Here is a 56,497-nt window from a genome sequence, read left to right on the forward strand (position 1 = left end):
TGATGAGCTTATTTCTTCTACTGCTGCAGCTGATTGTTCTAATGAGCTAGCTTGTGCTTGAGATCCATCTGTTAGTCTTTGCATAGAGGATTTGAGCTCATTACTTTGAGAGCTTAGATCTTTTGCAAAGTTTGAGCTTGCACGAAGCATTTTTTTAATCTCTTCACCTAAAGTATTTGTTACTACTTCTACTATACCTTTAGCATCTTTTACTTCAGTAGTAAAATCTAGCTTTGTATAAGAATCAAATACTCTTGCTATCTCATTAGTATCACCACCAATTTTATGCTCTAATACATCAAGCATTGTATTAAGCACATTTTTTAATTCTACTAATTGCGGATTAGCAGGATTTTTAATAATCCTTGCTTTAAGATTCCCACTTTCTATTTCTTTAGCTGTTTGAGCTGATTGTGCAATGGCTTCTTCATCTTGAAGGAGGGATTTTTGAGTGCGGGAGATATTGTCATTAATGATTTGTCCCATTGCACCTAATTCATCTTGAGCTCTAATCTTAATGGTATGCACTTCTTTAGATTCATAATTAAGATAGCGGAAGAAAGATTGAAGGGTGCGGAGGATGATATTTAGGCGATTTGTTAGCGCACTTTTTACGAAAAATAATATCGCAGCTATAATGACTAAAATAACAATAAGGCTTGTAAGCGCAATGATAATCTGCACGCTTGCAAGTGGCGCATATACAACATTTTCTGGCGCAGTTACTGCCATAGCCCATGTGGTGTTAAGCTCTTGTGTGCCGATTTCAAAAGTTTTGATATAAGCAAGCGATTTGTCATTGCTTCCATAATTTACATAATCATACAAGCCTTCGCCCTTGCCTGCCACAACTCCTAGAAGTTTTTGCGCGGTTGGGTCGGGATTAAGCTCTGCAAGATTCCTACCTATGATGTCAGATTTTGGATGGACTGCTATGATACCATCTTGAGTAAGCACAGAGCGGACATTGCGCTCATAAATATCAAATTGTGGATTAAGCAAAAAGTCTGACATCATCTTCAAATCCACAATATTCCCTAGCACCGCAACCATATTACCTTGAGAATCAAAAAGCGGTGTGGTAACATTCACGCCTAAAAAGCTTTTGCCATTAACATGCATTTGCAATGGCTTACCAATGCGCGCCTTTTTAGAATCTAGCGTATATTTAAGCGCTGGAAAATCCGCAATCGCATCATCTGCTTGCATAAGCGTAGCGTTTGTTTTATTTTCTGTGTAATATGAAATAATTGTCTTGCCACTTTTTGTTTTATATAGCGGATTGTTCGCTTGCAGTGGCGCGGTGAAATACACATACGCGAAGTTGCTCCATTTTGAGTTATTAAGCACATCTTGCAAAATGCGTCCGATTTTCTTATCCGCATCAGATTCGCTAAAATCTATGCTGTGCTCTATAATCTCGTGTGTAGTGAGAAGTGAGGAAACCGTACCATCAAGATTTGCCTGCACATAGTTGGCATAGCGCAAGGTGTTGGCTTCTAGAATCTTATTAATATCTGTGGTGATTTCATCTCTTACCTGTTTGCTAATGATAATTGAAAGTGCGAGAATCCCCGCGAGCAAAAAGAATGAAACAATACCAACGATCTTTGTTCCGATTTTAAGATTTGAAAAAAATGTCATGTTGCACCCCCTCCATTTTTGCGTAACATAGAAAAATTAATAAAGCGTGGATTCTAGTATAATTTTTTTAAATTTTTTATTAAATTAAGAAAATTTTATATTTTAAATTACAAAGTTACCCAAATAGCGCCTGTGCCTAAATATAACCTCAAGGAATGTAATTTGCTTAATTTATACATATGATTTTCTAAGGATAGATTCTTAAAAACTCTCAAGGCGAAGGATTGCTAAAATGAAAAAAACTCTACTTTTATTTGGTGCGTGCTTGTGTTTTGTATGCGCGCAAAAGGTTTCCGATCTCGCGCAAATCGTGGGAATCCGCGAAAACTCGCTTATTGGCTATGGCTTGGTGATTGGGCTAAATGGCAGTGGGGATAAAAATGGCTCAAAATTTACCGCGCAAAGCATGGCAAATATGCTTGAATCTATGAATGTCAAGCTCTCGCCAAATGACATAAAATCAAAAAATGTCGCCGCGGTGATGGTGACAGCAAATATGCCTGCTTTCGCAAGGCAGGGCGATAAAATCGATATACAAGTCTCTTCCATCGGCGATGCGAAGTCTATCACTGGAGGCACGCTTGTGCTCACACCTTTAAGCGCGGTAGATGGGAATATCTACGCCCTCGCACAAGGCGCGCTCACGCAAGGCAACACTGAAAACACGCTTTCTGCCACACTCATTGGCGGTGCGACGATTGAGCGTGAAATTGCTTATAATATTTCACAATTAGAATCTGCGACTTTAAGCCTCAAAAAATCCGACTTGCAAAATGCGGTGAAAATCCAGCAAGCACTCAATGAGACTTTTAATGGCAATGTCGCTTCCGCGCAAGATTCCCGCACGATTAGGCTCAATAAACCAGAGGTTATGAGTATGGTTGAGTTTTTGGCACTTGTGGAGGAAGTGGAGGTGGATTATCTGCAAAAACAGCGCGTGGTGATTGATGAAAAAAGCGGGACGATTATCGCCGGGCTTGGAATCACGATTGAGCCAATTGTGCTAACGCATGGGGATTTGACGCTTAAAATCTCACAAGATTCTCAAGAAGATCCCAACGCGCTAAATTTAGGCGATGATATAAGTATCTCGCAAACGCAAAATACACTTTCCACAAATGGCAAAAAGCCAACCCTTGCAAATGTCGTGCGGGCGCTGCAAAAAATGGGCGCAAGTCCTAAAAACATCGTCTCAATCCTAGAGACAATGAAGCGTAGCGGGGCGATAACAGCCGAAATCGAGGTGATATAATGGATCTAACAACAAATGCGCTCAATGCCTACCAAAGCGTGCAAAGCGCAACAACTTTGCAGAATCTAAAATCCGCGCAAAACGCGCAGGGTGCAAAAGGCGCGCAAAATGCAAAAGATTCAAAAACTTCACTGCAAAAGATTCAAGCAAATGAGGATAAGGCACTAAGGGAGCAGACAGATAATTTTGAGGCGCTGTTTTTGCAGATTATGCTAAAAGATGCGATAAAAAATGAGAATCCACTCTACCCAAAACAGCCCGGCAGCGACATTTATCACTCTATGTATATAGAAAATCTTGCGCAAAATTTAAGCGGCTCATTTGGGTATTCTGAACTTTTATATAATTATCTTAAAGAGCAGCAACGCTAATGCCACAGGAAAACGAAAGCCTTATCAACCAAAAGCTTATTGAGAGTTTGGATTCCCAAGATAAGCAAAAGGTGCTAGATTCCCTAACAGAGCTAATAGAGGCAAGCTATAAAATCGAGGTAGAATTACACGCGCTCAAAGACTTTCATCATAATTTTGTAGAGATTTTGCCCCAAGCGGTGTGGGTACTGGAATCTAACAACACAATTTCTTTCCAAAACAACGAAGCCTATAATTTAGACGAGGTGTTGCATATTGTTAAAAATAGCCTGATTGTCTCTGATATAAAAACTGGGCAATTTTATGAAAGTGAGCTTGAATGCAAGGGTAGCGCGTATCTTTTGCGGATTAATTCTTTGCGTAATAAAATCGTCATTACCGCCACTGATATCACCAACCAAAAGCGTCAAGAGCGCCTCGCATCTATGGGGCAGGTCTCCGCGCACCTAGCCCATGAAATCCGCAATCCTGTGGGCTCAATCGCGCTTCTTACCACCACTTTATTAAAAAGCAAGGATATCCAAACGCAAAACACCGCGATTGAGATTAAAAAATCCTTATGGCGGATTGAGCGCCTTATCAACGCCACGCTACTATTTTCTAAAGGCATTAGTAGCAAGAATCAAAGGGCGTGCAAACTGCGCGATTTTAAGGAGGAACTGCAGACTTGCATTAGTTATTACACCTACAGCGCGCAGATTGAGTTTGTGTTTGGCAAAGCATTTGAAGGCGATGAGGAAATTTTTGTAGATTTTGATTTGTTTAGTATTGTGTTGCAAAACTTTGTTTTTAACGCCATTGATGCGATAGAAGAGCTTGATGAAAGCGAGCATAGCGGGCGTGTGGAGATTGACTTTGCACGTGAAGGTGGGAAAAGTATCTTTTATATCAGCGACACAGGCAAGGCGATTGAAGATAAACGCATACTTTTTGAAGCCTTTAAAAGCACCAAACTTAAGGGCAATGGCTTAGGGCTAGCGCTAAGTCAGCAGATTATCCGCGCGCACAATGGAAACATAACGCTCAAAGAGAGTGAGGGTAAAAAGACTTTCATTATAGAGATTGCAAATGAGCAAGGAGCGTGATTAGCGCTTAAGATTCTGCAATTTAAAAATTTATTTTCTTTTCCTAAAAACCGCAGTGAGAGAATCTTTTTCTAACACCAATTCATCATTTTTGAGTGCGATTTGTGCGCCACCATTGCCAAAAAAGTGCAAAAGCGCGTCCTCTACTTTCATGCTTTTTGGATCACAGAGCTTTTTTGTCACGCCGACATTTTCAAAAAGGATCTTATTTCCGCTCATTTTATACGCCCCAAAAACCCCGTTGCAGCCTAGATTCCCGTTAAATTCATTTTCTTTAATGAGAATCTTTGCTTCATTTGGATTTGGCAGTTCAAAAAATTCGCCATTTTGGCTTAGGATATACAAATGCCACTGCGTGTTTAGCACCTCGCTATGCGCCATTTTATCCTCATCGCACGCGCTAAAACTAAGCGCAAAAACAAAGCCCACAAAACCAACCGCTACTTTTTTACCTAAAATCCGCAACAATGTTAATCCTTACAAAATTTTTTCTTATTTAAAGCACAAAAGATTCCATAAATTTAAGAGAAACTTAGAATCTAAAAATTTTAATCAACAAAAAAAGACAGAGTATGCGCGCGAAAGCGAAGTGCAACGAAGTTGGAGCGGAGCTTTGGCGGACTTGTTCGCCAAAGTGATACATTTAAAAGGAATAGGGAGCGGGATTCACTCCCGCGGAGACGATACAATAAAATGTAATCTCTACTTCCTTGAAGTTGGTGTGTCATGCACGATTGTAACTTCGCCTTTAATATCGCTAAGTAGCGCACATGCTGCCTCACTACCACTTCCCATAGCGCAAGCCACCATTGTTGTAACACCTGATGCAAGCCCTGCTACAAATACGCCCGGTTTTACCTCTTGGCGCCCGCTAAATTCTAGGCGGATTTTGTTTGGTTTATTCATCAAATTATGAGGCTTTACGATATCGCCAAATCCTTTGATGTCAAATCTGCTCGCACCTGTGGCTAAAATCACATATTCACTTGCCACTTCAAAGCCTTCACCCTTTGTCACAAACGCGCCTTTTGCGCCGCTTACTTCTGTCACACTTCCGCTAATGTATTTTACTTGCAAAAGAGAATCTATTTGCTTTTTTGTATGCTCGATGATTTGTGCGCCTTCAATTGCTTTTGGGAACATTGGCACATTGTAAATCGCCACTGCTTTCAAATCCGCCTTGTCATCATCAATAATTGTAATATCAAAGTCAAGCTCTGCGTTTTTTGCTGATGCTAAAACAAGCGCTGCGCTTAGTCCTGCGATACTTCCGCCAACGATAACTACTGATTTTTTCATGTTTGTCCTTTTGTGTAATTTTAAAAGGCTGCAATCTTAATACAAACTCCTTACTTTTTATTAAACAAAAATTATTTTCTGCGCTTAAAAACCTTTGGCTATAATTACGCTTTTACAAAGCCACAAAAAGGAGGGCGTATGCTTGTCGCGCCGAGTTTGCTATCTGCGGATTTTTTAAATCTAGCTAAAGAAGTGGAGAAAATCTGCGCCACAGAATGTGATTATTTGCATATTGATGTGATGGATGGGCATTTTGTGCCAAATCTAACCATCGGTCCCTTAGTCGTTGAAAAAATCGCAAAAGTCGCCACAAAGCCACTAGATATTCATCTAATGACGAAAAATACCGAATTTTTTGTCTCGCTTTTTGCGCCACTCAAGCCGGCGTTTTTAAGCGTGCATATTGAGGAAGTGACGCATTTAGATAGACTTATAAACCTTATCAAATCCTATGGAATCAAAGCTGGCGTGGTGCTAAACCCGCATACAAATATAGAATCTTTGCGCCATTTGCTTCCGAGCTTAGATTTGGTGCTTTTGATGAGCGTTAATCCGGGCTTTGGCGGACAAAGCTTTATCCCTTATGTGGCGGAGAAATTACGAGATTTGCGGGCTTTGCGTGATAAAATTGCACCAAATTGTTTGCTTGAAGTTGATGGCGGTGTGAGTGATAAAAATATCGCGCTTTTAAAAGAATGTGGCGCGGATATGGTCGTGGCTGGGAGCTATGTGTTTTCAAGCGATGATTATAAGAGCGCGGTTTTGAGGCTTAAAGTCTAGCTAAAGGCTTGCGTGTTACAATATGCGTTTATTTTTTGAGAGAAAAAGAGGGAGAAAAAATGATTGAAAGCATTTTTGCGACGCTCAAATCCTGCGCGCTTGAGATTGATACGCTACTAAAAAACCCAAGCACAGATTATCTTTCCTCGCAAAATTCAAGCGGTGATACGCAGCTAAAGGTTGATGTGGAGGCGGATAAGCTCATCGAAAAGGCGCTTTTAGCACTTGCATGTGTCAAAGGCGTATGCAGCGAAGAAAAAAACCAAGCAGTTTTTAAAGGGCAGGATTCTAAAGATTCCAAACAACGCGATAGAATCCAAGATTCTTATCAACCAAAAAACGCCGAGTATGCGCGCGAAACGAAGTGGAGCGGAGGCGAAGCGGAATTTACTTCCGCGCAGACGATACAATCTGAAGGAATATATATCATTGCTTACGACCCGCTTGATGGCTCTTCGCTCATTGATAGCAATCTAAGCGTTGGGAGCATTTTTGGAATCTATAAAGATTCTCTAGAATCTAAAAATCTCGTAGCCGCGGCGTATGTGCTTTATGGTCCGAGATTAGAGATTGTTTTGGCGCAAAAGGAAGTTGAGCATTTTCGCTATTGTGGCAATGCATGGGAAAAAATCGGGAATCTGCGCTTAGGTAAAAAAGGCAAAATCAACGCGCCCGGTGGCACGCAGGCAAATTGGGAATCTAAGCATAAGCAAATGGTAGATTCTCTTTTTTCGCAAGGCTATCGTTTGCGCTATTCAGGCGGTATGGTGCCGGATTTGCATCAGATTCTTATTAAAGGAGGAGGGCTTTTTAGCTATCCAGCCACAAGTGACGCAAAAGAGGGCAAATTAAGAAAGCTTTTTGAAGTTTTCCCTTTTGCATTTATCTATGAGCGCGCGGGTGGAGTGGCGAGTAATGGCAAAGTCCGCCTTTTAGAGCTAGAATGCGCGCATATCCATGATACGACGCCTTGCTTTTTTGGCAGTAGCGAAGAAATGGCGCTGGTAGCAAAAACTTATCAAAACTAAATTTATTTTAAAGGAGATTTTTCATGCAAGCACAAGAGCAAATACAAATCGATAGCTTTAGCCAGCATCTAAATGATGAAATAAGAATCCTGCAATCCTGCCAGCAAGAAAATAATTTGGCTTCCTGCATGCCTTGTAATTCTTTTCTTTCTTGCCAAAAGCGCAAGGACTATGTCAAGGCAGTGTATGACAATCTCAATAAAGGACAAGATGGCGCGTTTGATTTTAACTAGATTCTAATCGCGCAAGATTTTAAGTTAAGGAATATCTATGCAAAAAACCTATATCACCTCGCCAATTTATTATGTCAATGATGTGCCACATATCGGGCATGCTTACACGACAATCCTTTGTGATATGCTTAAAAAATACCGCACACTTTTGGGCGAAGAAGTCTTTTTGCTCACAGGCACTGATGAGCATGGGCAAAAAATCGAGCTTTCTGCTAAAAAGCACAACCAAAGCCCGCAAGATTTTGCAGATTCTGTAAGCGCGAAATTCCGCGCGATTTGGGAAGAGTTTGACATCGACTTTGATTACTTTGTCCGCACGACAGATGCGAGCAACTGCACCGCCGCACAAACTGCCTTTAGTAAAATGTATCAAAAAGGCGATATCTACAAAGGCGAGTATGAGGGCTTTTACTGCGTGTCGTGTGAAACGCATTTTGGGAAATCACAAGTTATAGATAATAAATGCCCTGATTGTGGCAAGGAAGTAAGCACCATTAAAGAAGAGAGCTACTTTTTTGCGCTTTCACGCTATCAAGAGGCGCTTTTAGAATGGTATGAGCGCGAACCAAATGTGATACAGCCCGCGCACAAGAGAAACGAAGTCATCAAATTTGTAGAATCTGGCTTGCATGATCTCTCCATCACGCGCACAAGCTTTGAATGGGGCGTGAGCGTGCCAAAAGAGCTTAATGATCCTAAGCATATTTTGTATGTGTGGCTTGATGCGCTGATAAGCTACATTAGCGCGCTTGGCTGGGGAAATGAGACAATCGATCCTACAAGAGCGCAAAAAGGCGCACGCACAGAGCTTGGCAAAAAGATAGCTTCCCAACCTTTTGCAAGTGAATTTTGGGAAAATGCCACGCATATTGTCGGAAAGGATATTTTGCGCTTTCACGCAGTGTATTGGCCTGCGTTTTTACTAAGCCTAAATTTGCCTTTGCCAAAGCATATTTACGCGCATGGCTGGTGGCTGTGCGAAGGGCAAAAAATGAGTAAAAGTATCGGCAATGTCATCAATCCAAAAGAAGTGGCGTTAAAATATGGCTTAGAAGTGTTGCGCTATTTTTTGGTGCGTGAAGTGCCTTTTGGGCAAGATGGCGATTTTAGCCAAAAAGCGCTTGTTGAGCGGGTGAATTCTGATTTGAGCAATGATATTGGGAATCTGCTCAATCGCCTTTTGGGTATGGCGGAAAAATATTTTGCACTGCAAGTGCAAAGCACGCAAATTGCGAGCTTTTACCCAAAAGAGTTGGAATCTCTAAACCAAAAAATCGCGCAGTATCAAAACTTTATGGAGCAAATGCAACCACACAACGCGCTTAACGAGCTTTGGCAGATTTTAAGCATTGGGAATGTGAGCATTAGCACCTACGCCCCTTGGAATCTAATGAAAGAAAACAAGGAGCAAGAAGCGTGCGCATTGTTGGCACTCATAGCAAATATTTTATACAAAGTAAGCCTTTGCCTCTATCCTGTAATGCCACAAACTGCGACAAAAATCGCGCACTCACTTGGGCGTGAGATTAGCGCGCAGGATTTTGCATATATGATTAAAGAAAATGGCGTGATTGAAACATTTAGTTTAGAAAAAATCCCGCCACTTTTCCCGCGCATTGAGAATCCTAGCGTGCAAGATTCTAAACAAACAAAGCCCGCACAAGATTCTAAAGCGCAGGATTCTAAGAAACAAGATTCTAAGGATTCTAAAACGCTAGATTCTAAAAACGCGCAAAATCTCATTAGTATCGATACTTTTAAAGAAGTCGATTTGCGCGTGGGGCTTGTGATTGAGTGCGCGCGTGTGGAAAAGAGCGAAAAACTTTTGCGCTTTTTGATTGATTTGGGCGAGGAGAAGCCACGACAGATACTTTCTGGCATCGCGCAGTATTATGAGCCACAGGATTTGGTGGGCAAAAGCGTGTGCGTGGTGGCAAACCTAAAGCCTGTCAAGCTCATGGGATTGATGAGTGAGGGAATGATACTAAGCGCGCAAGATGAAAATGGGCTAAACCTGCTCGGCGTGCAGGGGAGCAAAAATGCGGGTGCAAAAATTTCATAAAAGTTTAGATTCCATAAAATTTCTTAATATCTAGGGGGTTAAGAGGTGCTATGAGTTTGAAAACTGCCATTTCTGCAAACACGCTCAAAGGCTTCAATGAGCTGCTTAATAAGCTTTGTGCTACGCCACTTGAAAAAAGCGTGTTTGAAAGCCATTTGCAAAATATCGGCGGACTTTTTAGCGATTTAGACACACAGCGCGAGATTCTGCGCGCGTTTGGATTCCCTATTATTGAGAGAGAGGATAAGATTTTTTTAAGCACGAAAAATCTTAGCTTAAGCGAGGCGAACTTTTGCTTTGTGGATATTGAGACTACAGGTGCAAAAGCGCATGAACACGAGATTATCGAAATTGGTGCGCTAAAATATAGAAATGGAGAGGTGATTGAGCGCTTTGAAAGTTTCATCTACGCGCCTTTTGTGCCACAAGAGATTACACACCTAACCGGCATAAGTGCTAAAGATTTGCAAAATGCCCCGCGCGCAGATGAGATTCTAGCGCGATTTCGGCTGTTTTTGCAGGATTGCATTTTTGTGGCGCATAATGTGAATTTTGACTATGAGTTTTTAAATGTGAGCTTTCAAAAGCACAATCTCCCCGGGCTACTATGTCCTAAGCTTTGCACGATTGAGCTTGCGCGCAAAAGTATTCTTTCCCCGCGCTATGCGCTAAGTTTTTTAAATACCTTTTTAGGTATCAACACCCCAGCAAGCCACCGCGCGTATGCTGATGCGCTCACTTGCTTGGAAGTGTATAAAATCGCTTCTTTGTGTTTGCCAGATTCTGTGAAAAGCGTGCAGGATTTGATTGATTTTAGCAAAGGACGCAAGCAAGTTTTGTGAATCTAACTTAAGGAGTTTTTATGGATACGACGCTTCCAGCATTTCAAATGCAAAATTTTTATTTCCCTGCCATTGGTATTGTGGCATTTGCACTCTTGCATTTTTATGTGTATAAGGCGCTTTTAAAAAGCCTCGCCACCACGCCACTTTTCAAGGCATTTTGGCTAGGTTTTAGCGTGCTAAATATGCTTGGCTGTGGCTTGTATTTTATCTTTATGCATACTGGACTTGGCTCGCAAGCTGCGTATTTTTTGATGTCGCTTGCGGTAGGCATGGCGTTTTGCTTGTTTATTATTACTTTACTTTATCAAGTCTGCTCGCTTGCAATTCTTGCTATAGAGCCAAAGCACAAGCGCGCTAGAGTGCGTTTTTGGCTCAAAAGAGCGATGGGGATTTTAGCGCTTATCTTTATTATTTATGGCGTTGTCAATGGCGTGCAAAAGCCAAAGGTAAAGGAAATAGAGGTGCAAATCGCGGGATTGCAAAATGAGCTAAAGGCTGTGCAGTTAAGCGACTTGCATATCGGGGGCATTATAGAATCTTCGCGCGTCAAAGATATCGTAGAGCGCGTGAATGCGCTAGAACCTGATGTGATTTTTTTAACCGGCGATATTGTGGATTCTAAGCTTGCAAATGTGGTGGGCGCTGTTGATGAGTTGAGGCATTTGAGCGCACGCTATGGCGTGTATTATGTGCTTGGCAATCATGAGTATTTCCACGAGGTGAAAGAGATTTTGCAAAAAATGCGCGATTTTGGCTTTATCGTCCTTGAAAATGACACGCATATTTTACAGACAGAATCTTCGCAGATTCTCATCGCTGGCATTAGGGATTTAGTCGGTGTGCGCCCGGCATTTAGCGCGCTAGAGCTAAAGCCTGATGTGCGCGGGACTTTGTTTCAAGCGCTAGAGCAAAGCGCAGGGCTAGATTCTCACACACCTATCATTTTGCTTTCTCATCAGCCAAAGGTTATCGAGGAGTTGGAATTTATCAGCCTTGAGGAGCCAGAGCTTACGAAAAATATCGCGCTTATTTTAAGCGGACACACGCATGGTGGGCAGATTTTCCCATTTTCGCTTCTTGTGTTGTTGCAGCAGCCACATATCAAAGGGCTTTTTGATGTGGAAAATTTGCCAAACACAAAGCTTTATATCAATCAAGGCACAGGCTACTGGGGACCACCCATGCGTGTAGGAAGTGAATCTGAAATCACACTTTTGCATCTTAAGCCATAAAAACATTCTAAATTTAAGGAGGAAACAATGAAGCTAGCGAATATAAAAGACTTAAAAGAGGGGATAAATGAAATAAATTTGCACAAAGATAAATTTTTTGTGTATAAAAATAAAGAGGTAATCAAGGTTTATGATTCCATCTGCCCACATCAAGGGGCGAGGCTACATACAGATGGAGGCGAAATTTATTGTAAAGTGCATAATTGGCGTTTTAATAAAAGTGGAGAATCTAGCAATATCCAAAATGCTAGTCTCTCTGAATACCCGCATAAGATAGACAAAAATGGTGATATATATATATATATATATCAGACATCTCAAAGCAAAACAATACCTCAAATGTATCTAAAGGCAATTTAGATTCCACAACAATTACTCTACATTCCCATGCCTGCTTAGAATTTAAATATAAAGATTTTAGTTTTGTGTGTGATCCTTGGATTGATGATTATGCGTTTTTTGGCGCGTGGAGGCATTATCCAGCACCTGTTATTAAGGCTTGCGAATTAGCACCCAGCGCGCTTTATATCTCACATGAGCATAGCGATCACTGCCATATAGAATCGCTCAAGCAAATAGACAAAAATATTCCTGTTTTTATACCGCAGTTTTCAAATGGGAGGCTAGAGAAGATTCTTGCTAATTTGGGGTTTAAGAATGTCATTAGCTTAGAATTTGGCAAGCGTGTGAAAATAGTCAATGATTTTTATGTCACTATTTATGAGCCAGCTTCATTGTGGAATGATTCTCAAATACTCTTAGAAATAAATGGCTTTAGAATCCTAAACATAAATGACGCAGGGATTAATCATAGAATCCAAAGGGAAGTGCAATCTGTGGATATGATATGTGCTGCATTTTCACCCGGTGCGTCTGGCTATCCTGCTACTTATACGCATTTGACGACGCAAGAAAAGATTGAAATTTATGAAAAGAGCAGAAAGGCTACGCTTGATATGCTTTTTGAGGCTTGTCAATTATATAACGCGACATATTTCTTGCCTTTTGCCTCTCATTTTATTTTAAACCACCCCGAGCATATTAAGTATATGAAAATTATCCGAAAAAATACAATTTATGATGTGATCAAACGCTTTGAAAATAGTAATGTAAAAGTAATAGATTTGCTAGCAGGAGATAGTTTCAGCGAAAATAAAATTATAAAACAGCCTAGAAGCCCTAATCTTTATAACACAGATTCTATCATTAAGTATATTAATGATAATTTTGACAAAGAAAGATTTGACAAATACTATCCAAGCAAAGAGGAATATAAATACGATAAAGATATGGTTTTGGCGTATTTTATGAATCTTAATTTAATCCCAGAGATGCAATTTTGCGAGGATTTAAATGTAAGCGTATATCCAGATTCTGATAACTTAAAAGCTTTTTCATTTGAGGTTAGGAATGGATATTTAGAGCTACTAGACACTCACATAGAAAGCCCGAATCTAACAATTAAGATTCCAAGTGAAATTCTTATGTATATTGTCAAAAATAACGAGTCATGGGACGAGGCAACGATAGGATATTGGTGTGAGTTTAGTAGGAATCCAGATATTTATCACACAGAATTTTGGCGCATACTGCAAGCACCTTTTTATCTTAAAGGACTTGGGCTAAAAAACCAAAAGCAAAATCTAGCTTTCATTGATGAGAATAGCAATGTGGCTATGGTTTTAGAAAGTTTAGGGAATGAGGGGCAAAAGATACTTTCTCGCTATGGCTTGTATTGCCTTAGCTGTAATAAAGCCCCAGCAGAGAGCTTAACTCACGCTTGCAATATGCATGGTATCAGTAACACAAGAGCGCAAAGAATGATAAAAGAGCTCAATGTGCATTATTTGAGTAAGCTAAATTGTGAAAACTAGATTTGCGCTTTGGCTGGATTCTGGGTTTGAAAATTTTTAGTGCAAAAAATAAGAAGTCATTGATACACTGCCTAGCGCGATTTCTTCATTAAAGACTTCTACTTTTCTTGCGTGGTTGGGATTTTTGCTTCCATGCCATGCGCCAAGTGCTAAAATAAGCGGGTAAAAATGTTCCAAAGTCGGCACTGCACGCTTAAAATCTGCCATTTTTGGACTTTGTAAAATCGCCTGCATTGCGCTAGATAAATCTTTAGAATCCGCCGCGCTGGATTCCCTGTTAGATTCCGCATTAGAATCCGCACAATCGTGCAAAATCGCCTCTTTAATAAACGCATCAAAGCGCAAGGCATAATCCTTTGGCGCATTGCTAAAATCGCCTAAATTATGCACGACATTTCCACTTGCTATAATACAAACCCCTTGTGCGCGCAAAAATGCAAGCGCCCTACCTATCGCAAATGCTTCATTTATACTAAGCCCCACAGGCGCGCTTGCCATGATGATAGGGATTTCCGCCTTTGGATACAGGTGCAAAAGCACGCTCCACGCACCATGATCAAGCCCCCAAGAATTATCAATATGCACCTTTTCACCAAGCTTTTCTTTTATTTCCATCGCTAGATTCTGTGCACCTTGCGCGTTATAGCGCACTTCATAGAGTTCTTGTGGGAATCCATACATATCATAAATCATCGGTATCGCCCCATCTTGTGCGCGCATGGCAAATTCACGCGTAATCCAATGCGCGCTTATGACAAGCAACGCCTTTGGTTTGCCGTATTCTTGCGTGATGCGCTCGCCCAAAGCGTTTAGATTCTCGCTAAAAACACCTTGTGTGATGGCATTCATAGGTGAGCCATGCCCGATAAAAAGCACAGGCATAGGCTTTGAAGTATTTTGCAAAGGTGAAAAAGTCGCACTAGTCATAAAAGTAACCTCTAAAATTTTTACGCGCAATTCTGCCTTAAAATCTTAACAAAAAGACTCTACAATTTTTTAAAAACACAATATGTATTTTGAAAAATTGTAACACTCTACTAAAATTTTTTACAAATTTTTACAAAACACATATTGTATTTTCAATTTTTTGTATAATCAACTCACCAAAAGTATTTTTTACTTTTCAAGGAGCAAAACAATGCCTTTAATCGTGCCTGAGAATATCCCAGCTTTTTCTATCCTGCAAAAATGGGCTTTTGTGATGGGGGACAAAAGAGCGCTAAGTCAAGACATACGCCCTTTGCGCGTGCTGATTTGCAATCTTATGCCAACAAAGATAGAGACAGAAAATCAGATTCTCTCTCTCCTTGGCAATTCCGCCCTGCAAGTGGAAATCACGCTGCTTGCGACCAAAAGCTATGTGGGGAAAAACACGCCACTAAGCCACTTAGAGCGTTTTTATGTGAATTTTGAGGATATTAAGCATGCGCGCTTTGATGGCGCGATTGTGACAGGTGCGCCAATTGAGCATTTGGACTTTGAGAGTGTGAAATACTGGCGGGAGGTGGGGGGGATTATGGATTTTTTAAAAGAATCTTGCACAAGCACAATGTATCTCTGTTGGGGCGCGATGGCGGGCTTATACCACTTTCATGGGATTGAAAAAATCGCGCGTAAAAGCAAGCTTTTTGGCGTTTTCCCACATTTGCAAAAGAGCCAAGATGTGCTTTTGGGCGGGCTTGATGATTTGGTGTTGATGCCTCATTCTAGGCATTCTCATATCAATGAAAAGCAAGTGGCGCAAAATCGCGCACTTAGCGTGCTTTTGCAAGGAAAGCAAAGCGGGATAAGTGCGCTTAAAGATTCTAAAGATATTTTTATCTTAGGACACCCAGAATACGCGCGCGAAACGCTTTTAGGCGAGTATGAGAGAGATAGGGCAAAGGGACTAGAAATCGCTGCGCCAAAAAACTATCTCAAAAATGGCAAGCCTGTGCTTTCGTGGCGGAGCAGTGCGAGTGTGATTTTTACTAACTGGCTAAATTTTTATGTTTATCAAAATACGCCTTATGAGTTGTAGAATTCCAAGGCATTTCCAAACCTTAAAATTAACTGAATAATAAAATTCAAAGAAAAAAAGAGTTTCTCTTAAAAAGGAGTTTTTCATGGCAAAAAAGATCATGGACAGAAGGACATTTTTTTATCACAGCGGTGCGTTGCTTTCGTCATTTGGATTGCGCGCATTAGGCGGTGGTGTAGGGCTTAGCGCGCTTAGTTTTTTGAATGCTAAAGATTTTCAAGCAAGCGCGCCAAAGATTGGATATTTGCCTATTACGGATCATTTGGTGGTGATTGCAAAGGAGCTTCAAAATGCAAATTTCACACCGCTCAAATTTTCTTCATGGGCGGATTTAAGCGAGGCATTGCGCGCAGGGGCAATTGATGGGGCGTTTATCCTTACACCTTTAGCGCTCAAGCTCAAATCTCAAGGCGTGGCGATAAAAGCGCTTTTTGCCACACATAGGAATGGCTCGGCGTTGGTTGTGAAAAAGGGGCTTTTGCAAAATACAGATGAGAATACAAAGCATGATCCTACTTTGCTAAGGGGTAAGAAAATCGCGATTCCTAGCAGATTTTCAACGCATTATCTCTTGCTTGGTGAGCTTTTGGCGCAGGCAAATCTTAGCCCAAAAGATGTGAATCTCATCGATATGGCGCCACCAGAGATGCTTTCTGCTCTTAGCAATGGGAGCATTGATGGCTTTATCGTGGCAGAGCCTTTTTGCTTTGCAGCACAAACGCGCAAGCTCGCTGATGTTTTTGCGCTTTCAAAAGACATTAGCAACAATCACATTTGCTGTGTGCTAGCGCTCAATGAAAACCTCATTGCTACGCGCGCAAATGAAGTGCAGGCTTTAAGCGAGGCGTTTTTACAAACCGCACATTTTATTAAGGAGAATCCAGCCAAAGCAGCCGAACTTAGCAAAAAATTCCTAGGGCAAAAGGTTGAGCTTATCGCTTCGCTTTTAGCGCAAGATAGGCGCGTGGTGTATGAGAATCTTAAGCTTACACAAAATGACTTAGACAAAACGCTTAAAGATATCAAGCGTTTTGAAGTAGGCGCGTTTGATGTGGGGTTTGAAGAGTTTGTGGATTCTCGCTTTGTCGATGCAGTTTTAGCGCGCAACCAAAAATAGGTATAAAAAATGAAAAAAACTGCATGGAAAAATATTTATTGGCGCATTGGTTCAATCGCGCTTTTTGGGGCGTTTTTGATTTTGTGGGAATTTTTAAGCAAAGATTCTTATGAGCTTAATCCTCAAAGTGCGATTCCGCCTGTGAGTGTGGTGTTTGCAAAGTTTTTGGAATTGCTAAGTGAAGGTGTTTTGCTTAGCGCGATTGCGGATTCTTTGGGGCGATTTTTCTTAGGGCTTTTCATTGGTGGCGCGCTAGGAAGTGCTTTGGGGCTGATTTTAGGGCGCTTTGAAAAGGTGGAGATTTTGCTTGAGCCTTTCATTCAGCTTTTTCGTCCTATTTCGCCTATTGCGTGGCTTCCTATTATCGCGCTGTGGCTTGGCATTGGCAATGCGGGCGCGGTATTTATCATCGCGTATGCGGTGTTTTTCCCGGTTTTGGCACTTTGTATCGCGGGCGTGAGGCAGATTAACCCCACACTTTTGGCGATGGCAAAAAACTTTGGCGCAAAAGAATGGCAAATCACAAAAGACATTATTTTGCCCGGCGCTTTCGTGCATATCGCAAGTGGGCTAAAGCTCGCAGCTTCTGTGGCGTGGATCCAGCTTGTCGCAGCAGAAATGCTAGGCATTCAAAGCGGGCTAGGCTACCTTGTGGCTGATGGACGCAATTTGCTAGAAACAGACATGGTTATCGTGGCGATGATTTGGATAGGGATTTTAGGCTATGGAATCTACCTGCTCTTTGGCGCGATAGAATATGCAATCTTAAAAATACTAGGGGTGCGATGATGAGCGCGATTATACAAATAAATGATTGTTCAAAAAGCTTTGGCGCCCAAAAGGTGCTAGATTCTATCAATTTAGATATACAAAAGGGCGAGTTTATCACGCTTCTTGGGGCAAGTGGTTGCGGGAAAAGCACGTTACTTAATCTCATTGGCGGGTTTGAGCGCTTTGATAGTGGGGAGATTATTATTGAAAATACACGCTACACAAAGCAATGCACGCCAAAAAGTTGTATAAAAATCTTTCAAGATTACGCGCTTTTGGAGTGGAAAAGCGCGCTTGAAAATGTGATGTTTGCCCTGCAAGCGCAAGGTGTGGAAAAAAAGCTAGCTAAAAAACGCGCGCAAGAGTATTTGGAGCTCACTCATTTACAAGGCTTTGAAAATCGCTACCCACGCGAACTAAGCGGCGGGCAAAAACAGCGCGTTGCTTTGGCGCGCGCTCTAAGCGTGCAACCAAAAATCTTGCTTCTTGATGAGCCTTTTTCCGCGCTTGATAATTTCACGCGCAATTCTTTGCAAGAGGAACTTTTGAAAATCTCAAAAGATCTTGGCACGACTTTTATTTTTGTCACGCATGACATTGAGGAGGCGATATTTTTGGGCTCGCGCGTGATTGTGCTTTCCCCCGTGCGCAAAAGCGTGATTGCTGATATTGAAGTAAATATCAATAAAACCGAGCGCAATAGCTTGGAGTTTTTAAACCTCAAGCGCGAGATTGCATGGCTTTTAAAAGCGCATAGATTCTCACTTGAATATGTGATTTAAGTAAGAATTAAAAGCGTGCTTTTGGCGCGCTTGCGCTTAGTTAAAATTTTTGAATTGTGGAGAATCTAGCGGAGATTCTCTAAACTTCAGAAATTTTTTAAATCTGTAAGATTTTAAGGAATTTCTGACGCCTTTAGTTAGGTGTAAGGAAAAATTTAAGGAGAAATTATGAGTAATCAAAAACCAGTAGCAACGAGCTGCACGAGATTAGATCCGATTGATAAGGCAGGATTAGAAGCTTTGATAAAAGATGGCAAGGCAAATCCAGATGTGATAAAAACGCTCAAATGTAAAACCGTCGCAGAGGGGCGTTTCCGCCATGCGAACTATATCCGCAACCTCCCAGCTTACATTGTCGATGAGCCACCAACCTTGCTTGGCGATGACACCGCGCCAAACCCTAGCGAAGCGGTGTTAGCAGCGCTTGGAAGCTGTTTGGCTGTGGGGATTCACGCAAATGCAATCGCGCAAGATATTGTCATCACAAAGCTTGAATTGGAATTGGAAGGTGATTTAAACATTACCGCTGTTTGGGGCACGGGCGATCTTTCAAAAGACAAACCGCTAGGCTTTACGCAGGTGCGTGTGAAAGTGATTTTAGAATCTAATGCCTCAAAACAAAAGCAAGATGAGCTCATCGCGCATGCGACGAAGTATTCCCCGGTGGCAAACACTATCTTGCGCGCGGTAGATTTGGATATACAATAATGTCCGCGCAGATAAACGCGCTAGATTCCGAGCTTTTGCAAAATGCGCTTGCGGGCTTAAAAAGCGAGCGTGCAAAAATCCACGCCGGAAGCTACCCTAGCGAGATTTTACACGCATTTGGCAAGGCTGGGCTGTATGAACCCTTTGCCAAAAACGGCGCAAAAGGCTTGCAAGAAGCGCTTCTTAGCGTGCAAAAAGTTTCAGAATCTTGCGGAAATAGTGGCTTTTGCGTGTGGTGTCATCAAGCGCTTTTGTGGTATTTACTAAACTCTGCGAATAAAACTAGCGCGCAAAAGGAGCTTTTCTCAAAGCTTGCAAGCGGGGAAATACTCGGTGGCACGGGGCTTTCAAATCCACTCAAAGCTTTTGTAGGCTTAGATAAAATGCGCCTAAGTGCAAAGCGCGTAGAGGGCGGATTTATCATCAATGGCACTTTAGCATGGGTGTCAAATCTAGCGCCCGGGCATTATTTTGCCTTTATCGCGGAGGTTGAAAATTCTAAGGATTCTCAACCATGTCCGCCAAAGCCCAAAGAATGCATTATGGCGCTGGCGTGCTGTGAGGGCGCGCTTAAACTAAAGCCAACCACGCCTTTTTGCGCGCTGGAGGGCTCGGGGACTTATGCCACGCAGTTTAGGGATTATTTTGTGAGTGAAAAAATGGTGCTAGCAAGCCCGGCAAGCGCGATGATTCCAAAGATTAACGCGGGGTTTGTGCTGCTACAATGTGGCATGGGGCTAGGTATGAGTGAAGGCGCGATAAGGGCGATGCAAAGAAACTGCCACAATAAAGCGCGCGTGCAAACGCTCTGTGCGCAAAAAGAAAAGTTAGAGCAAAGAGTGGCGAAAATCGCGCAAAACCCTTACGCAAAAGGTGCTTTTAGTGCGTCATTGCGCGCGAAGCTTGCAATTATCAAGCTTTTAAATGAGCTAGTCACTCTTTGTGTTTTGCAAAATGGCGCTAGCGGGTATTTCCAAGGCGCGTATGCGAGCAAACTTCTTTTGGAATCTGCATTTTTTGGGATTGTAAGCCCAAGCCAAGGGCATATACAAAAGATTTTGGAAGCTTAGTCCTTGTGTCACTTGTGCGGGGTTTTGTCCGCACAAGTTCCGATCCTATTCCTTCAATTAGTATCGTCTGCGTGGAAACGAATCGCACTTCGCCTCCGCTTCGCGCGCATACTCTATCTTTTTTAATTAATGAGATTGTGAGATTCTATCGCCTTAGCTTAAAATCCACTTATTTGCGCTTTTTGATTTCTGCGATACTTTCTACCACCACGCCCACGATGAGATTTAGCACGATAAAATTTGTAATGCAAATAAAGCTCACAAACACTGCCCACGCCCAATGATATTCCGCCATTACCGGGCGCACGATTCCCATCGACCAAGATTCTAGCGTCATTATTTGGAATAGCGTATAAAAGCTCTCCCCCAGACTTCCAAACCAATCCGGGAACTTCTCGCCAAAAAGATTCACACACAAAACCCCATAAGTGTAGTAAAACACCACAAGAAGCGCGAGAATCCCAAGCATTGAAGGCAGAGTATTTAGCATAGCAGAAGAGATAAGGCGCATTGATGGGATAACGCTAAGCAAGCGGAAAACTCGTATCACGCGCAATGCTCTAAGCACAGATATACCATTGCCCGCCGCCACGCTCACAATGACGATAATAAAATCAAACCAATTCCACCCGCTCTCTTTGCCTATGAAAAATCTAAATCCATACGCCATTATGCGCGCCAAAATTTCTACTACAAAAATCACCAAACATACACTATCAACGCCGCTAAGCACCGCACCAAAGCGCGCGCTTACAGGCTGTATCGTATCAAGCCCCAAAGTAAGCGCGTTTAAAAGAATTATGCTAGTGATAAAAATACTCCACTTAGTGGATTCCAATATGCGTCTAAGCCATGAAAAACACTCAAGCATAAAGCCCCCTAGTTTTGTATCGCTACTATTATGAAAAACACCACGACTACTAGCGCGATGATTTTGCCAATTTTCGTGGATAGGATTTTGCCAAGGATATTGCCTAGTATTTCTCCGCCTGCCATTCCTGCGCTAAACGCATCGGGATTAGATTTTCTTGCGTTAAGCAGTTTTGTTGTGGTGCCATCGTTAAAAGTGATAAGCAAGATTCCACCATCTGAATCAAATCTACTTCTGCTTATCTCTCGTCTGCCGCTTTCGTCCATATAAGAGTAGCTAGCGACTTTTTCATAAACGCGCTGTGAGCCGTTTCCTTGAGTTATGATGAGTTTTGAGCCTTGTTGTGTGATATTTTTTATTGTTGCCATTGTTTGTTCCTTTCAAATGTGGCGTATCAAGTGGGATTATTGAAATTTATACAAAAGGATTTTGTCCTGCATTTGGTTGTAAGATTCTATGTCGCCGAGCTGGAAATACATTTTTGCTAGCTCTTGGAGTTGCTCTATATTTGGCGCAGTTTGAGCTGTATTTTGGCTAGCTCCATTTTGACTATTTGGCGCGTTTTTATCCAAATCTTTTTCTATATCCTTTAGCACTTGCAAGGCTTTGGCAGTATCGATTGTTTGTGTTTCATCTTGCGTGCCTTGTGTGGAATCTAGCCCATCTAATTTAGAATCTAGCCCGCTTTTATCTTGCGCTTTTTGCGTTTCTTTGGCATAGATTTTGGTTAGATTCTGCTTTGGTAGCAAGGATATGAGCGCATTTTTATCTTTTGTGAGATCATTTTGAAGCTGTGAGATTCTGATACTTTCTAGCTTTGGATCGTTTTGCTTGAGGTGCGCTAGGAGTTGCGATCGCGCATAGATTCGCGCGCGTGCTTGTCCTTTGGCGTCAGCCTTATCCACAATAGGCGTGCAAATCACAAAATATTCCTGCCCCTCCAATGCTTGCTCTAATACCTTAGAATCCTTGCCCTCACATATTTGCTTAGCCTTTTCAAGTGGCGCGCCTTGCAATATCGCTACTTGCGCGCAAAGTAAAAGCGTGCAAATCCTAGAAGTCTTCATATTTTTTGCTTGGCTTTTTTGGTTTCGCGTCACGATTCCAGCCTAGTGTCACGCGCACGACTTTTGAGCTTTTATTTACCTGCGCTTTTATCGTTACGACATTTTTGAGTATGGCTTGAGATTGTGAGCTGATATTTTGCGTGAGCGTATCGACATCTTTTTTGCTGACACTTGCTTCGCCTTCAGAGCTTTGCTCGCTTAGGATTTTGCTTAGTTGTTCTTGGGACTCTTGAGATTTGATATCCTCGCTTAGGTATTTGCTGATATAGGCTTTGGCGGATAGCTCGGCTTTGGTGGTGGCTTGGCGTATATCTTTGGCATCACCAAAGTGATAGCTTGCCTCGCCGATAGAGATGATACGCGTGATTTCTTTAGTCTGCGGGTTTATGACGATTTCATTTCTTTGCACACCTAGCGTTTGCATATCTTCAAAGTCATCAGCGAGCCCTACGCTCACACAGCATATTAAAAGTAAAGAAAGAAGTTTTTTCATGGTTTTGTCTCCTTGAGTGTTTTTTATTGTTTTTTGAGCGAAAATGAAGCTTTTATTTCACTAAGCTTTTTTACCTCCTCTTGTGTGAGATAAACTACCACCATAATATCTGGCGCATCTACGAGGAATTTACCGCCATAAGGCACTAGGAATCTATTTGGCTCATAGTTTCGTGCTGCGTTATATTCCTCCTCGCTAAACTTTTCCAATTTATGCTTATTTACATGAGCTACAGCATCATTTCCTTCTGCTGGATTCTCTTGAAAATAATTAGGAGTAAAAAATCTTTTTGCAGGTGGGAATTCTTTATTATTTGCATCAAAAAATCTCACCTGTAGTTTTCCATAGTCAAATTTATTTAACTCTGATTGCACATAGTTTTGAAACAAATCATTAATCCTTAGACTCCACAATACCTGCACTGCTGGCGCAAGGGTATAAAATCTCACAACGCTAGCACTGCGAATTCCGCCTATCCCAAAAAAGCTATAAGGAGCCCGACAGCCTCCATTGCTTTCACTCTCACTACTATCGCAAACCTGCCCTGCACTAGAGAGAAGCTTTTTCACACCTTCTAGGTAGCCCTTTTGATATTTGATGCTTAATGTAAGCACATAGGCTTTATATTTGGGATCTTTTGGCATTTTAAAGGTATAGCACCAATACACCTCATCGCGGCAATATTGATAAATCTCCGTAAGCTCTAATGGATCAAATTTCAAAATCTTTGTCTCCCATGCCTCGCCACTTTTTAGCGGCTCTATAACAGTAGCTTGGAATGCCTCTTGGAAGTTTTCTGCTTTTTTGTGGCTTTCATCGACATAGACTTTGAAAGTCCCAGAGTTCATATCTTTGACATCGACATTGAGATCTTTTAGCACGCCTACAAGCTTGCCATCTTCTATTTCTACTTGCGCTTTGACTTCATAGAGCCCATGCTGATTTTTATTAGCTGAAAGCTGTTTATAGTCCAGCACATACGCATTGCTAAAGCCGATTATTTTTTCATTGAGATTCTCATCTTCTAGCACTTGTTTGGTGCGGACGTATTCGCCCATAGATTCTCGCACGGCGTTGGCTATGGCATCTTTTTTAGCAGCTTCTACGCTTTCACCTATGCCAATAGATTCTGTCGTTATGCTAGCGTTGAGTCCTTGCAGAAAAACAAAGGCAAAAAGACAGGCGCATATTTGCGCGCGGAATGTTTGATAAATAGTTTTCATTAGCGCTCCTTAGCGATTATATGCGTCTTTTAAATTCTCTTACGCATGACTCGTTGCGACCACAGCGCTTGCATCGATAATAGTCTTTTTCTTCACCAACTTTGTAGCTTACTCTTCTATAACTACCATCGCTTTGCTTCTCATCTTGGGTGATAATATTTTCACTCAATAACTCCGTCTTTACGAGTTTCCAGCAAAAATAGTTTCCACAGGATTCGCAGTAAGTATCACCTTTAATGCCGTAAAATACACCAACTATAGAAAGCACGATTAAAATCGCCCAAATGGTGAAAAATAATTCTTCTGAATATGCAACTCCAAAATATTTTAAAATTGCAACAATAAGCAATGTAAGGAAAAACCCAACTAAACCGCCTACGAGGATACCTCCTCCCAAAAATGACACGAGTATAGTGCCAAACCTAGTAGAAGTGCGATACTTCCAATCTATTTTTTTAGTATTAGCGCGCTGTTTTTTCATTCGTGCTTCTTTTTTGTATTCTGGGGAGCTTATGTCATCTTGCTTGAAGCTTGTCGCACCTTCAAACATATTCTTCATACTCAAAACTTTGCTTACATTCCATTTATTAAGTGGTTGATTAAAGCTTGTCGCACCTGCAAACATATGTCCCATATTTATAACACTACTTACATTCCATTTATTAAGTGGTTGATTAAAGCTTGCCGCATCCGAAAACATAAGAGACATATGTGCAACATTGCTTGTATCCCAATTATTAAGTGGTTGGTTGAAGCTTTTGGCGCGCTTAAACATACCAGTCATACCTGTAACACTACTTACATTCCATTTATTAAGTGGTTGATTGAAATTTTCCACACCTGAAAACATAAGCCCCATATCTGTAACACTACTTACATCCCATTTATCAAGTGGTTGATTAAAGCTTGTCGCACCTGCAAACATACACTGCATATCTGTAACACTACTTACATTCCAATTATTAAGCGGTTGATTGAAGCTTTTGGCACTCATAAACATACTATTCATATCTGTAACACTACTTACATCCCAATTATCAAGTGGTTGATTGAAATATTCTGCATTCTCAAACATACTACTCATATCTGTAACATTACTTACATCCCAAGTCTCTATACCGCTAAAGTCCTTGCGCTTGCTCTCTTTGAAAAGCTCGCTCATATTAGTGATAGCGCTTGTATCAATATCTGCTAATGAGACATCTTCATCAAAAGCTAAAACTTTTAATACTATAGGGCTAGTTGGCTTATATTTTCCATTAATTTTTTGAAACCCTTTATTAAACCAGCTAGGGAGGCTCTGCATACCGCTAGATTCAAACATATCTTTTGCAGATATTGCTTTAACATTCCAGCTTTCAAGATTTTGATTGAAGTTTGTAGCATCCTTAAATATAAGAGCCATATCCATAACTTTGCTTACATTCCATTTATCAAGTGGTTGGTTAAAGCTTGTTGCACTCATAAATATACCTCTAATTTCTGCAACATTGCTTGTATTCCAATTGTTAAGTGGCTGGTTAAAGCTCGTTGCATGCGCAAACATACCTTTCATATTTGTAACATTACTTATATCCCAAGAATTAAGCGGCTGATTAAAGCTTTTCGCATCTGCAAACATAAGAGACATATCTGTAACACTACTTACATCCCAAGAATCAAGTGGTTGGTTAAAGCTTGTTGTACCCGCAAACATAAACTTCATATTTGTAACATTACTTACATCCCAAGTCTCTATACCGCTAAAGTCCTTGCGCTTGCTCTCTTTGAAAAGTTCGCTCATATCAGTGATAGCACTTGTATCAATATCTCCTAAGTAGATACTTTCATCATTAACTAGATTTTGTAGTTCTTCTTTTGAGGTGGGTTTGTATTTTGCCATGTTTTATCCTTTGTTATAAACTTTGCATTTTTCTTTATTTGCTTTGACATAATCGATAAAGTTTTGCACATCCTCTGCCTCTGTAATTTCGCCATAGCAAGTTTGCCTCTCTGGGAGATTTGGGCGGATATTTTCAGGGATGCTAAGCGCATTTTTAGGGCCAAAGTAGTAAAACTCCTCGCACACTAGCACAAAAAGTGATTTCAAATCATGTGTTTTATCATCATCATGTGATTGACATCCCGCATTATTATGTGAGCAATCTGAACCTGCTTCACCATTTGAAGGGTGATTTTTATTTGGAAAAACTTTAAAGCCTTGTGGTTCGTCTGCGCTAGGCTCATAAATATTATCACCTTGCGTGTTGGTGGCATCCGGGCGCTTTTGTGGGTAAGATTCCCAATACTCGGCAAAAGTTAGCCTTTTGGTGATTTTGGCTAGGTAGATGAGCTTTTCTTTTCCTATTTCTGAGCCATCAAGTGTTTTGGAGCTAAAGCCCGCTATCCACTCGCCAACTTTCGCCACCTCTCTAATATATGGCTTGCAAGTAGCAAGAGTAAGCACGCCAAAATCATAATTTGGCGCAAATCCACTATCTACGGTCATTTTATATGAACGAAGTAAGGACACAGAACCTCCTAATTTATAAAATTAGCAAAAAAGAAGTCGCATTATGCCCCCCCCCCTTATTAAACTTTACTTAAAAAAGCAAAACACAAGAGAATTTTTTTTAAAAAAATGTAGTTTTAGATTTTTGGGAGATTTTTAGAAGTTTGGAATTGTGTGGGGAAAAATAAATTTAAAAAAAGGGATTAGTTCTTTTTCACTATTTTTTTTTACTATTTTAGGAATTTATGAAGCAAAAATTATTTTTTCATCTGTTCGTCATATATTTTGCATTGAGATTTTCCAAAGCTTGCAATTCCTCTTTGCTAAATCCAGCCTTTAGGCGCTCTTGTGAGTTTAGCACCTTGCCACAAAGTTTGAAACGCCAAAAGTCCTCACATAGCGTGCTAAAGGCATCAGCTTGCGCGCTTTGCGTGCAAATCCCCTCATTTTGCAAGGCGTATTTCCACCATTTATCGCCCTTTCCCACATGTCCGACTTCATCGCGTAAGATGATATGAAACACCTCTTTTATTTTTGAGTGTATCGGCAGGGGCGTTTGCGTAAGCTTTGCTAGCACGAAAGGATTTGCGTCCAAGCCCTTTGCCTCTAAGCCCCTATGCACCACGCCCATACGGATTTTTAGACTTCCTTCACTCGCACTTAGCGCATCAAACAGCCCATCATGCACGCTAAAATCCCCATATTTGTAGCCAATCTCATTTAGTAGCCCTTCCAAAAGCTCAAAATGCGCTATCTCCTCGCTCGCCACCTCCAGCCAATCAGCGTAAAACTCCAAAGGCATATCCTTAAACCTATACGCCGCATCAAGGGCTAGGATAATCGCGCTAGATTCTATATGCGCTACGGAATGCAGGATTTTCGCGCTTTGCTGGGGCGTGGTGGCGTGCTTTGGACGGCGGATTTTTAGCGGACTTAGGATTTTGGCTTTGCAAAGTTTGAGCGCACCAAAATCCTTGCTCGGAAGTGAATCTGTCGTGCTAAAGGTCTGGGATTTGCGGCTAGATTCTCTAAATTTGGAATCTAAAAGAATCTTGCCCTGTTTAAAATCCTCATAAAAATGCGAAAAACCCTCTTTCAGCGCACCAAAATCGCTTACATTGAGAATCTTATAAAGTGTGTCAAAAAAATCTTTTTTCATAAAAGCTATTGTAGCAAAGCAAAAATTTATTACAATAGCGAGTTTAAATTAAATTTTAGGAGGTTGCATGCAGTGTAAAATTTGCAAACAAGAAACACAAGTCGCTTTTAATGCGAAAATTTTGGGGTGCTATGATGAGCCATTTTATAAGTGCGCGCATTGCGGATTTTTGAGCTCTGGCGAGGCGCATTGGTTAGATGAGGCGTATAAAGAAGCAATTAATCTTTCAGACACAGGCATAGTTGCGCGGAATCTGCATTTGTATAAAATTGTTGCGTGTGTGGCGTATTTTTTCTTTGGTTTTAGAAATACGCTTAGCGGGGGGGGGGGCAAAATACCACTTCACAAGATTCTCAAAATAAACATTCTCTAAAAAATCCTCACACAACACAAACTTCCAAACAAAAAATTTTACTAGATTTTGGCGGTGGCACAGGATTGCTTGTGCGATTATTGCGCGATAGCGGGATTGAAGCATTTTGGGAGGATAAATATTGTCAGAATCTTTTTGCGCGGGGCTTTGAGTGGGAAAGTGGGAATCCGCGATTGCGTGGGCTAGATTCTGTATTTACCCAAGAAAAATTATCAAAACAAGCCAAAATGCCAACGCCAGAGCTTGCTACAAGTTTTGAAGTGTTCGAGCATTTGCCAAATCCGCTTGAAGAGATAGAATCTATGCTTTCATGTGCGCCAAATTTACTCTTTTCTACCGAGCTTTTACCCTCATTTATTCCAAAATCTAGCGGGCAAAATGCGTGGTGGTATTATGGTTTTGCACATGGACAGCATATCAGCTTTTATTCTCGTGAGAGTTTGGAATTTATCGCTAAGAAAAGAGGTTTATATTTTTACTCTTATGGTGATTTGCATCTTTTTACTACCAAAAAGATTAATCCGCTTGCTTTTAAGCTTGTGATAAAACTTGCAGGAAGGGGATTGTTTTTGTGGGTGAAAAAAAGATTAGGAAGTAAGACAATGAGCGATCATCTCGCACTTTTGGGCTAGTTTTAATCAATTAATCTACTTAAGCTATAATCCGCACTCTGCTAGCCAAAATTAAAGGATTGCTATGTCTGAAACTTCTTTTAAAGGGAAAAATAATCCTTCACTTGCTAATCCAATCTATCCGCAGGATATCGCGCAGGGGCGACTTTCAGAGTTCAAAGTCTTTGATATCCGCGATAAAAGCGATTATGACTTCGCGCATGTTAGAGAATCTCGCAATTTTTCAAACGCGCAAGATATCTATCAATATGCGCTTCAAAATAAGAATGCAAAAATCCTTCTTGTGTGCTACAGCGGGCATACAGCAAGTGTGCTAGGGACGCATTTAGTGGAGGCGGGGTGTGAGAATATCTATTATTTTGATGACTATTTCACGCATTTTGAGCTTTTGGGACTTTTGAATACGCAACAAGAAAGCTAAAAAAGCAAAGTCAAAAAGAGGGCGTAAAATGTGGAGCGAAATAAGGAGGGTTCAATGCTAGCGGTGTTTTTAGAATCTCTTGTGAGTGTGATAAATATCGCGCTTAATTTGTATATTTTTGTGCTTATTGCCGCGGTGCTAGTGAGCTGGGTGCGCCCTGATCCTTATAATCCAATCGTGCAAGTGCTTTATCGCCTAAGCGAGCCGCTTTTTTCGCGTGTGCGTAGGCTTATGCGGACAAATTTTGGCGGGCTTGATTTAGCGCCGCTTATTGTGATTTTGGCGTTAGAATTTATCAATATTTTGCTTTCAAAAAGCGTGCCTTACATACTTCAAAGGCTCTAGTTTGCTAAGAATCTTACTTTTTATCTTTGCGCTTTACTCTTTTGCTTTTAGCATTGATATTACGCTTGAATTTTTAGAATCTAAGCCCAAAGGTTTGGCGCGCGATTTTTACATTTGGCGTTTTTTGAGCGATGAAAAGACAAATTTACAAGATGCACTCAAAGCCTATGAGCTAATTTTTCGCAAAAATGCAAAGCTCACAGCCTTAATGGAAAAAAAGGGCATGCCCCATGAGTTGCCAAAAGATTTGCTTTGCAAAAAGCTTGATTTTGACGCGCTACTTTCGCAAGATATAGAGTGCATTAGCTTTGGTTTGCGACTTTCGCAGATTCCAAGCCTTGAGGCGCAAAGGTTGCAAAAACTGCAAGCTGTGATTGCGCCAAATGAAAATCTTAGCAAAAAAGTGAGAATCTTAAGCTCAAAAGCAATCCTTACAAATATGCTTACAAGCGATGCGAAGACTTTCGCGCAGATTTTTAATGCGTTGAGTGAAAATCAAAAAGCCACGATTATTAATCAAAACATCAAGCCCCAACGACTGAAAGCCCTTGCAGAAGAGCAGAGCGCGGATTTTGATAAGATTATCCAAAATGCCATTCTTTCAGATTCTTTGCCAAAGTTCAAAAAATCCCTACTAAACGCGCACATAAAAAAGGCTAATAGCGGTTATACGCTGTTTTTGCTCGGAATCCACGAGCTTTTGGCAAATAATAAAACAAATGCGCTTGAGTATTTCACCCTCGCCCAAAGTGCGAGCAAAGATCCGCTTTTTATTAATAAAGCGCTTTTTTGGCGTTATCTCATTTCGCAGAATAAAGCGCTTTTAAGCGAGCTTGCAAAAAGCACAAATATCGATATTTACACGCTTTATGCACTTGAAAAGCTCAATGTCGCGCCAAATTACACAATTTTGAGCGATTTTGAGAATCTTAAAAGTGAGCCAGCACCTTTTGATATTTCAGATCCTTTTCAGTGGGAGATTTTGCGCGCAAATTTGCTGAAAGTTTCAGATTCTAACAATTTGCTTGAGCTTTTAGATGAGTTTGGTTTTGAAGGCTTACAACCCCATCTTGCCTTTATCCACGCGCGCGCGACGAAGTTTCAGAATCACTATTTTTTAACGCCCTTTAGCGATGCGCTTAGCTGGAGGGATACAAATCAAAAAGCCCTAACTTACGCCATTGCAAGACAGGAATCCCACTTCTTGCCCGCGCTTATTTCGACTTCTTATGCGCTTGGGATGATGCAGATTATGCCCTTTAATGTCGCGCCTTTTGCCAAAAGTATGGGGAAACAAGACATTGAGCTAGAGGATATGTTTAATCCTGTGTTAGCGCTTGAATTTGGGAGATTCTATTTAGATGATTTGCAAAGGGAGTTTAAACATCCTTTGCTTGTTTCTTATGCGTATAATGGCGGTCCGGGATTTTTACGCCGCACGCTAAAAAAGGGGAATCTTTTCCTCAAAAAGCGCAAATTTGAGCCTTGGATCAGCATGGAGCTTATCCCGTATGAAGAATCACGCACTTATGGGCTAAAGGTTCTGGCAAATTATATTGTTTATCAAAGACTTTTTGGTAATAATATCCGCCTTGAAAATGTTATCAAACAGATTCCGTTGAAATAATCTTAAAAGGAGCAAGTGATGATTGATAAATGTTTATTCCCAGCAGCAGGCTATGGGACGAGGTTTTTACCTGCGACAAAGGCGATGCCAAAAGAAATGCTACCAGTGCTAACAAAGCCACTTATTCAATATGGCGTGGAGGAAGCTTTGGAGGCGGGCTGTCATACGATGGCGATTGTCACAGGGCGCGGGAAGCGCAGTATTGAGGATCATTTTGATGTCAATTATGAATTAGAGCATCAAATTAAGGGCACGGACAAAGAGGATTTGCTTAAAGATATCCGCCGACTGACAAATCTTTGTAATTTTTCTTACACAAGACAAAATGAGATGAAAGGGCTAGGGCATGCGATTTTAACCGGTGAAGTGCTTATTGGGCAAGAGCCTTTTGCGGTGGTTTTGGCTGATGACTTGTGTATTAATAAAGGCTCACAAGGGATTCTCGCGCAAATGGTGGAGCTGTATAAAAAATATCGTTGCTCGATTGTGGCGATTCAAGAAGTGGCAAAAAATGAAGTTGATAAGTATGGGATTATCCAAGGCGATGAGGTGGAAAAGGGCGTATATCGCGTAAGTAATATGGTGGAGAAGCCAAGCGTTGATAAAGCCCCTAGTAATCTTGCAATTATCGGGCGCTATATCCTTACACCTGATATTTTTGATATTTTGCGCACGACTTTGCCGGGTAAAAAGGGCGAGATTCAGATAACTGATGCGCTTTTAGAGCAGGCAAAGCAAGGGCGCGTGCTGGCGTATAAATTTAAAGGCAGTAGATATGATTGCGGTTCGGTGGAAGGCTATGTAAAAGCTACAATGGATTTATTTAAAGACTACTAGTTTGCATATATGTTTAATATCTATTTTTATGCGCTGTGTTGGCTGGCGATGCTTATTTTTGCGTTGCCAATCATTTTTGCAGGGCTTTTAAGCGTGGCGTTAGAATCCGAGCCACAAAAAGCGGTGGAAAATCCCCTTCAGGAGCTTGCAAAAAACATAAGCGCAAATAAAGAAAATAAAGAGCAGTTAAAAGTCAATTATGACACTTTTCGCAAGAAATTTTCCAAAGCCCCACCTGTAGGAAGTGCGGACTATCAAACTTGGCTTAATATTATCTATGATTTTTCAATCAACCCTTTGCTTATGGAGGCTGAAGAAGTGGCAAAATTCCGCGATGAGCTGGAAGATTCTAACGCGAGCATAAAAAATGACATCCGCACAAAAATAGGCACAGCCTTGCAAAAACGCGAGAAAAAATAAAGGAAAAATTAATGGATTATTTGCAAATACGCCAATCACCCAAACTTTTTGGAGAAGTTGCAATCTCTGGGGCGAAAAACGCTGCTTTGCCACTTTTGGCGCTTAGTCTTTTGAGTGATAAGCCTGTAAAAATCTCAAATCTCCCAAATGTGGCAGATGTCAAAACGCTCACAAAGCTTTTGGAGCATTTGGGCGCAAATGTCGCTACGATAGATTCTCACAGCGTTGAGGTGACTTGCGAACAAATAATCCACACCCGCGCGATTTATGACATTGTGCGTAAAATGCGCGCTTCTATCCTTGTGCTAGGACCGCTTTTGACGCGCTTTAGGACTTGCGAAGTGAGCTTGCCCGGAGGTTGTGCTATTGGTGCGCGCCCGGTAGATTTGCATTTAAAGGCGTTGGAAAAAATGGGCGCCCAAATCCACATACAAGGTGGCTACATCATCGCCAACGCGCCAAAGGGGCTCAAAGGCGCGGATATTTTGTTTGATAAAATCTCTGTCACAGGAAGCGAAAATATCATCATGGCAGCCACGCTAGCACGGGGTAAAACGCGCATTATAAACGCGGCAAAAGAGCCAGAAGTCGTGCAATTATGCGAGATTCTAAGAAAAAGCGGGATTGAGATTGAGGGTATAGGAAGCAATGAACTTTTAATCCATGGAAGCGATGGAATCTTGCCTACTTTTGAGCCTTTTAGCGTTATCCCGGATAGAATCGAGGCTGGAACTTATCTTTGTGCTGGTGCAATAACAAATTCTGAAATAACGCTTAAAGGCGTTTTGTGCGCGCATTTAAAGGCGATTTTGGATAAGTTAGAAGAAATTGGCTTTAGCTTTGAAGTGCAAGAATCCAAAACACAAGAATCTGAAAAACAAAATGGTGCGCAAGGCGTGCAGAATCTACGCATTTTGAGTGCAAAAAAGTTCAATCCCTTTGAGCTTGTCACAACAGAATATCCCGGATTCCCAACAGATATGCAGGCGCAATTTATGGCGCTGGCTACGCAGTGCGAGGGTGTGAGTGTGATAGAGGAGCGATTGTTTGAAAATCGCTTTATGCATGTGAGTGAGTTACAGCGCTTAGGTGCGGATATTAAGCTTACAAACAATATTGCAAAAATTAGCGGGAAAAGAGAGCTTTTTGGCGCAAGTGTGATGGCGACAGATTTACGCGCAAGCTCGGCACTCGTGCTAGCTGGGCTCGTGGCGCAGGGTGAAACGCAGGTGCATAGAATCTACCATCTTGATAGAGGTTATGAGGCGTTAGAGCAGAAGTTTTTGGGGCTAGGTGCGGATATTGCGCGTTTGAAAGAGTAGAATTTTTACGCGCTAGGGCGTTTGCTTTGGCTCTTTTCTTAAGCCATTGCCAAGATAGCAGTCAATTTGCACGCGATATTCAAAAGGCACTTGTTGGGTGAAATCATTAAACAAAACGCTAAGATTCTCGCTTTGCTTTGGTTCAAGGCGCATAAAGAGCGTTTTTTGGTAGGATTTTTTGGGGTAAATGGGGCTTAGGAATTTGAGCCAATCCTCCCTTTGGATATTGACATACACTTCGCAAATATTGATAGGCAAAAAGCCCTTGTTTGTGAGCTTTGCTTCTAAAAGAAAGGCATCGATATATTCCAAACGCTTGCTTTGGGTGATATCGACTTCAAGCGTATAAAAGAGATTCTGTATGCAATATTTCAGTACAAAAGGACCGCTTGCAAAAACCAAAAAAGAGAGAAAGAAAAAAAACTTTGGGAAAAATCTCCGCCCGCGCAAAAGAAGTCCGAGCAAGAAAAACAGCAAAAAGAGGATAAACAAGCACCCCATAAGTGCGATTTCATACACCGCAAAGAGATTGAAAAAATTTAGAATAAGTTCTTTGTATTGTTGCATTAGCTTTTGCGTGAGTTTTTTTCTGCTATGCCACTCACGCCCTCACGCCTTTTGAGCTCTTGACGGATTCTATCTGGGCTAATGTCCTTGCTAGCAAGCCCCACAAGGCTATGAAACACCAAATCCGCGCATTCATAAATAATATCTTTTTGCTCCCCATCTTTGAGCGCAAAGGTAAGCTCGCCGGCTTCCTCGATGATTTTTTTGCAAATTGTATTTTCACCTTTAGCAAAAAGCGAGGCGACATAAGAGTTTTTGGGATCTTTTGTTTTGCGCTCTAAAATTGTGTGATAAAGAGAATCTATGATTCCATAAATTTCTTTTGTATCAATTTTTTGCATACCTTGCAGAGTTTGCACGCTTTGAGAATTTTGAGAATCTAGTTGCCTAAAAAAACAGCTCATATTGCCCGTGTGGCACGCCACGCCATGTTGCTTAACAAGGAAAAGTAAGGCATCGCTATCGCAATCAATGCGCACTTCGATAATCTCTTGTATATGCCCACTTTGCTCACCTTTGCGCCAAATGCGTGCTTTTGAGCGCGAGAAATAATGTGCCTGCTTTGTCTCAAGTGTGAGATTTAGAGAGGATTCATTGCTAAAAGCAAGCATAAGCACTTCTTTGGTTTTAAAATCTTGCGCGATTGTGGGGATAAGTGGGGATTTTTGCCAGTCAATACTATTGAGTAAATCTTGCGTAGAATCTAGCGTGAGTGCAGAATCCAGCACCTTTGTGCTAGATTCTAAGTTTGAATGTGTAGCCACTTGATACCTTTAATAAAGTTTGGCGTGCAAGTTTGGGCTATTGCGAGATAGCCGTATTTTGCCTTTTGTTTTTAGAATCCACCCATATATTTGGCACTGAACCGCCCGGCGTTAGGAAAATCTGCGCGTCTTTGTTTTCTCTAAGCGCATCATTAAACTTCCCTTGCATCTCAATCTGTCGCAACTCAAGCAACCTTGATGAGAGACTTTCACTCACAAGCTGATTTGCCTTTGCCTGTCCTGTAGCCTCGATAATCGCCGCGTCTGCCTTACCTTGCGAGCGCTCACGCAATGCACGCGCTTCCTCTTTTGCCTTTTCAGCCTCTTGCTTTGCTACTTGGACTTGCTCGATTTTATTTTTCACTTCTGGTGGCAAGATAATCTTACGCAACTCCACAGAATCTAAGCGCACAGGCTTATCGCGGATGGCGTTAATTTTATTTTGGAAGTTTGTGGCAATGAGATTTGCGATTTCATCCCTTTTGCTTGGAAGTTCCTCGGCGTGGTAGTTTCCTATCACACTTCCGACTACTTCTAAGATTCCGGGCACGATGATGACTTCATCCCACAAAGTCGTGTAATCTCTAATCGTATCTGACACTTTCGCGCGATCAAGCTGGTATTTGAGCGTTAGCTCGATAGCCACATCAAGCCCGAGCTTATCGCGCACTTGGATTGGCACTTTTTGCGCGATGCTTTGATTATTGCGGCGCTCCATATCTTCATTGCTTGTGAAATGCAAAGTTTTCACGCGTGTATCAACGATAATCACATGCTCAATTGGCGGGATAAAGAAATGCAAGCCTGCTTCAAGTGGTTGCTTTTGGTATTCCCCCAAATGCACCTTGATCCCAACTTCGCCAGAATTCACAATCACAAAAGGCTTCTGCGCGATGAGGATAACCAAAAGCGCGATGATGACAATCCAAATAAAAAGCTTCTTTCCGCTTGGCACGAAGTTTGTGAGGTTGCTAAAATCGCTCCCGCCTCTATTGTTATTCCAGTTATTGCCACCGCCCCAGTTGTTATTGTTTTTGCCATCATCTTTTTTTGGCTCTGGATTCTCTTTTTGTTGATTTTGGCTTTGCTGGCGCTTGTTTTTCAAATGTTCGTTTAGATCAATTGGCATAAAAATCCTTTTAAATTCTTGTTAAATATAGGTGAGCCATTCTTTGTATTTTTCGTTTTTGCCTTGCACCACTTCAAAGAAGGCTTCTTGCAATCTCTTTGTAACAGGACCTCGCGTGCCTAGCCCGATTTGACGAGAATCTAGCTCTCTAATAGGCGTAATCTCCGCCGCAGTGCCTGTGAAAAACGCCTCATCAGCGATATAGATTTCATCGCGCGTGATTTTGCGCTCAATAAATGGAATCCCCAAATCTTTTGCAAGTGCAATTACACTTGCTTGCGTGATAGATTCTAAGCTATTGTCATGTGGTGGGGTGATAAGCACGCCATCGCGCACGATGAAAATGCACTCCCCACTGCCTTCTGCCACAAAGCCATTTTCATCAAGCAAAAGCGCCTCCTCGCAGCCACATTCAACAGCTTCTAGCTTCGCCATTTGCGAATTGAGATAGCTTGCAGCGGACTTTGCTTTTCCCATGATGGATTTTATGCTATTGCGCGCAAAAGAGCTTGTTTTTACCTTTATGCCATTTGTGATGCCCTCATCTCCGAGATACGCGCCCCATTCCCACGCGGCAATCGCCACATTTACCGGCGCTTTCACATGATAAAGCCCCATAACGCCATAGCCTAGATAAATAAGCGGGCGGATATACACATTTGCCTTATAGCAATGCGCGTTCTTTCGCAATAACTCAATTTGCGCCTTTTCAAGCTCCTCTTGGGAATATGGGCATTTGATGGCGGTGATTTTGGCAGAATTTAAAAGGCGCTTTGTGTGGTCTTTCAAGCGAAAAATCGCTAATCCTTTGGGCGTCATATATGCCCTAGTGCCTTCAAAAACAGCATTTCCATAATGTAAAGTGTGGCTTAGAATATGTGTCGTAGCCTCTTGCCACTTCACAAATGCGCCATCTTTCCAAATATAATCGGCTTCTGGTAACATGCGAACTCCTTAAAAATAAGGCTATATCTTAGGAAGAGATTCACAAAATATAGCAAATAGTAAGAAAAATTATCTCTTAGAGAATTGCGGTGATCTTCTCGCTTTTTTCTTCCCGTATTTTTTACGCTCAACCACACGAGAATCCCTTGTGAGTAAGCCTTTTGGCTTCAAAATCGCACGGAATGCCACATCATAGCTATTGAGTGCTTTTGAGATTCCATGACGCAAAGCCTCTGCTTGCGCGCTATAACCACCGCCAAGCGTTTGCGCGATGATATCTACGGACTTTTCTTGCTTTGTAAGGATAAGAGGTTGCATAACTTTCATTTTGATTGCTTCATGCCCGCCTAGCCAGTCATTGAGGCTCATACCATTAATGCTAAGTTTGCCAGAGCCACTTTGTAGCCACACTTTTGCGATGGCTGTTTTTCTTTTACCTGTTGCATAGATTTTTGTCATTAGCTATCCTTTGTGTGTTCTATTTTGCTGTAGCTGCGTTTTTTGCTACTTGTGCGCTGTGTGGGTGTGTGTCACCTTTATAGACTTTGAGTTTTTTAAGTTGCGCGCGTCCGAGCTTTGTTTTTGGGAGCATACCGCGCACTGCTAGGTGATAGAGCTTTTCAGGTGATTTTTGGAGCATTTCTTCAAGCGTCTTGCTTTTTGTGCTACCAAAATAGCCAGAGTGTGTGAAATACTCTTTATCTTTGAGCTTCATACCGCTAAATTTCACTTCTGCAGCGTTGATAATGATGACAAAGTCGCCACAATCAACATTTGGCGTAAAACAAGGCTTGTGCTTCCCGCGCAAAAGTGTAGCCACCTCTGCAATCAAGCGACCAAAAATTTTATCTTTGGCATCAAGCACGACCCACTGACGATTAATATCAGCTTGTGTTGCTATCTTTGTAAGTTCCATAAAGAATCCTTAAAAATTGGAGTTAAAGGAGCGAAATTATAAGGAGAGTTTCCTTAAGACAAAGTTAAATTAATTTTTATATAAGGATTGCAACGCGATGGCAATAACCACCACAATGCTTGCAATACCACCTACAAGAAAGCTCACAGGCTCAAAAAGCTTAGATTCTAAAAGTCCGATGAGCGCGAAAATAAAGCCCATGTAGCACAAAAGGCGCAAAAATGAAAAGCTTAGTTTCACACCAACCAAAAAGCGCGAGGTAAAGGGGATAGTTTCTTTAGATTGATGAAAATCTTTTGTGGATTGCTTCGGATTCTGCGAATCCTCGCAATGACGGGCGGGGTTTTCATCGCCGCGTGTTGGGTTTTCGTCATTGCGAGCGAGCGCAAGTCGAGCGAAGCAATCCATTCCCGCTATTCCATTAATTGTATCATCCGTAGCGAGTGAATCGCACTTCGCCTCCGCTTTTATTCTATCAATTGTATCACCTTCGCGGGAGTGAATCCCGCTCGGCTCCGCGAAAGCTTGTTTGCACTTCGCTTGCGCGCTCACACTAGGTGTTTTTTGGCTGATTAAATTTGTAGATTCTGCAACGCTATTTGGTTGATGAGAATCTATTTCCTTAGATTGTATCGTCTCCGCGGAAGTAAATTCTGCTTCACGCTCACACTCGGCGTTTTTTGATTTGTTAGAATCTTGTGCAGATTCTTGCTTTTGTGCGTTGAGCTCTGCTAAAAGCGCTTCTTCTTTGGCTCTTTGCACCTGCTTGATAATCCCAAAAAATGACGCAGACAAAATTAGGCTAAGCCCGATAAACGCGCACTCAAAGCTCGCAAAATAAGGCAAACCAAAAAACGCGCTCACCACCCCGCCAGCTAGCGCCACGCCACATAGCGCGCACAGCGCAAAAATGAGCATAGCGCGCTTTGTGCTAGTCCTCATCATCTTCCTTGTCCCACTGCTTTTGCTTTGCTAAAAAAGCTTGCGAATTGTAGCGCGGATTTTTCGCTAGCTCATCAAGTGCCTTTTTTTGGCGTTTGTAGGCTTTATAGATGTTTAAAATTGCCGCGCAGATTCCCCAAAAAATCCCAAGCCACAAGAGCCACTCATAAGAAAAAAGCTTTTTTAATCCAAACCCAAGCCCAAACCCAAGCGCAATCGCCACGATGATGGAGATTCCTAAGCTCAAATCATACGCGCCTTCGATGACTTTTTGGAATTTTGGCTGGTGGGAAGCTATTCCATTAATTGTATCGTCTCGTGCGAGTGAATCGCACTTCGCCTCCGCCTCGCTTCGCTCGCGCACATACTCGATATTTTTTGAGTTCTTAGATTCTGTAGATTCTGCAACGCTATTTGATTGATGAGAAGCTATTTCCTTAGATTGTATCGTCTGCGCGGAAGTAAATTCCGCTTCGCATGCATGCTCGGTGTTTTCTGGTTTCTTAGATTCTGCAACGCTATTTGGTTGATGAGAATCTTTTTTCCCCAAATTTTGCAAATCTTTTTGCTTAGAATCCATTGTCTTAAAGCCCTTGCGTGATTTCTGCAAAGCATTCTTTTGCTGCGGCAATTGTGGTGTCAATCTCTTTTTCGCCCATGCTCGCGCAAATAAAGCCTGTCTCAAACTGCGAGCAAGCAAGATACACGCCTTTTTCAAGCATTTTTTGATGAAACTTTGCAAAAAGCGCGGTGTCTGCCTTTTTGGCATCATCAAAGTTTTTCACTTCATTTTCACAAAAGAAAAAGCCAAACATAGAGCCTCTAAATGTCGTCTGCATTGGGATTTTATACGCATTTGCAGATTCTTTTAATCCTTCTGTCAATTTGCGCGCGAGATTTTCTAAATATGTATAAATTTTTGGATTTGCCTTAAGCTTGCTAAGCGCGCATAAGCCACCGCTCACAGCGAGCGGATTCCCACTTAGCGTGCCTGCTTGATACACGCCACCCACAGGGGAGAGCAGATTCATTATTTCATCTTTCCCGCCAAACGCAGCAAGGGGCATTCCCGCGCCGATAACCTTGCCAAAAGTCGCCATATCTGGCAACACATCACAAAAGCTAAGCGCGCCTTTAAGGCTAGCGCGGAATCCACTCATCACTTCATCAAAAATAAGCACCGCGCCAAAATCATTGCAAAGTCCGCGCAATGCGCGCAAAAACTCTTTATCCGCCGGCACAAGTCCCATATTCCCAGCGATTGGCTCAATAATCACGCAACCAACGCCACTGCCATTTTTCGCGCTTGTCTCAAAGCACGCCCGCACAGAATCTATATCGTTATAGCGCGCGACTAAAGTATGCTTAGTGAGATCCTTTGGCACGCCCGGCGAGCTAGGATTCCCAAAAGTCGCGCAACCACTTCCCGCACTCACAAGCAAGCTATCAGAATGCCCATGGTAGCAACCTTCAAATTTTATAATATCATCTTTCCCGCTATAGGCGCGCGCTAGGCGGATAGCGCTCATTGTGGCTTCGGTGCCGGAATTAACAAGGCGGATTTTTTCGACATTATCATAAATACTAATGATTTCTTTTGCCAAAGTCGTCTCAAGCTCGGTAGGTGCGCCAAAACTAAGCCCATTTTTTGCCGCGTGCAAAACGCTAGATTCTATATCTTTATCACAATGCCCAAAAATTAGCGGTCCCCAGCTTTGCACGAAGTCAATATAGACATTGTCATCTTCATCGTAGAGATACGCGCCCGCGCCTTTTTTGATAAATCTAGGTGTCCCGCCCACAGAGCCAAACGCGCGCACAGGGGAATTCACACCGCCAACAATGACTTGCTTTGCTTCATTAAAATCATTAATACTATGGATAAGCTCCATTTTTTGCCTCCTTAGGGAAAATGCTTGAAAAATCGCATTATAGCACCTTGCGCCCAAATCGTGCTTAAATGGCACTTTAAGCGGTGTTTTAAAATCGCGCTTAAAATTACTTAGTTTCGCATAAGCGTGACAGACGCGCTTTGAGCGGATTCTATGCCAAATTCATCAATGCTAGAAACGCTGTAGGTGTAATTAAGCGCGCGTTTGGTTTCCTTGTCAATAAAACTTGTGGATTTTATGTTGTTGTAGCGATTAGAGCGGTTTGTTTGGGGTTCTTTGCGATAGAGTGCGTATTTTTTTGCGCGAGAATCTTCTGGCGTGCTCCATTCGATGATGATATTTTGCCCCTCAATCCTAGAGCTTGTGATTTTTGGCGCTTGTGGGCGCGCAAGCGTAGAGCCAACAAGCGGGGTTTTTAGCATTTCGCCATCTGTATCATAAGAATCTAGCCCAACGATTTGATAACGCACGCTTTGCCCATGATCTTTAAGCGTATGGGTGAAATGCGTTTTTGTCGTGGTGGCAAGGACTTTGTATTGTCCGTTATTTTCCATATCCGCATAGATTCTGTAGCGTTTGGCTTGGGAGAGCGGATTCCAGCTTAGCTCGATTTTAAGCGGTAAGCCATTTGATGCGCTGGCGTTTTCAATGCTTGGTAAAAGCTCAAGCGTGCGCTCACTCACTTCAGTTGAAGGCTCGCTTAGATTCCCCAAAAAATCCTTCGCAAGCACGCGATAAGTGTAGGCTGTGCCATCTTGAAGGTTGGTATCAAAATATTCGATATTAAAGCGCCCCTTAAGCTCGGTAATGTTGATAAATACGCCCTTGTCGTTTTGGCGCTGGATAATGTAGGATTTTATGCTCGGATTTGCATGCGGGGCGATGACGATTTTTAGCGTTTTTGGCTTGTGATTTAGCACGAAAAGCCCTTCTATCGGATCGATGAAAGAAGTCTCTACCTTAAGCGCTTTGCTAAGAGGGCTCATCGTCTTATCCTCGCCAAGTGTGGCAAAGAGATAGTAATACACGCTTTTTGGCTTAAGATTTGTGTCAAAAAAGTGCGTGGCAAGGGGATTTTTCAAAATCGCAATTTGCTTAAAGGCGCTAAATGGGAGATTTTCCTGCTCTAATTCCTCGCGTCCAAAATCGCTTTCACTCGCGCGATAGATGACAAAACCTTCAATTTCTAGCTTTTCTAAGACATTTTGTGAATCCACCTTTTGCGCGGGCATTTCCCACTCAAATCCTATGGTGCTGACATCGCTAATGGTGCGAATGTTTGACAGGGTTGGGAGGTTAGAATCTTGCTCGAATTTTTGATTAAATCCTTGCGTGAGCGTCACACAGCCTGTGAGATTGAGGCTAAAAATGGCTAAAACGCTGCAAAAGAGTGTCGCTATCCAGCACTTCATTGAGTTTGTCCTTTTGAAAATTTTGCTCTAAAAAGTTTAGCATATCGGCAAAAAGCGGGGCTTTGAAAAATAGCGTATCCATCATTCTTGGGTGCTGTAGATACATTATGTAGGCGTGTAGCAAGATTCTGCCATTGTAAGAAATCCCGCTAGATTCTTGCTTGTAGCCATAGAGTTCATCGCCTAAAATGTGGCGATTGATGCTTTCTAAATGCGCGCGGATTTGGTGCGTCCTGCCGGTAAATAGCTTTATAGCGATGAGTTCAAAACAGCCATTTTTGGAATCTAAGAGCTTAACAAATGCGCTTTTTGCGTAGCGGAGGTTTTTTGGTAAAGTTGGCGCGCTTTGGGGAGTTTTGAGATTCTGTGTGCTTTGAGGCGTGCGTGAAAAGTGAGAATCCCGCAAAAGTTGAGAATCCCGCGCAAAATAAGAATCCACCGACGCCAGCTTTGCCATTTTTAGGCGATTTTTGGGATTGCGCCCGAGGTAGCACTCGATTATCATGTCATTTTTGAGCTTTGGCGTGATTACGGCTAGGTAGATTCTCCCCATTGTGCGGGTTTTGAGCTGATTGCTTAGGGAAGTGTGCGCTTTTAAATTACGCGCCACCGCCAGCGCGCCACTTGTGAATCTATCTAGCCTATGCACGATTCCATAGCGCAGATTCCCACTTAGGGAATCTAAGGGCTTTTGGGTGAGTTTGAGCCAGTCAAGCAAAGTCGGCTCTTTGGTGGAAGGCGCATCGTGGATGATGAGATTTGGCGGTTTATTAAGAAGCAAAATATCATCATCTTTATAGAGGATTTCAATTTGGCTAAATTCTTTTTTAGAATCTAGCGTTTTATCCTGTGTAAATGCGCTAGATTCTGCATTTTGCAAGGTTTGTGGCTCGCTAAATTCCACGCAGTCATTTGGCTTTAAAAGCGCACTTGGTTTGGTGCAGATTTTGCCATTTATGCGCACGCTTTGGGATTTGATGAAGTCCGCTACCTGCGCGCGCGAAGCGTTAAGATTTTGACTTAGGAAAATATCAAGGCGCATTTTGGTGGAATTTTGCGATATAATAATTTTTTTCATAAATTTAGACAATCTTTTGCGTGGGATTTTTTAAGGATTAAGCATTGAATGCGAAGAAAATTTTAGCACATTTTGATTTTATTGTGATTTTGCTCGTTGCGCCTTTAGTCGTGCTGTCGTTTTTTTTGGTGAGCGAGCTTGATAGTGTGCTTTTTGCAAAGCAGTTAAAATACCTTGTCTTAAGCCTTTGCGTGGCTGTGGTGCTGTTTTTTATTCCTTACAGGCGCTTAAATTACTCGATTATTTTTTTGTATGTGTTGCTGTTATTGTTGGTGCTGGCGGTGAAGTTTGTGGGCGTTGAGAAAAATCACGCAAGGCGTTGGATTGAGATTCCATTTACAAGCTTTTCAATCCAGCCAAGCGAGATTATGAAAGTCGCGCTTATGCTTTTCCTCGCCTCGTATATTTCTAAGAATCCCCCGCCAGAAGGTGGCTATGGGTGGAAAGATTTCGGGATTATCGCCTCGTTCATTATCTTGCCATTTTTCCTTATTTTGCTAGAGCCGGATTTAGGCACAGCGTTAATTATCTTGCTTGTGGGCTTTGGCGTGCTGTTTTTGGTTGGCGTGCATAAAAAGATTTGGATTACGCTAGGACTCATCGGGTTTTTAACCATCATTCCAGCTTATACCATTGCCATAAACACCGGGCTTTTGAAGGGCTACCATGAAAAAAGGATAAATGACTTTGTCAGCGGAAATTACCCTTATCAAGTCCAGCAAGCCCTCATTGCTATAGGTTCAGGCGGCGTGAGTGGGAAGCCTCAAGTGCTTGCGACACAATCTCAGCTAAATTTCCTCCCCTACGCAAGCACGGATTTTATTTTCGCGTATTTTGTGGAGCGCTTTGGATTCTTAGGGGCGCTGGGGCTTTTGGGGCTGTATTTTTTGCTTATTTTGTATTTGCTAAATATCTGTTTGAGCGCGGTGAAAGACTTTTTCCTGCGGGTGGTGAGCGGGTATATTGCGGTGTTATTTTTTCTTTATGCGGGGGTAAATATTTGCATGGTGCTAGGGCTTGCGCCTGTGGTTGGCGTGCCGCTAGCGCTTATGAGCTATGGCGGGACGAGCTTTATGACTTTTGTCGCGCTTTTGAGTATTTTAGAAAACACACTTGCCTTTCGCTTTGTTTTTAAGTATAATTCCGGCTCTGCAAGTGGCGGGGGGCCTTTAGCTCAGTTGGTTAGAGCGCTCGGCTCATAACCGATCGGTCGCAGGTTCGAGTCCTGCAAGGCCCACCACGCAAGGTTTTTGCTTCTAGTTTTCTTAAGATTCCCAAAATAGCACTAAAATCCATTTCAATCTTTCAGAATTTTTTTATAGCCTTGATTTTTCTTTTGTTTTTAAGCTACACTTCCACGCTTTTTTAAACTACACAAAAAGGAGTGTTTATGACTACAGATTCTCTAGCTTTAGAATCAAATACCCCCCCCCCTTATAGGCTTTCTTTCAAAGTGTAAAAACTTTTTAAAAAATCCTTTCGATTCTCAAAATTCTTGTTTTTCCCCGCTTTTTTCAAGTATTGCAATCTTTCTTGGCTTGTATGTGTTTTTGCTTTTTGTCAATGTAATGTTTCCCGTGCAGAGCGATGATTTAGGACATACAGGCACCAATTTTCAAGCAGCGATTTCTAGCTATATGGGCTGGAATGGGCGCATTGGCGATATGGCGCGTGTTTGGTTTGGGAGCTATCTTGCGACAATGAGTATTTTTAGTTTTATTAATGCTTTTGTCGGTGTTGGCGTGCTGTATCTCTTTTTTGTCTTGCTTTTTGGGCGCTTGCCAAAGGGTGGGATTGAGAGCGCGACAATCTTTGCTGGTATGGTGGTTTTAATACTTTTTGATAGTGCTTTTGGTGCGATTTTTTATTGGGCGGCTGGGAGCTTTAACTATCTTTGGGCATATTTTGTTATTTTGCTTTGGCTTTTACCTTATAGAATCTTTTGGGGCAGGGCATTAGCACAGACAAATACACAAAGAGAAAAAGAATCTTTTCTTACGCAAGCTTTGAAATCGCTTGGAATGCTATTTTTAGGCATTGTGGCTGGCTGGGCAAGCGAGCTTAATGCTGTGATAATTATCGTGCTACTTGCTAGTTTAGTCATTGCGTGGCGTAAACAAATTAGGCTTCCGCTTTGGTATTTTACAGGTGGGCTTGGGTTTTTGGCAGGATTCTTAGTGCTTTATTTTAGCCCCGGAAGTGCGAAGAGGGCTGCACTTTTCCGTGGTTGGGGCGCATATTTCACATTGAAAGATTTGTGGGATATGAGCTTTAGCCAAAAAATTGAGCGCATAAAATTTATTTTTAGCAAGGTTGATAACACTTATTTTGATATTACACTTTGTGTGAGCGTTGCAATCTACGCATTTACGCGTTTTTGCAAGATTCTTGTGAGCCTTTGTGTGGCTGTTGCTGGGCTAGCAGTTATTAATGTAATCTTTACATACGCGCATAGCGTGTTGTTTCTTAGCTTTTGTGTGATTGTTAGTTTCTTGCTGTATGTGGATTCTAAAAAAGCTGGGTTGCGAGATGAGGCGAAGTTTTTCCTTATTGTGACACTTGCTACTTTACTTTATATGCTCTATATCAGCGCAACTATACAGATTCTTATCCCACACCGCGCGCAGCTGCATTATACGCTGATTAAAATTGCTTTGCTTGCGAGCTTCCTTGTGTATTTACGCGCGAAATGTGAATGTAAAATAATGCAATATCTTTATAAAATCGCAAGTGCTGCATTGCTACTTGTGGCGTTTGTCTATGGTGCGTATGTGGCAAAGGAATGCTACAGCATGCATAATAAATGGCAACAAATGGTGGGCTTTATCGAGGGACAAAAGGCGTTAGGAAATAAAAATGTTGTAGTAAGTCCGAAGTATTTTCAGTCAAACTGCAAATATTATACTGGCTGGCAGAATCCAGATTCTAACCCAACAAGCTGGCCTAACCCAACTTATGCAAAATATTTTGGGCTTGATAGCTTTGTTGTAAAATAACTTTTAAGCCTATGTCTTATTTATAAGGCATGGGCTATTCAAACTCCACTAGCACCATTCCTGCAAAAGCATCATTTTTATAAAACTCCACGCGATAAATGCGCGCGTTTGTATCAATGGCAAACTTCTTAAAAAGCGCTTCTTTTTTCACCAAAGTGTCAAATTCATTTGGCGTTGGCGAGGTATCGCCTTTTTTGACAAAGCCAATCACATTTGCACGCACGCCAGAATTTGTGCTTTTTTCATCACGCGGTGTGTGGATAAGAAAGCTTTTTTTGGCTTTCACAAGCGAGCCGATTTTTACCTCTTGCCTCACGCCATCAATGTCAAACTCCACGCTTTGCAATGATTTGTCAAACTCCAAATACAAAGGATTTAGGCGCGCCATTGTGCGATTGCCATATTTTATATCCAAAGCCGTGCCTTGAGGCGCTTGAGAAAGCCCGAGAATTTTACTCTTAGATTCTATTTTCACGCTTTGCAAATCGTTCTTTGCGCTTAAAGGCATGGGGAAAAAATTTAGAGGAGATTTGAGAGAAAAGAGCGGAAGCGTAAGAATCTCATCAATTGTAAGCGTGATGCTTGGATCGTTGATGAGCTTTGCCACCACTTGGGGGTTAAGCTCAAAATTCCTTTCAAACTCAATCCCCACAGCCTTCAAAAATCCCTCAATCCCTAGCAAATGATAATATGTCTTTTCGCGCAGGGGCAGGGTTTTGGACGCTTCATGCGCGAAAGCTGGCTTATTGTGCGTGATGGCAAAAAATGTCAAGCTTTTTTGCATTTGCGTGTCTTTTTTGGCAGTTTCTGTGTTGCGCAAATGGTATTTGTGAAATGGCTTTAAAAGCCCGCTATTTGTATGGTTTATCACCACTTCGATGATATTTTTCAAATCCCCAAAAGGGCTTACATCAATAGAATCTTGATCGATTATCGAGCAATTTCCCCAACGTTTCGGACCAAAGGTTTCATTAATGTATTTTGGGCGATAAAAGCCACTTCCATCATGCATGTGGAAAATCGCCTGCACCTTTGAATCAAGAATCTGCTCTTTAATTTTTTGAATCACGCTAAATTCTGGATCATTTGGATCTAAATCCGCAAATTTGCGGTTTAAATCCCCATACACGCCCCGACTATTATAAAACATCGAGTGCGGGCTAAGCGTTGGGATCACGCGCACACTGCCTTTTTTAATCGTGTAGTATTGCAAAAAAAGATTTGTGGCATTATACGCGCCGGGTTCATCGCCCTGAATCCCGCTCATTATAAGCACGCTTGGTCCTTGAGAATCTTCACTTGGCATATCATATACTTTAAAATCAATCGGCGCCACACCTGCGCACAGCGTGAATTTTAAAGCAAACATTAAAAGCAAAAAGATTCTCATTTATTCCCCTTATTTTAAGAAAATTAAAATTTTAAGACAAAAAATCCCGCGATTATAGCATAACTTCGTCCTGCCTAAATGGAATAAAATGTGCTTAAAACTCACATATTTAAGGAGCTTTGAAAATCTTATTTAGCAAGGAAAAGTAATGATAGATTCTAAGACTTTAGCGCAGATTTCTAGCGCGCAAACTACCCTTAATCGCGAGACTTCACAGCAGGCAAATAAGCGCTTTGGCGAGGATATAAAAGGCGTGAATGAATTTATTGGTGCTTTGCAAAGTGCGCAAATTGTGCTTGCAAAGATTCTCAAAATCGCGCAGGGTTGCTTGTATGATGCTGCTGATTTGCAACAAGCAAAAATAAGTGAATCTGAACTTACTTCTAAAAAATCCCTTGCCACAAGTGAAATCGCCTCGCTCGTGGCAGAAGCGCAGTTTTTAGGCACGCCACTTTTTGATACGAATCTAAGCGCGAATATTAATGGCACAAAGCAAGAAATTTGCTTTACTTCCCCGCTAAGCTTAGCGCCTGATTTTCACGCGCTAAGTGCGTATGTGCAAGAAAAGCAAGAAGAGAGTATGCAGCTTTTGCTTCTTTTAAGCGAGGCGCTTAGCACGCCTTCAAATGCGCGCTTTGAAAGCGTGGATTCCAACGCGCTTGCGTCCATGCTAAAGGGCTAAAATGTTGCGTTTTGCGCCATCGCCAACGGGCGATATGCATATTGGGAACTTGCGCGCAGCGATTTTTAACTACATTATCGCTAAGCAAACAAATCAGCCATTTTTAATCCGCATTGAAGATACCGACACAGCGCGCAATATCGAGGGCAAAGACAAGGAGATTCTAAGCATTCTCAATCTCTTTGGGCTTTTGTGGGATAAGCTCGTGTATCAAAGTGAAAATTTCCCCCGCCATCGGCAGTTAGCAGAATATCTCATCGCGCAGGATAAGGCGTTTTATTGCTATTGTAGCAAGGAGTTTTTGGATAAAAAGCGCGAGGAGGCAAAGGAGCAAAAGAGGGCGTTTCGCTATGATAGCGCATGGGCGGAGATTGAGAGAGATTCTAACCCAAAGCCTGTGGTGCGCTTGCGTGGGGCGGATAGAGAGATAAGCTTTGAAGACGCGATAAAAGGAAAGCTCACTTTCGCGCCAAATGAGGTGGAAAGCTTTGTGATTTTAAAAGATGATGGGATTCCCACTTATAACTTTGCCTGCGCGGTAGATGATATGCTTTATGATGTGAGCTTTATCGTGCGTGGCGAGGATCATGTGAGCAATACGCCAAAGCAGATTCTCGTGCATAAATCTTTGGGCTATGACAAAAATATCGGCTACGCGCATTTGCCAATCATTTTGGGCGAGAATGGAAGCAAAATGAGCAAGCGCGATAGCGCATCAAGTGTGAGCTGGCTTTTAGAGCAGGGCTACTTGCCACAGGCGATTTGTAACTATCTCATCGGTATGGGGAACAAAACGCCATGCGAGGTGTTTAAATTGCAAGATGCGCTTGAGTGGTTTGATATTAAAAATGTCGCAAAAGCGCCGGTGAAGTTTGATATCAAGCGTCTGCGTTATTTGAATAGAGAGCATTTGAAGCGGCTCAATGAATCTGAACTCGCACTTCTTTTGCAATCAAGCGATGCGAGTATCGGCGCGATTGCAAAGCTGCATTTACAAGAAGCTAGCACGCTTAATGAAATCCGCGAGAAAATGGATTGTATTTTCGCGCCAAAGGATATTTACGCGCTTTATGAAGGGCAGGATTTTAGCAAGGAAGCGCAGATTCTCTACAATGCACTGCAGGAACTCATACAAGCAGAATCTAGCGCCTTGCAAGAATATGAAAGTCTGAAAGAAGCTCTCTTAGCGCGCACAAACCTAAAAGGCAAAAGCTTTTTTAAGCCCTTGCGTATTTTGCTAACAGGCAATTCTCATGGATTAGAGCTAAACGAGCTGTATCCATACTTGCGATTTTTCTTAAATGGGATTGTGAGGCTGAGGTAAATTGATCGATAAAAAAATAGATTCTAAACAGCCAAATCGCGCGAGGAATCTCTTTCGATCTTAATCAAGGTTTTGATTAAAAATCTTTAATCATTTTCAGCCCATATTTGCTACAATGCGCGGGATTTTTTTATATTTTTAAAATAGAAGGCAAAAGTTATGTATGCAGATTCTGCGTTGAGTTTGGTGGTGCCGATTTTTGTGATTGCGCTTGTGTTTATCACAAAGCGCGTGGTGCTTTCACTGCTTTTGGGTATCGTGCTTGCGAGTTTTATGATGAAAGGGAGCGATATTTTTGGCGCGGTGGAATATGTGATAACAAAGATTGGCGCGGTGTTTTATGAAGATGGCGCGCTTAATATGCAAAGCGTGTATGTGTTTGGATTTTTGCTCTTGCTTGGAATCTTAACGCAGCTTATGAGCCACTCTGGCGGTATTGGCGCATTTGTGAAATGGGCTAGGAAGCGCGTCAAAAGTGCGCGAGGTTCGGAATTTGTGGCTTTTATCGCGGGGATTGTGATTTTTATTGATGATTATTTTAATGCTTTGAGCGTGGGGCAGATTAGCAAATCCTTAAATGACGCTAATCACTCTACGCGCGAACGCCTTGCGTATGTGATTGATTCTACTTCTGCGCCGGTTTGCATTTTGATGCCCATTTCTAGCTGGGGCGCGTATATCCTCGTGCAGTTGGATAAAAATTTTAGCGGAGATAATTTTTTGCTTTTGTTTGAAAGCATTTGGGCGAATTTTTATGCGTGGTTTGCGCTTTTGGGCGTGTTTTTGACAATTTTATGGCAGATTAATTTGCCCGCTATGCACAAATATCGAAATGTCGGTGTGGTGGAGAGCTTCGAGCTAGATTCTAGCAAAAATACGAGCGTGTGGCTTTTAGTCATTCCTGTCCTTGCGCTTATTTGCTTTGTGGCGGGGCTTATTTTTTACACCGGCTATCGCAATAGCGGGGAGTTTAACCTTATTTCAATGCTAGGCAAAACGGACACGGGATTTTCACTTTTTTGGGGTGGATTTGGCGCGTTTATCCTCACAATTTTGCTTTCTTTTAAGAATCTAAAGCTAGCGGATTTTGCGCCAATATTTAGGCAAGGAAGTGCGGCGATGTTGCCTGCGTGCCTTATTTTGGTGCTTGCGTGGGCGATAGGACCGATTATCAAAGATGACTTAAGCACGGGGCAATATTTGGCAAATCTTAGCCGTGAATTTTTAGAATCTAGCACGATGAATGCGAGCTTTGTGATTGTTTTGGTGAGCTTTCTTATCTCTGGGTTTATCGCATTTTGCACAGGCACGAGTTGGGCGACTTTTGCGATTATGATTCCCATCGGGGCGAGTTTGGCGCAGGTGAATGGGATTGAAATCGTGCTTGTGATTTCTGCGATTTTGAGTGGTGCGGTGTTTGGCGATCATGCCTCGCCCATTTCTGATACGACTATTCTTTCAGCCACAGGGGCTGGGTGCTCGGTGCAGAGCCACTTTTTGACGCAGTTACCTTATGTTTGCACGGCGGCATTTATTGCGCTTGTGTGCTTTAGTATCGCTGGACTTAGCGGATCGATTTTGCTCGCACATTGCGTAGGTTTGGCGCTTGGAGTAGGGATATTTTATTTGTATAAGCGGGCGTATTGCTAGGATATGCCTTTGCTTTTTTCCTCTTTGCCTTTGGTGCAACAGCGCATTTTAGAATGGTATGGCAAAGCTGGGCGTAAAGAGCTTCCATGGCGCAACCTTAGGCGTGATGGGAGCGAGGCGTATGGCGTGTATGTGAGCGAGATTATGCTACAGCAGACACAGGTTTCGCGCGTTTTGGAGTCTTTTTATTTTCCATTTTTAGAGCGATTTCCGACTTTGCGCGCACTAAGTGACGCGCAAGAATCTGAAGTGCTTTTGTTATGGCAGGGGCTAGGCTACTATTCCCGCGCGCGCAATATGCGAAAATGCGCACAAATTTGCGTGAGGGATTATGGCGCGCGGCTGCCCGCAGATGTGGAATCTCTAAAGCAACTTCCGGGCATTGGGAGCTACACAGCAGGGGCGATTGCGTGTTTTGGCTTTGGGGAGAGTGTAGGATTTGTGGATTCTAATATTAAGCGACTTTTTGCGCGCCTTTTTGCGTTGCAAAATCCAACTCAAAAAGAGCTTGAAAGTCTCGCGCAACGCCTGCTTAATAAAGATGCGAGTTTTGATCACAATCAAGCTTTGCTTGATTTGGGGGCGCTTATTTGCACGCCTGCCCCGCGTTGCTTGATTTGCCCTTTGAGTGAATTTTGTCAAGGCAAAGCTGCGCCTATGCAATACCCTTTGAAAACTGCCAAAAAATATGAGAATCTGCATCTTAAGCTTTGTATTTTTTATACGCGGGATTCTGAAGGTATTTGCTTTGCGCTTCAAAAGGCAGAAAGTGGCTTGTATGCGGGGCTTTATAATCTGCCACATTTGGGGGATTTCTCATCTGAGCAACAAGCCAAAGCGCGCTATATAGGGGATTTTAAGCATTCTTATACAAAATACAAAATCACTGCTTCTGTGTATGCACTAGAATTCCCGCTAGATTCTAAAAATCCATTAGGTAGCGACTTTGTTTTCGCGCATTTGGGGGATTTACTGCCGATTTCAAACCTCACTAAAAAGGCATTGAAATTTATGGGCGCTATTACCTAATTAAATGTATCACTCATAAGAGTGAAACTCTTATGAGCTCCGCTCCGCTTTCAACTGCGCGGAAATAAATTCCGCTTTGTTTCCAACTGCGCGCACATACAAAGCCTTTTTGTATTGTTTGGATTCTGTAGATTCTTTAACGCTATTTGGTTGTTTGAGAATCTGCTCCTTTTTATTTTGGTATCGCCTCTGATCCAGCTCCGCACACATACATGAGCTTTTTTAATTGCTAAGGTTATGGGATTGTATTATAAGGGGTTGAGGTTAGAGAATCTCACTAGATTCTCTAAAATGTAGTAAATATTAATGTCCGCAGCCACAACCGCCACTACTGCAGCAGCCACCGCGTCCGCCATGATCATGTCCGCCCTCGCTTCCACAGCCACAGCCTCCACCTACGCCACCTTGCAAGATTTCAAGCTCGCTCGCATCGCGCACACCAAGCACTTTCACTTCAAAGCTAAGCGCTTTCCCAGCTAGCGGGTGATTGTAGTCGATAATCACAACTTCATCATTAAAGCCCTTCACAATCACTTGCGTAGTCTGCCCATCATCGCTTTGTCCAAAAAGCGTCATGCCTTCTTTTAAATCAATGCCACTAAACTGCTCGCGCGCCACCTCTTGGATAAGATCGGCTTGATACACGCCATAGGCATCTTCAGGCTTTATCTCTGTTTTGATAACTTCGCCTGTTTTCTTGCCTAAAAGTGCATTTTCTAAGCCAGCGATGACTTGATTTGCCCCGACTAAAAATTCTAGCGGTGCGCCACCTTTGTTGGAATCTATAATATTCCCACTTTGCGTATCGATTACCTCATATTCAATACTTGCTACTTTGTTTTTTTCAATCATTTTTATTTCCTTTATTTTGTTGATTTGGGTTTGTTGGAATTTTTGCTTTGTAGCTCCCTTGCTTGGGCTGCCTCTTTGCTCTTTGGATAGTTTGCAATAAGGGCTTCCAAGAAGTTATTATAATTTGTTAAATCTTTAATCCCCTTGAAAGACAGCGCACTATGAAGCAAAAGTGTGGGGATATATTTGCCTTGCTCGCTTAAACCAACACTTTGCTTATAATAGCGGATAGCAAGGTTATAGTCTTTTTGCAAATACGCCACCTCGCCTAGGTAAAAAAGTACCTCTGGTTGATTGTAATTTAGACTTTTAAGCCATAACAAAATTTCTTTAGAATCCTTATAGCGCTTTGCGTTAAGATGTTCTTTTGCCTGTGCGAAAAGTTCTGGTTGCTTTGTTTTATCAAAAGTCTTTGGTTTAGAATCTTGAGGCTTTTTAGATTCTTGCGTGGTTGCTTTTGGCGCATTATTAGCGTTGAGCTTTTCTAATTGCGTAAGGATAGAATCTTGAGTTTTCACCACAAGCGCTTGCATTTCTTTGATTTGAGATTGCAGAAGTGTGATATTTTTGGTGTTTTCCTCGCTTTGCTTTTTGAGATTTTCTAGCTCTGTTTTTAGCGCTAGAATCTCTTGCTCATTTGTCAGCGCCTTGTTTGCAGTGGTTTGGAGCTTTTGACTTTGGGATTCATAGAGACTTTGCAAGCCCTCTTGAGACTGCTTGATTCCATCTGTTTGAGATTGTAGATTTTCGATGACATTATTAAGGCTTTGGATTGAGTTTTGCAGAGTGGATAAATCTTTTTTTGTAGCACCACTTTGCTTTTCAAATGCGGAAGGCTCTTTGGCAAAGCTAAAAAGCACAAGGAGCAAAAAAAGTGAAAATACCTTCATCGCCTTCCTTGCGCTTGCTTTTTAATGTTTTGTGGCAATTATTGCACGACTTTAAATTCAACGCGTCTATTTGCTTGATAGCATTCTTTTGTGGGTTGTGTGCATACAGGCTTGCTTTCACCATAAGTAACGGTTGAGATATTTTGAGAATCTACACCGCGTGTAGTGAGTGCATTTTTCACAGAATCTGCGCGTTTTTTGCCAAGTGCGAAGTTATATTCATCGCTTCCAAATGAGTCTGTATTGCCTTCTAATACGACTTTTACGCCGGCATTTTTTAGCGCATTTGCTGCTTCATCTACTCTTTCTACCATGCTTGCTTGTATATCGTATTTATCAAATTTAAAAAGGATATTTTTCAAGCTTGAGCTATCAGGCTGCACGAAATTATCAGTGCCTGTTTGTGTAGTTTGTGCAGTTTGTGTGGTAGTGCCTGTAGAAGCATCTACAACTTGCACATTTTGCGCATCAGCCCCTTGCACTGCTACCGCGCCACTTCCGCCTGTTGTCACAGTCGCATCATCGCCACAACCACTCAAAAATAGCATGCCCCCAACAAGGCTTCCAAATAAGCCAAGAGTTAAAACCTTTTTCATTTCATCGCTCCTTGTGTAAAAGTCTCAATATTATAGCCTCTAAATATTTTTTGTCAAGGAATACAATCACACTTCCTAAACAACCGCATAAACGCGTATTCTTACCAATCATAGGCTTGAATCTTCACCTTTGGCAAAGGGAAAAAGTAGCTTTTATTATAATCTAAGCGGATAATGCCTAGCGCGCTTTGATTTGCAGTGTGCTTGATAAACATAATATTGCTTCCATCTTTTGAAAATGTCGGCATTTGATTTGAGCCTTCACTTGTTAAGCGACGGATATAATCTGAGTTAAGCGCGATAAGATAGATATTAAAAGTGTTTGCGCCAAACTCATTGTTGCTTTCCCTGCTTGTATAAACTACTCTTTTATCATGGCTTGAGACAGAGCTATTATTGCGCCCGTGGAAAACGACTTGCTCCACCGCGCCACCATCAATGCTTGTGGAAAATACATTTGGATAGCCTAGCCTATCAGAGATAAATACCACTTCCTTTTCGTTGTTGATAAACTTCCCGCCTACATCAATGCCAGAAAAGGTTGTAAGTTTTTTTAGATTCTTTGCATTGACATCATAGAGATACACATCAGCCGCGCTTCCAGCAGGTGTGAGTGATAAAAGCAGTTTTGAGCCATCTTCGCTTACATCAGAGACTACCGCCATACCATCGCTACTTACCACGCCTTCAATTGCATTTGTGAGCAAATCATATTTCAAAATCGTTGGTTTATTGTCAATGTATTTTGTGAAGTAAAGAACGCTTTTATTCTTATTGCCCCATTTTGGGAAAATATTAAACCCGCCTTTGATGATTTCTTTTTGAAAAGTAAGCGTGTAATCAGCCAGCATAATATCCGCATTCCCAGAAGTCGTGTATTTTGAAAGCACGACAGGTTGTTTTACCCATTCAATGCTCGGGGCTTTGATATAAGCGTTAATATCACTTGCCATTGCATGCGCGACAAAGGGAAACTCTGCCAAAGATTCCCTATTATAACTGCGCTCTAGCACCTTTGAAGCGGAATTCACATCATAAAGCGCGAGATTCCCAATCACGCCACCGCTTTTTTTTGTCACACTCACACGCGCGATGAGATCGATTTTTTTGTCCTTATAGCTTTGAAAATCAATAGAAGAATCTTTCACATCGCCACTTTTTTCCACTTGAAAATGACTGCTCACACGCAAATCCGCATCAAGATGGGCGATGACTTTTTGCCCATACTCGCTATTGTCAGAAATATGCTCGATTGTGATAAATGGAAGTTTGCTAGAATTTTTGACAATCTCTAGCGTGGCGTCAATCCCAAAGAGATTCCCACAAAAAAATACAATAAACACACAAGCAAAACGCCTTAGCATGCAAACTCCTTTGAGATAATTTGAGCACGCATTATACTAAGATTCTCTTTGAGAAATTTAATTGCGCGCTTTGTTTTGTAATTTATGACAGCACTTTGCGTGCCTTTTTAAAATTATCGAGATTGAGAATCTACTTATCCATTAGCGCATTGAGGCTAGTTTTTGCGTCCTTGCCTTCAATGATGGCGCTTACTTCGCGTGCTATGGGCGCGTGGATTGCGTGTTTTTGGCTGATTTGCGTGATGGCTTTTGCTGTGATGACACCTTCAGCCACTTCGCCAAGCTCACAAAGGATAGAATCTATCTTTTTGCCTTGACTTAGAGCAAGCCCCACGCGGTAATTGCGCGACATTGTGGAATTTGAAGTAAGAAACAAATCTCCCGCGCCAGAAAGTCCCAAAAAAGTTTCCATTTTTGCGCCAAAAAATTCTCCAAAGCGACTCATCTCTACCAGCCCACGCGCTAAAAGCGAAGCCTTCGCATTTTTACCTAGCTCCAAACCATCGCAAATCCCCCCAGCAATGGCGATGACATTTTTATACGCGCCTGCGATTTCTCCGCCAATCACATCAGCGCTTGCATACGCTTTGATAAAGCTAGGAAAGAGCGCACCAAACGCATTTGC

At 42.0% G+C, this 56,497-nt stretch carries 61 protein-coding genes and 1 tRNA gene (1 of these 62 cut by a window edge); 32 read left to right on the forward strand and 30 right to left on the reverse strand.

Features of this window, described 5'->3' with window-relative positions; genetic code table 11:
• The coding region (locus CQA49_RS03140; protein ID WP_147288648.1) for a methyl-accepting chemotaxis protein at nt 1–1,644 on the reverse strand (1,644 nt) is incomplete at its 3' end.
• Nucleotides 1,645–1,876: 232 nt separating this feature from the next.
• Between CQA49_RS03140 and CQA49_RS03145 the strand changes: the two genes are divergently transcribed.
• The 3 genes from CQA49_RS03145 to CQA49_RS03155 are packed head-to-tail and all read left to right on the forward strand — an operon-like array spanning nt 1,877 to nt 4,352.
• Complete coding sequence (locus CQA49_RS03145; protein ID WP_115574518.1) at nt 1,877–2,896, forward strand: flagellar basal body P-ring protein FlgI; 1,020 nt, start codon at nt 1,877–1,879, stop codon at nt 2,894–2,896.
• A complete protein-coding gene (locus tag CQA49_RS10600) occupies nt 2,896–3,267 on the forward strand; it encodes a rod-binding protein (RefSeq protein ID WP_115574519.1) in 372 nt (123 codons plus the stop codon). The genes CQA49_RS03145 and CQA49_RS10600 overlap by 1 nt, the downstream gene beginning before the upstream one ends.
• Nucleotides 3,267–4,352, forward strand: coding sequence for a PAS domain-containing sensor histidine kinase (locus CQA49_RS03155; RefSeq protein WP_115574520.1), 1,086 nt, complete (start codon nt 3,267–3,269; stop codon nt 4,350–4,352). The genes CQA49_RS10600 and CQA49_RS03155 overlap by 1 nt, the downstream gene beginning before the upstream one ends.
• A 30-nt stretch (nt 4,353–4,382) precedes the next feature.
• Here the strand turns inward: CQA49_RS03155 and CQA49_RS03160 are convergent, their stop codons facing one another.
• Both CQA49_RS03160 and CQA49_RS03165 read right to left on the reverse strand, forming a co-directional pair.
• Nucleotides 4,383–4,820 carry an META domain-containing protein gene (locus tag CQA49_RS03160; RefSeq protein ID WP_115574521.1) on the reverse strand — a complete coding sequence of 146 codons (438 nt, stop codon included), beginning with the start codon at nt 4,818–4,820 and terminating at the stop codon, nt 4,383–4,385.
• Between the two features lie 234 nt (nt 4,821–5,054).
• Nucleotides 5,055–5,651 (reverse strand): FAD-dependent oxidoreductase, encoded by a 597-nt coding sequence (locus CQA49_RS03165; protein WP_115574522.1) that lies wholly within the window; start codon nt 5,649–5,651, stop codon nt 5,055–5,057.
• 138 nt (nt 5,652–5,789) lie between these two features.
• Here CQA49_RS03165 and rpe point away from each other — a divergent pair, with 138 nt between their 5' ends.
• From rpe to CQA49_RS03205, 8 genes are read left to right on the forward strand one after another with little or no spacing between them, the layout of a single operon-like run.
• A complete protein-coding gene (gene rpe, locus CQA49_RS03170; RefSeq protein ID WP_115574523.1) occupies nt 5,790–6,431 on the forward strand; it encodes a ribulose-phosphate 3-epimerase in 642 nt (213 codons plus the stop codon).
• A 59-nt stretch (nt 6,432–6,490) separates the two neighbouring features.
• The gene (locus tag CQA49_RS03175; protein WP_258864169.1) at nt 6,491–7,459 is read left to right on the forward strand and encodes a class 1 fructose-bisphosphatase; all 969 of its coding nucleotides are present in this window, start codon (nt 6,491–6,493) and stop codon (nt 7,457–7,459) included.
• A gap of 23 nt (nt 7,460–7,482) precedes the next feature.
• A complete protein-coding gene (locus CQA49_RS03180) occupies nt 7,483–7,692 on the forward strand; it encodes a hypothetical protein (RefSeq protein WP_115574524.1) in 210 nt (69 codons plus the stop codon).
• Nucleotides 7,693–7,729: 37 nt separating this feature from the next.
• On the forward strand, nt 7,730–9,754 hold the full coding sequence (gene metG, locus CQA49_RS03185) for a methionine--tRNA ligase (protein ID WP_115574525.1): 2,025 nt from the start codon (nt 7,730–7,732) through the stop codon (nt 9,752–9,754).
• A 50-nt stretch (nt 9,755–9,804) separates the two neighbouring features.
• Nucleotides 9,805–10,596, forward strand: a complete 792-nt coding sequence (locus CQA49_RS03190) for a 3'-5' exonuclease (protein ID WP_115574526.1) — start codon at nt 9,805–9,807, stop codon at nt 10,594–10,596.
• A 20-nt stretch (nt 10,597–10,616) separates the two neighbouring features.
• Nucleotides 10,617–11,831, forward strand: coding sequence for a metallophosphoesterase (locus CQA49_RS03195; RefSeq protein ID WP_115574527.1), 1,215 nt, complete (start codon nt 10,617–10,619; stop codon nt 11,829–11,831).
• 27 nt (nt 11,832–11,858) lie between these two features.
• Nucleotides 11,859–12,191 (forward strand): Rieske (2Fe-2S) protein, encoded by a 333-nt coding sequence (locus tag CQA49_RS03200; RefSeq protein WP_115574528.1) that lies wholly within the window; start codon nt 11,859–11,861, stop codon nt 12,189–12,191.
• An 11-nt stretch (nt 12,192–12,202) separates the two neighbouring features.
• Nucleotides 12,203–13,705: an MBL fold metallo-hydrolase gene (locus CQA49_RS03205; protein ID WP_258864173.1), complete on the forward strand. Its 1,503-nt coding sequence runs from the start codon at nt 12,203–12,205 to the stop codon at nt 13,703–13,705.
• A gap of 36 nt (nt 13,706–13,741) precedes the next feature.
• On the opposite strand, the gene CQA49_RS03210 is transcribed toward CQA49_RS03205, so the two are convergent.
• Nucleotides 13,742–14,632, reverse strand: coding sequence for a dioxygenase (locus CQA49_RS03210; protein ID WP_147288649.1), 891 nt, complete (start codon nt 14,630–14,632; stop codon nt 13,742–13,744).
• A 211-nt stretch (nt 14,633–14,843) separates the two neighbouring features.
• On the opposite strand from CQA49_RS03210, the gene metA reads away from it, so the two are divergent.
• From metA to CQA49_RS03240, 6 genes are all read left to right on the forward strand, one after another.
• Nucleotides 14,844–15,725: a homoserine O-succinyltransferase gene (gene metA, locus CQA49_RS03215; RefSeq protein WP_115574531.1), complete on the forward strand. Its 882-nt coding sequence runs from the start codon at nt 14,844–14,846 to the stop codon at nt 15,723–15,725.
• A gap of 85 nt (nt 15,726–15,810) precedes the next feature.
• Nucleotides 15,811–16,842: an ABC transporter substrate-binding protein gene (locus CQA49_RS03220; protein ID WP_115574532.1), complete on the forward strand. Its 1,032-nt coding sequence runs from the start codon at nt 15,811–15,813 to the stop codon at nt 16,840–16,842.
• 9 nt (nt 16,843–16,851) lie between these two features.
• Complete coding sequence (locus CQA49_RS03225; protein WP_115574533.1) at nt 16,852–17,631, forward strand: ABC transporter permease; 780 nt, start codon at nt 16,852–16,854, stop codon at nt 17,629–17,631.
• Nucleotides 17,631–18,395 carry an ABC transporter ATP-binding protein gene (locus CQA49_RS03230; RefSeq protein ID WP_181882597.1) on the forward strand — a complete coding sequence of 255 codons (765 nt, stop codon included), beginning with the start codon at nt 17,631–17,633 and terminating at the stop codon, nt 18,393–18,395. Before CQA49_RS03225 ends, CQA49_RS03230 begins: the two co-directional genes overlap by 1 nt.
• Nucleotides 18,396–18,563: 168 nt before the next feature.
• On the forward strand, nt 18,564–19,103 hold the full coding sequence (locus CQA49_RS03235) for an OsmC family protein (protein WP_115574535.1): 540 nt from the start codon (nt 18,564–18,566) through the stop codon (nt 19,101–19,103).
• Entirely contained in the window at nt 19,103–20,173 is a 1,071-nt protein-coding gene (locus CQA49_RS03240) for an acyl-CoA dehydrogenase family protein (protein ID WP_115574536.1), read from the forward strand. The genes CQA49_RS03235 and CQA49_RS03240 overlap by 1 nt, the downstream gene beginning before the upstream one ends.
• A 169-nt stretch (nt 20,174–20,342) precedes the next feature.
• On the opposite strand, the gene CQA49_RS03245 is transcribed toward CQA49_RS03240, so the two are convergent.
• From CQA49_RS03245 to CQA49_RS03280, 8 genes are all read right to left on the reverse strand, one after another.
• Nucleotides 20,343–21,044, reverse strand: a complete 702-nt coding sequence (locus CQA49_RS03245; RefSeq protein ID WP_115574537.1) for an ion transporter — start codon at nt 21,042–21,044, stop codon at nt 20,343–20,345.
• A gap of 8 nt (nt 21,045–21,052) precedes the next feature.
• Nucleotides 21,053–21,412 (reverse strand): hypothetical protein, encoded by a 360-nt coding sequence (locus CQA49_RS03250; RefSeq protein WP_115574538.1) that lies wholly within the window; start codon nt 21,410–21,412, stop codon nt 21,053–21,055.
• A gap of 36 nt (nt 21,413–21,448) precedes the next feature.
• Entirely contained in the window at nt 21,449–22,111 is a 663-nt protein-coding gene (locus CQA49_RS03255; RefSeq protein ID WP_115574539.1) for a hypothetical protein, read from the reverse strand.
• Entirely contained in the window at nt 22,098–22,604 is a 507-nt protein-coding gene (locus tag CQA49_RS03260; RefSeq protein ID WP_115574540.1) for a hypothetical protein, read from the reverse strand. Before CQA49_RS03260 ends, CQA49_RS03255 begins: the two co-directional genes overlap by 14 nt.
• Before the next feature lie 23 nt (nt 22,605–22,627).
• A complete protein-coding gene (locus tag CQA49_RS03265) occupies nt 22,628–23,827 on the reverse strand; it encodes a hypothetical protein (RefSeq protein ID WP_115574541.1) in 1,200 nt (399 codons plus the stop codon).
• A gap of 16 nt (nt 23,828–23,843) precedes the next feature.
• On the reverse strand, nt 23,844–25,709 hold the full coding sequence (locus CQA49_RS03270) for a BspA family leucine-rich repeat surface protein (RefSeq protein WP_115574542.1): 1,866 nt from the start codon (nt 25,707–25,709) through the stop codon (nt 23,844–23,846).
• A 3-nt stretch (nt 25,710–25,712) separates the two neighbouring features.
• Nucleotides 25,713–26,339: a hypothetical protein gene (locus CQA49_RS03275; protein ID WP_220271720.1), complete on the reverse strand. Its 627-nt coding sequence runs from the start codon at nt 26,337–26,339 to the stop codon at nt 25,713–25,715.
• Nucleotides 26,340–26,583: 244 nt separating this feature from the next.
• Nucleotides 26,584–27,477 (reverse strand): ferritin-like domain-containing protein, encoded by an 894-nt coding sequence (locus CQA49_RS03280; protein ID WP_115574544.1) that lies wholly within the window; start codon nt 27,475–27,477, stop codon nt 26,584–26,586.
• A gap of 67 nt (nt 27,478–27,544) precedes the next feature.
• On the opposite strand from CQA49_RS03280, the gene CQA49_RS03285 reads away from it, so the two are divergent.
• The 8 genes from CQA49_RS03285 to murA all read left to right on the forward strand — a co-directional run bounded on the left by CQA49_RS03285 (nt 27,545) and on the right by murA (nt 33,454).
• Complete coding sequence (locus CQA49_RS03285) at nt 27,545–27,850, forward strand: hypothetical protein (protein ID WP_115574545.1); 306 nt, start codon at nt 27,545–27,547, stop codon at nt 27,848–27,850.
• A gap of 35 nt (nt 27,851–27,885) precedes the next feature.
• The gene (locus CQA49_RS03290; protein WP_115574546.1) at nt 27,886–28,482 is read left to right on the forward strand and encodes a class I SAM-dependent methyltransferase; all 597 of its coding nucleotides are present in this window, start codon (nt 27,886–27,888) and stop codon (nt 28,480–28,482) included.
• Between the two features lie 64 nt (nt 28,483–28,546).
• Nucleotides 28,547–28,903 (forward strand): rhodanese-like domain-containing protein, encoded by a 357-nt coding sequence (locus CQA49_RS03295; protein WP_115574547.1) that lies wholly within the window; start codon nt 28,547–28,549, stop codon nt 28,901–28,903.
• 54 nt (nt 28,904–28,957) lie between these two features.
• Nucleotides 28,958–29,248 carry a YggT family protein gene (locus CQA49_RS03300; protein ID WP_115574548.1) on the forward strand — a complete coding sequence of 97 codons (291 nt, stop codon included), beginning with the start codon at nt 28,958–28,960 and terminating at the stop codon, nt 29,246–29,248.
• A gap of 1 nt (nt 29,249) precedes the next feature.
• Nucleotides 29,250–30,875, forward strand: coding sequence for a lytic transglycosylase domain-containing protein (locus CQA49_RS03305; RefSeq protein ID WP_115574549.1), 1,626 nt, complete (start codon nt 29,250–29,252; stop codon nt 30,873–30,875).
• Nucleotides 30,876–30,893: 18 nt separating this feature from the next.
• A complete protein-coding gene (gene galU, locus CQA49_RS03310; RefSeq protein WP_115574550.1) occupies nt 30,894–31,712 on the forward strand; it encodes a UTP--glucose-1-phosphate uridylyltransferase GalU in 819 nt (272 codons plus the stop codon).
• A gap of 9 nt (nt 31,713–31,721) precedes the next feature.
• Nucleotides 31,722–32,132 (forward strand): hypothetical protein, encoded by a 411-nt coding sequence (locus tag CQA49_RS03315; protein ID WP_115574551.1) that lies wholly within the window; start codon nt 31,722–31,724, stop codon nt 32,130–32,132.
• 11 nt (nt 32,133–32,143) lie between these two features.
• Nucleotides 32,144–33,454, forward strand: coding sequence for a UDP-N-acetylglucosamine 1-carboxyvinyltransferase (murA, locus tag CQA49_RS03320; protein ID WP_115574552.1), 1,311 nt, complete (start codon nt 32,144–32,146; stop codon nt 33,452–33,454).
• A gap of 12 nt (nt 33,455–33,466) precedes the next feature.
• Here murA and CQA49_RS03325 read toward each other — a convergent pair whose 3' ends face one another.
• From CQA49_RS03325 to CQA49_RS03375, 11 genes are all read right to left on the reverse strand, one after another.
• A complete protein-coding gene (locus tag CQA49_RS03325) occupies nt 33,467–34,021 on the reverse strand; it encodes a DUF2393 family protein (RefSeq protein WP_115574553.1) in 555 nt (184 codons plus the stop codon).
• Nucleotides 34,021–34,698: a bifunctional phosphoribosyl-AMP cyclohydrolase/phosphoribosyl-ATP diphosphatase HisIE gene (gene hisIE / locus CQA49_RS03330; protein WP_408938905.1), complete on the reverse strand. Its 678-nt coding sequence runs from the start codon at nt 34,696–34,698 to the stop codon at nt 34,021–34,023. Before hisIE ends, CQA49_RS03325 begins: the two co-directional genes overlap by 1 nt.
• Before the next feature lie 124 nt (nt 34,699–34,822).
• Entirely contained in the window at nt 34,823–35,914 is a 1,092-nt protein-coding gene (locus tag CQA49_RS03335; RefSeq protein ID WP_115574554.1) for a prohibitin family protein, read from the reverse strand.
• Between the two features lie 21 nt (nt 35,915–35,935).
• Nucleotides 35,936–36,859 carry a branched-chain amino acid transaminase gene (locus CQA49_RS03340; RefSeq protein WP_115574555.1) on the reverse strand — a complete coding sequence of 308 codons (924 nt, stop codon included), beginning with the start codon at nt 36,857–36,859 and terminating at the stop codon, nt 35,936–35,938.
• 69 nt (nt 36,860–36,928) lie between these two features.
• On the reverse strand, nt 36,929–37,318 hold the full coding sequence (gene rpsI / locus CQA49_RS03345) for a 30S ribosomal protein S9 (protein WP_066386987.1): 390 nt from the start codon (nt 37,316–37,318) through the stop codon (nt 36,929–36,931).
• A 19-nt stretch (nt 37,319–37,337) separates the two neighbouring features.
• Nucleotides 37,338–37,775, reverse strand: a complete 438-nt coding sequence (gene rplM, locus CQA49_RS03350; RefSeq protein WP_115574556.1) for a 50S ribosomal protein L13 — start codon at nt 37,773–37,775, stop codon at nt 37,338–37,340.
• 69 nt (nt 37,776–37,844) lie between these two features.
• Entirely contained in the window at nt 37,845–38,717 is an 873-nt protein-coding gene (locus CQA49_RS03355) for a hypothetical protein (RefSeq protein WP_115574557.1), read from the reverse strand.
• Nucleotides 38,707–39,327, reverse strand: a complete 621-nt coding sequence (locus CQA49_RS10605; RefSeq protein ID WP_309544430.1) for an AtpZ/AtpI family protein — start codon at nt 39,325–39,327, stop codon at nt 38,707–38,709. The genes CQA49_RS03355 and CQA49_RS10605 overlap by 11 nt, the downstream gene beginning before the upstream one ends.
• On the reverse strand, nt 39,302–40,609 hold the full coding sequence (hemL, locus tag CQA49_RS03365) for a glutamate-1-semialdehyde 2,1-aminomutase (protein ID WP_115574559.1): 1,308 nt from the start codon (nt 40,607–40,609) through the stop codon (nt 39,302–39,304). The genes CQA49_RS10605 and hemL overlap by 26 nt, the downstream gene beginning before the upstream one ends.
• Nucleotides 40,610–40,719: 110 nt before the next feature.
• On the reverse strand, nt 40,720–42,021 hold the full coding sequence (locus CQA49_RS03370) for a fibronectin type III domain-containing protein (protein WP_115574560.1): 1,302 nt from the start codon (nt 42,019–42,021) through the stop codon (nt 40,720–40,722).
• Nucleotides 41,972–43,099: an RluA family pseudouridine synthase gene (locus CQA49_RS03375; RefSeq protein ID WP_115574561.1), complete on the reverse strand. Its 1,128-nt coding sequence runs from the start codon at nt 43,097–43,099 to the stop codon at nt 41,972–41,974. Before CQA49_RS03375 ends, CQA49_RS03370 begins: the two co-directional genes overlap by 50 nt.
• A 110-nt stretch (nt 43,100–43,209) precedes the next feature.
• Here CQA49_RS03375 and CQA49_RS03380 point away from each other — a divergent pair, with 110 nt between their 5' ends.
• From CQA49_RS03380 to CQA49_RS03390, 3 genes are all read left to right on the forward strand, one after another.
• Complete coding sequence (locus CQA49_RS03380) at nt 43,210–44,301, forward strand: FtsW/RodA/SpoVE family cell cycle protein (protein ID WP_309544431.1); 1,092 nt, start codon at nt 43,210–43,212, stop codon at nt 44,299–44,301.
• Nucleotides 44,263–44,339: transfer RNA gene (locus CQA49_RS03385), tRNA-Ile, on the forward strand. The genes CQA49_RS03380 and CQA49_RS03385 overlap by 39 nt, the downstream gene beginning before the upstream one ends.
• Nucleotides 44,340–44,625: 286 nt before the next feature.
• Complete coding sequence (locus CQA49_RS03390) at nt 44,626–46,095, forward strand: DUF6056 family protein (protein ID WP_258864175.1); 1,470 nt, start codon at nt 44,626–44,628, stop codon at nt 46,093–46,095.
• Nucleotides 46,096–46,129: 34 nt separating this feature from the next.
• Here CQA49_RS03390 and CQA49_RS03395 read toward each other — a convergent pair whose 3' ends face one another.
• Nucleotides 46,130–47,485, reverse strand: coding sequence for a M99 family carboxypeptidase catalytic domain-containing protein (locus CQA49_RS03395; protein ID WP_258864170.1), 1,356 nt, complete (start codon nt 47,483–47,485; stop codon nt 46,130–46,132).
• Between the two features lie 148 nt (nt 47,486–47,633).
• On the opposite strand from CQA49_RS03395, the gene CQA49_RS03400 reads away from it, so the two are divergent.
• The 4 genes from CQA49_RS03400 (at nt 47,634) to mutY (ending at nt 52,170) form a co-directional block, all read left to right on the forward strand.
• A complete protein-coding gene (locus tag CQA49_RS03400) occupies nt 47,634–48,167 on the forward strand; it encodes a flagellar FLiS export co-chaperone (RefSeq protein ID WP_115574563.1) in 534 nt (177 codons plus the stop codon).
• Nucleotide 48,168: 1 nt separating this feature from the next.
• Nucleotides 48,169–49,491 carry a glutamate--tRNA ligase gene (gene gltX / locus CQA49_RS03405; RefSeq protein WP_115574564.1) on the forward strand — a complete coding sequence of 441 codons (1,323 nt, stop codon included), beginning with the start codon at nt 48,169–48,171 and terminating at the stop codon, nt 49,489–49,491.
• A 159-nt stretch (nt 49,492–49,650) separates the two neighbouring features.
• A complete protein-coding gene (locus CQA49_RS03410) occupies nt 49,651–51,141 on the forward strand; it encodes a Na+/H+ antiporter NhaC family protein (protein ID WP_115574565.1) in 1,491 nt (496 codons plus the stop codon).
• Between the two features lie 9 nt (nt 51,142–51,150).
• The gene (gene mutY, locus CQA49_RS03415; protein WP_258864171.1) at nt 51,151–52,170 is read left to right on the forward strand and encodes an A/G-specific adenine glycosylase; all 1,020 of its coding nucleotides are present in this window, start codon (nt 51,151–51,153) and stop codon (nt 52,168–52,170) included.
• Nucleotides 52,171–52,200: 30 nt separating this feature from the next.
• Here mutY and CQA49_RS03420 read toward each other — a convergent pair whose 3' ends face one another.
• The 6 genes from CQA49_RS03420 to CQA49_RS03445 form a co-directional block, all read right to left on the reverse strand.
• On the reverse strand, nt 52,201–52,380 hold the full coding sequence (locus CQA49_RS03420; RefSeq protein ID WP_115574567.1) for a hypothetical protein: 180 nt from the start codon (nt 52,378–52,380) through the stop codon (nt 52,201–52,203).
• 93 nt (nt 52,381–52,473) lie between these two features.
• A complete protein-coding gene (locus CQA49_RS03425; RefSeq protein ID WP_115574568.1) occupies nt 52,474–53,022 on the reverse strand; it encodes a peptidylprolyl isomerase in 549 nt (182 codons plus the stop codon).
• An 11-nt stretch (nt 53,023–53,033) separates the two neighbouring features.
• On the reverse strand, nt 53,034–53,912 hold the full coding sequence (locus tag CQA49_RS03430; protein ID WP_115574569.1) for a tetratricopeptide repeat protein: 879 nt from the start codon (nt 53,910–53,912) through the stop codon (nt 53,034–53,036).
• Nucleotides 53,913–53,950: 38 nt separating this feature from the next.
• The gene (locus tag CQA49_RS03435) at nt 53,951–54,508 is read right to left on the reverse strand and encodes an OmpA family protein (RefSeq protein ID WP_258864172.1); all 558 of its coding nucleotides are present in this window, start codon (nt 54,506–54,508) and stop codon (nt 53,951–53,953) included.
• 101 nt (nt 54,509–54,609) lie between these two features.
• Complete coding sequence (gene tolB / locus CQA49_RS03440; RefSeq protein WP_115574570.1) at nt 54,610–55,872, reverse strand: Tol-Pal system protein TolB; 1,263 nt, start codon at nt 55,870–55,872, stop codon at nt 54,610–54,612.
• A gap of 130 nt (nt 55,873–56,002) precedes the next feature.
• Nucleotides 56,003–56,497 carry the 3' portion of an NAD(P)H-dependent glycerol-3-phosphate dehydrogenase gene (locus CQA49_RS03445; protein ID WP_115574571.1) on the reverse strand. Its footprint extends 408 nt past the window's final position, so only the last 495 of its 903 coding nucleotides appear in the window; its start codon lies beyond the right edge, outside the window — the gene reads right to left on this strand; the stop codon is at nt 56,003–56,005.

The organism is Helicobacter sp. MIT 00-7814, from assembly GCF_003364115.1.
Lineage (GTDB): Bacteria > Campylobacterota > Campylobacteria > Campylobacterales > Helicobacteraceae > Helicobacter_F.

Bases quoted from the DNA above. Each gene is read 5' to 3' on its own strand.
- CQA49_RS03145 (WP_115574518.1), top strand. From the start codon at position 1,877: ATGAAAAAAACTCTACTTTTATTTGGTGCGTGCTTGTGTTTTGTATGC.
- CQA49_RS10600 (WP_115574519.1), top strand. From the start codon at position 2,896: ATGGATCTAACAACAAATGCGCTCAATGCCTACCAAAGCGTGCAAAGC.
- CQA49_RS03155 (WP_115574520.1), top strand. From the start codon at position 3,267: ATGCCACAGGAAAACGAAAGCCTTATCAACCAAAAGCTTATTGAGAGT.
- CQA49_RS03165 (WP_115574522.1), bottom strand. From the start codon at position 5,651: ATGAAAAAATCAGTAGTTATCGTTGGCGGAAGTATCGCAGGACTAAGC.
- rpe (WP_115574523.1), top strand. From the start codon at position 5,790: ATGCTTGTCGCGCCGAGTTTGCTATCTGCGGATTTTTTAAATCTAGCT.
- CQA49_RS03175 (WP_258864169.1), top strand. From the start codon at position 6,491: ATGATTGAAAGCATTTTTGCGACGCTCAAATCCTGCGCGCTTGAGATT.
- CQA49_RS03180 (WP_115574524.1), top strand. From the start codon at position 7,483: ATGCAAGCACAAGAGCAAATACAAATCGATAGCTTTAGCCAGCATCTA.
- metG (WP_115574525.1), top strand. From the start codon at position 7,730: ATGCAAAAAACCTATATCACCTCGCCAATTTATTATGTCAATGATGTG.
- CQA49_RS03190 (WP_115574526.1), top strand. From the start codon at position 9,805: ATGAGTTTGAAAACTGCCATTTCTGCAAACACGCTCAAAGGCTTCAAT.
- CQA49_RS03195 (WP_115574527.1), top strand. From the start codon at position 10,617: ATGGATACGACGCTTCCAGCATTTCAAATGCAAAATTTTTATTTCCCT.
- CQA49_RS03200 (WP_115574528.1), top strand. From the start codon at position 11,859: ATGAAGCTAGCGAATATAAAAGACTTAAAAGAGGGGATAAATGAAATA.
- CQA49_RS03210 (WP_147288649.1), bottom strand. From the start codon at position 14,632: ATGACTAGTGCGACTTTTTCACCTTTGCAAAATACTTCAAAGCCTATG.
- metA (WP_115574531.1), top strand. From the start codon at position 14,844: ATGCCTTTAATCGTGCCTGAGAATATCCCAGCTTTTTCTATCCTGCAA.
- CQA49_RS03220 (WP_115574532.1), top strand. From the start codon at position 15,811: ATGGCAAAAAAGATCATGGACAGAAGGACATTTTTTTATCACAGCGGT.
- CQA49_RS03225 (WP_115574533.1), top strand. From the start codon at position 16,852: ATGAAAAAAACTGCATGGAAAAATATTTATTGGCGCATTGGTTCAATC.
- CQA49_RS03230 (WP_181882597.1), top strand. From the start codon at position 17,631: ATGAGCGCGATTATACAAATAAATGATTGTTCAAAAAGCTTTGGCGCC.
- CQA49_RS03235 (WP_115574535.1), top strand. From the start codon at position 18,564: ATGAGTAATCAAAAACCAGTAGCAACGAGCTGCACGAGATTAGATCCG.
- CQA49_RS03240 (WP_115574536.1), top strand. From the start codon at position 19,103: ATGTCCGCGCAGATAAACGCGCTAGATTCCGAGCTTTTGCAAAATGCG.
- CQA49_RS03245 (WP_115574537.1), bottom strand. From the start codon at position 21,044: ATGCTTGAGTGTTTTTCATGGCTTAGACGCATATTGGAATCCACTAAG.
- CQA49_RS03250 (WP_115574538.1), bottom strand. From the start codon at position 21,412: ATGGCAACAATAAAAAATATCACACAACAAGGCTCAAAACTCATCATA.
- CQA49_RS03255 (WP_115574539.1), bottom strand. From the start codon at position 22,111: ATGAAGACTTCTAGGATTTGCACGCTTTTACTTTGCGCGCAAGTAGCG.
- CQA49_RS03260 (WP_115574540.1), bottom strand. From the start codon at position 22,604: ATGAAAAAACTTCTTTCTTTACTTTTAATATGCTGTGTGAGCGTAGGG.
- CQA49_RS03265 (WP_115574541.1), bottom strand. From the start codon at position 23,827: ATGAAAACTATTTATCAAACATTCCGCGCGCAAATATGCGCCTGTCTT.
- CQA49_RS03270 (WP_115574542.1), bottom strand. From the start codon at position 25,709: ATGGCAAAATACAAACCCACCTCAAAAGAAGAACTACAAAATCTAGTT.
- CQA49_RS03280 (WP_115574544.1), bottom strand. From the start codon at position 27,477: ATGAAAAAAGATTTTTTTGACACACTTTATAAGATTCTCAATGTAAGC.
- CQA49_RS03285 (WP_115574545.1), top strand. From the start codon at position 27,545: ATGCAGTGTAAAATTTGCAAACAAGAAACACAAGTCGCTTTTAATGCG.
- CQA49_RS03295 (WP_115574547.1), top strand. From the start codon at position 28,547: ATGTCTGAAACTTCTTTTAAAGGGAAAAATAATCCTTCACTTGCTAAT.
- CQA49_RS03300 (WP_115574548.1), top strand. From the start codon at position 28,958: ATGCTAGCGGTGTTTTTAGAATCTCTTGTGAGTGTGATAAATATCGCG.
- galU (WP_115574550.1), top strand. From the start codon at position 30,894: ATGATTGATAAATGTTTATTCCCAGCAGCAGGCTATGGGACGAGGTTT.
- CQA49_RS03315 (WP_115574551.1), top strand. From the start codon at position 31,722: ATGTTTAATATCTATTTTTATGCGCTGTGTTGGCTGGCGATGCTTATT.
- murA (WP_115574552.1), top strand. From the start codon at position 32,144: ATGGATTATTTGCAAATACGCCAATCACCCAAACTTTTTGGAGAAGTT.
- CQA49_RS03325 (WP_115574553.1), bottom strand. From the start codon at position 34,021: ATGCAACAATACAAAGAACTTATTCTAAATTTTTTCAATCTCTTTGCG.
- CQA49_RS03335 (WP_115574554.1), bottom strand. From the start codon at position 35,914: ATGCCAATTGATCTAAACGAACATTTGAAAAACAAGCGCCAGCAAAGC.
- CQA49_RS03340 (WP_115574555.1), bottom strand. From the start codon at position 36,859: ATGTTACCAGAAGCCGATTATATTTGGAAAGATGGCGCATTTGTGAAG.
- rpsI (WP_066386987.1), bottom strand. From the start codon at position 37,318: ATGACAAAAATCTATGCAACAGGTAAAAGAAAAACAGCCATCGCAAAA.
- rplM (WP_115574556.1), bottom strand. From the start codon at position 37,775: ATGGAACTTACAAAGATAGCAACACAAGCTGATATTAATCGTCAGTGG.
- CQA49_RS03355 (WP_115574557.1), bottom strand. From the start codon at position 38,717: ATGAGGACTAGCACAAAGCGCGCTATGCTCATTTTTGCGCTGTGCGCG.
- hemL (WP_115574559.1), bottom strand. From the start codon at position 40,609: ATGGAGCTTATCCATAGTATTAATGATTTTAATGAAGCAAAGCAAGTC.
- CQA49_RS03370 (WP_115574560.1), bottom strand. From the start codon at position 42,021: ATGAAGTGCTGGATAGCGACACTCTTTTGCAGCGTTTTAGCCATTTTT.
- CQA49_RS03375 (WP_115574561.1), bottom strand. From the start codon at position 43,099: ATGAAAAAAATTATTATATCGCAAAATTCCACCAAAATGCGCCTTGAT.
- CQA49_RS03395 (WP_258864170.1), bottom strand. From the start codon at position 47,485: ATGAGAATCTTTTTGCTTTTAATGTTTGCTTTAAAATTCACGCTGTGC.
- CQA49_RS03400 (WP_115574563.1), top strand. From the start codon at position 47,634: ATGATAGATTCTAAGACTTTAGCGCAGATTTCTAGCGCGCAAACTACC.
- gltX (WP_115574564.1), top strand. From the start codon at position 48,169: ATGTTGCGTTTTGCGCCATCGCCAACGGGCGATATGCATATTGGGAAC.
- CQA49_RS03410 (WP_115574565.1), top strand. From the start codon at position 49,651: ATGTATGCAGATTCTGCGTTGAGTTTGGTGGTGCCGATTTTTGTGATT.
- CQA49_RS03420 (WP_115574567.1), bottom strand. From the start codon at position 52,380: ATGTGTGCGGAGCTGGATCAGAGGCGATACCAAAATAAAAAGGAGCAG.
- CQA49_RS03425 (WP_115574568.1), bottom strand. From the start codon at position 53,022: ATGATTGAAAAAAACAAAGTAGCAAGTATTGAATATGAGGTAATCGAT.
- CQA49_RS03430 (WP_115574569.1), bottom strand. From the start codon at position 53,912: ATGAAGGTATTTTCACTTTTTTTGCTCCTTGTGCTTTTTAGCTTTGCC.
- CQA49_RS03435 (WP_258864172.1), bottom strand. From the start codon at position 54,508: ATGAAAAAGGTTTTAACTCTTGGCTTATTTGGAAGCCTTGTTGGGGGC.
- tolB (WP_115574570.1), bottom strand. From the start codon at position 55,872: ATGCTAAGGCGTTTTGCTTGTGTGTTTATTGTATTTTTTTGTGGGAAT.